The following is a 56,498-nucleotide window of genomic DNA, read 5'->3' as shown; positions in this document are numbered from 1 at the left end:
CAACCAGATGTGGGCTGACGCTCTCGTCGCCCACGAGGCCGGTCGGGTCAGGGTCACCGAGGTACGCGGCTCCGACTACCTCGGCGTCAACGGCATGTCGCTGGCGATGATGGTGCTGCCCCGGGTGCTCGCCGGGCAGCGGGTCGTCCTGCCTGTCGACTGGGACGCCCCGCACACCTGGACGTACATTCCGGACGTCGCCCGTACCCTCGTCGCAGCCGCCACCGACCCGGCGGCCTGGGGTCGCGCCTGGCACGTGCCCAGCACACCCGCTGTGCCGATGCGTGAACTGGCCACCCGGGCGGCGGCGCTGGCCGGCGCACCAGCGCCGAAACTGACCCGGATGCCGTACCCGATGCTGTGGCTGGGTGGCCTGATCAACCCGCTGGCCCGGGAACTGCGCGAGACCGCCTACCAGTTCGACCGGCCGTTTCTGATGGACTCGACCGCCGCCTCCGCAGCCCTTGGCATCGAAGCGACTCCGCTGGACGCCGCCCTCACCGAGACCGTCGCGGGACTGCGCCACTGAACCGCCACGCCGTCGACCCGTCAGGGCCGAGTCGATATCGGACGCGGGCCATTCCGTTGTCGCAACGAGACGCGTCCCCTCGACCCTGAGGGGATGAGCGGCCCCGAGACACCGCACGACGGCGCGCCGAGGACCCTGGCCTGGCTCTGCCACCCCACCACCCTGCTCGCCCTTGTCGTACTGGTCGTCAACGACCATGTGCTGAAGCCGGCCCTGCCCGGCCTGGTGACCGGCAAGCTGAGTGACGTCGCCGGCCTGGTTCTCGCACCACCGCTGGTCGCGGTGCTGCTGACCCTCGTGGTGCCACGGATGTCGGCCCGGTCCGCCGCGCTGGTCGGCCTGGTCTCGGTGGGCGCCGGGTTCGCGGTCGTCAAATCCAGCGGGTACGCCGCCGAGCTGGCCTCGTCGGTCTGGACCGTGCTTGCCGGAGCCTCGCTTGTCCGAGCCGACCCGACCGACCTGCTCGCAGTGCCGGCGCTCGGGCTGGCCTGGTGGAGCTGGACGCGGTCCCGTCGCCGGCCGGTGCGCCAACGGACCGCCCGGCTGGTCCGGCTGCTGGTGGTGCTGCCGCCGGCGGTGCTGGCGGTGGCGGCGACGAGCGCTGTCCACTACCCGTACGCGATCAGCACGGCATTTGTCGACGGCCACCCGGCGGTCTCGGTCGGCTCCGGCACGGATCTGACCCCGTGGCCGACGAGCGCGACGGACGGCCGTTGGTCGGTCAGCGACGACCTCGGGGCCACCTGGCGAGAAGTCGACCTCGACGAACAACGGCGACTGTCCAGCCAGAGCGCCGGCCAGCGGCAGGCGTGCGTGCCGGCCGACCCCCGACGGTGCTACCGGGCGGTCGCCGGGCACCTTCGGGTGGAGCAGAGCGACGACGGCGGCACGACCTGGCACGTGGCCTGGGAGGTGTCGGACGCCCAACGGGAGGACCTGGCCCGGCGGTCCTGGAGCCCGGGCGACGTGGACAGGCACTTCGCCTCCCGCGACCTGATCGTCTACCCCGCGGGCAGCGGCGGTCATGAGGTGCTCGTCGCCAACGGTCGGGACGGCTTCGTACACCGCTGGTCGGACGGCGGGTGGCGGCGTGTCGGCTTCCTCGGCGACGCGTACCTCGGTGCGCGGGGCGCTCCCCCCGAGTTGGGGAGCGGCGGACCCGCTCGACGTCAGTTGGACCTGCTGCTCGCCGTCGCGCTCGCGCTGACCCTCGGCTCCATGGTCACCGTGCTCGCCGGCCACCTGGCGATCCGCCGCGGTCGAGGTCCCGGGTGGTGGGGGTTCACCGGCGGCCTGTCGGTGCTGCTCTCGGGGACCCTGCTGGCGGTGGTCTGGGGCCGCGACGATGACACCGACACGTTCATGGCGCTGCTGTTCATCATCGTGCCCATGGGCTTCCTGGCCGCGACAGCCCTGCTCGTGCGACCCCGCTACCAGGGCGCAACGCCCCGATGGACCAGGCGGACGCTGAGCACTTTCCTGCTCACCGTGCTGCTCGCAGGGCTGCCGCTGATCGGCTGGCTGTACGGCACGCCGGCGCGGACCCGGTCCGCTGTGACGCTTGCCCTGCTGGCCGCGATACCGGGCCTGTGGCTTGCCGTCCGGAACGCCCGTCTTGTCGACGCGCCCCGCGCGTACGAGCGCCGGCACCCGGTGCGCCCGCCGACGGTGCCTGACCCGTCCTACCCGGCGGGGCTGCCACCGCGCTGAGCGTTCGGCACGCGGGCCGGGTCAGCGGCGGGCCGGGTCAGCGGCGGGCCGGCGGCGCGAGCGGGGCGGCGGCGCGAGCGCGGCGACAAGCACGGCCACCATTGTCAGCGCCGCCCCCAACACGGTGGTCACGCCGGGGTGCGACGCCGGGGTGGGCAGCACCAGGTCCAGCAGGACCGCGCTGACGACCTGGCCGGCGATGGTGGCCAGGCCGAGCAGCAGCACACCCGTGAACCGCACGACAGTGGCGGCGATCGCGATGAACACGACGCCGATCGGGCCGCCCAGGTAGAGCCACGGCTCGCTCGGCAGGTGGCCGGCGGGCCAGCCGCGCCCCGCCAGGTCGATCGAGAACGCGACGAGCAGGGCGACAGTGCCGACTGTGAAATTGACGAGCGTGGCGGTCAACGCGCTGCCGGATGCCGCCCGGACCCGGCCGTTGGCAGCCTGCTGCCAGGCGACGCCCACCCCGGCCAGCAGAGGCAGCAGCGCCAATGCCAGCGAGCCCGGGTCGCTCAGACGGTCGCCGACCGCCAGCACGACCGCGAGCACGGTGAGCACCGCCCCTGCCAGCCGCTGCCGGGTGACCGGTTGCCGGCCCATCGGCCCGATCCCCGCCCGGTCCACGGCGAGGCTGCTGCCGGACTGGCCGGCGACAACCGCCACGGTGAAGACCGCCACACCCAACCTGTCGATGGTCAGCCCCTGGGTGGCCACCAGGAAAGCCCCGCACGTGCCGCCGAGGCACTGCCACGGCCGCAGCACACCGGTCCTGAGGGCGGACCGCAGCGCGACAAGGCCCCGCCGCCCGGCCGGGGTGGCGGGGACCAGCACCAGCAGCATCAGCAGACCCAACCCGAACGAGACCACCGCGGCGGCGAACCCGTCGGCCAGGCGTACGCCCAACTCGCCGTTGATCCGGGACTGCACCGCCACCGCGACCCCGGAGACCGACGCCAGCGCGACGCCGGTGATCCGGCGGGTGGCTGACAGGGTCTGCGATGTCGCGGTGCCGGTGGCTGTCACTCCTGTTCGGCGAGGGGGCGACCGTCGAAGTCGACAGCGGAGTAGAGCGCCAACTTCTCCAACCGGTGGTACGAGTCGATCACCCGGATGGTGCCGCTCTTCGACCGCATCACGATCGACTGCGTGTACGCGCCACCGGCCCGGTAACGCACCCCGCGCAGCAGGTCGCCGGAGGTGACACCCGTCGCCACGAAGAAGCAGTTGTCGCCGGTGACCAGGTCGTCGGTGCCCAGCACCCGGTCCAGGTCGTGCCCGGCGGCGAGCGCCTTCTCGCGCTCCTCGTCGTCGCGCGGCCACAGCTTGGCCTGCATCGCGCCTCCCATGCACTTCAGCGCGCAGGCCGAAATGATGCCCTCGGGGGTGCCGCCGATGCCCATCAGCACGTCGACGTCCGACTCGCCACGGGCCGCCGCGATGGAACCCGCGATGTCGCCGTCGGAGATGAACCGGATGCCGGCCCCGGCCCGGCGGATCTGCGTGACCAGGTCGTCGTGGCGGCTACGGTCCAGCACGCAGACCGTCACCTCCGACACGTCGGTGCCCTTGACCTTGGCGATCCGGCGCAGGTTCTCGGCCACCCCGGCGTTGATGTCCACCACATCGGCGTACGCGGGGCCGACGGCGAGCTTCTCCATGTAGAAGACGGCGCTCGGGTCGAACATCGCGCCCCGCTCGGACACGGCGAGCACCGCCACCGCGTTCGGCATGCCCTTGCTCATGAGGGTGGTGCCGTCGACCGGGTCGACAGCTACGTCCACCTCCGGGCCGGTGCCGTCGCCGACCTGTTCACCGTTGAAGAGCATCGGGGCGTTGTCCTTCTCGCCCTCGCCGATCACCACGACGCCACGCATCTGGATGGAGTTGATCAGCTTGCGCATGGCGTCGACGGCGGCTCCGTCGCCGCCCTCCTTGTCGCCCCGGCCGACCCAACGGCCAGCGGCCATCGCCGCGGCCTCCGTGACCCTTACCAGGTCGAGGGCAAGGTTACGGTCGAGATCCTGTGGGATCCGCGTCCTGGTGTTCGTCATGACGGCTGCTCCTCCTCGCGACGGTGCGGGGACAGCCGACGGAAGAGCGGCCCCGCCGTCGGCTTTGTCGCTGATCCTCACACGATGGCCGACCCGGCGTCGGCGCGGGGCGGTGATGGGCCGGATACCGCCGGTCGGGCGGCTGCGAAGATGACGGGGTGGAACCCGCACAGCCAGCTGATCGCGTACCCGCCGACCGCACGCCGCCCGACGGCCAGCCGCCGGTCGACCACCCTGCCGGTGCCGTGCCCGGCGCGACCGGCCCGACGGCCCCTGCCGGCGGCGAGCCTGCCCTGGTCGCCGCGGAGCCGACGGCGCAACCTCCGGCGGATTCGCCTGCCCCGCGCGGCCCCTCGGGAGCCGACGACGTGACGGGCGGGCGGCCCACGCCGCCGCCGAGGGCGACCGCAGCGAAGTCCGAGCGGTCGCCGAAGGACATGGCGATCTCACTGCTGGTGCTGCTGATCCCGATCGCGCTGCTGCTGGCGTTCTACAGGGGCTTCCTCGGCGGTGACCAGGCCACCGAGATCGACCCCGCCCCGGCGATCGAGCAGGCCCAGGCGGCGAACGCCTTCCCGGTGAGCCAGCCGCAGGGGCTCGGCTCCGACTGGCGGACGGTGAGCGCCCGCTACCAGACCGTCGAGGGTGGGGCGAACCTGCGACTCGGCTACCTCACGCCGGAGGGGCGTGGTGTGCAGCTGTTGCAGAGCAGCCTGCCGGCGGAACGGCTGCTTCCCGCCGAACTGACCGCCGAGAGTCAGCCACAGGGCCAGACGGAGCTGGCCGGGCGCACCTGGCAGCGCTACACCGCCAGGGGCAACCAACAGGCGCTGGTGCTGCTGGAGCCGACCCGAACGGTGCTCATCGTCGGCGACGCCCGGGACAACGAGCTGCGCGAACTGGCCGGCGCGCTGCGCTGATTCGGGCCGACATCGATACACCCCGTAGAAGGGTGATTGTCCGACCCGTCGGCAGGGAACAAAGAGGGAGTGACCCGGGCGCGCTGCTCGGCCCGGGTCGCGCGGCGCGGCCGACGGTGCTGCCGCGTCGCCCGGTTTCCGGCGCCGACCAGGTCGTCGGGTGACCCCCTTGGGAGACACACATGACTGTTCGACGACTCAGTGCCGGCCTGGTAGCCGCCGCTCTGTTCACGCCCGCCCTGGCTGCCTGCGCCGGCGGAACGACAGGCAACGCCGGATCGACCGCCACCCCGACGGTGAGCGCGTCCGGCACGCCAAGCGCGTCCGGCACCCCCGTGGCCGGCGACGCCAAACAGGCCCTGCTCGACTCCACCAAGGAGATCAGCAACGGCAACTTCCGGTTCACCCTCTCCGGTGCCGGCTCCACGGCCGAGGGACAGGTGCACCAGCCGAGCCAGAGCGCGGCGTTGAAGGTCGCCATCGGCGGCCCCTCGTCCGACCTGGCCATGAAGCTCGACGTGATCCACGCCAAGCCGGACAGCTGGGTCAAGCTGGAGCTGACCGGCCCCGCCGCCGACAGCCTGCCCGCCATCAAGCAGCTCAACCTCGGCAAGTACCAGCACCTGGACCAGGCCCGCATCAAGGGCAACAAGAACCTCGGCTTCGACTTCGACAAGGTCGACCCGGCCGGCAGCGCGGTGCTGACCCAGGGCATCACCGAGGTACGCAGCACCGGCACCGGCACGTACGCCGGCACCATCGACATCACCAAGGCTGCCGAGGCCGGCTCGCTCAACGCCGCCACGATCGCCGCGCTGGGCACCCAGGCGAAGACAGTCCCGTTCACCGCGAAGGTGGACCCGCAGGGCCGGCTCAGCGAGTTGGTGCTGCAACTCCCGGCCGCCGGTCAGACCGCCGCCCAGGAGATCAAGATGACGTACTCGGACTACGGTGCCGCCACCGCCGCGCAGAAGCCGCCGGCGGACCAGGTCGTCGAGGCGCCGGCCGAGCTCTACAGCCTGTTCAACTGACGTAGTACGCGGGTGGGGCGGCTCCGGTCGCCCCACCGGCGCATCCTGGCGCGCTCAGGAGGCGGGTTCCTGGCGGGCGGCCTCGATCCGCGCCCGGGCGCCGTCCAGCCAGCGCTGGCAGATCACCGCCAGCGCCTCGCCGCGCTCCCAGAGCGCCAGCGACTCCTCCAGGGACGTGCCGCCGGCCTCCAGCCGCTCGACCACCGAGGCCAGCTCGGCCCGCGCCTGCTCGTAGCTGAGCCTCTCGTCCGGCCCGGCCTTCGTGTCGTCAGTCATCGCGTCCATCTCAGCACACCTCTCCCGCAGTCACCGTGTCGCCCGCTGCCGCCGGTGTTTCGCCTCGCGCAGTCGCCGGTCAGCCGTCCACTGTCGCGGCCAGCTCGCCGTCGGCAAGGCGTACCCGCAGGGGGTCGCCCTTGCCGACCTCGGTCGCCGCGCGGACCACGTGGCCGTCGGCGCGCTGCACTATCGCGTACCCCCGGTCGAGGGTGGCGGCGGGGGAGAGCGCGCGGAGGCGGGCCAACGTGTGCCGCAGTTCGGCGTCGGCGCTGGTGAGCCGGTGGTCGAGGCAGCGGCCGGCCCGCTGGCGCAGCGCGGCCAGCTCGGTCGCGCGGTGTTCCACCATCACCTGCGGCCGGGCCAGCACCGGCCGGGAGCGCAGGCTGTCCAGGCGGTGGGTCTCGCGGTCGACCAGGTTGCGGACCGCCCGCTGGAGGCGGTGCCGTGCCTGGCCGATGAGGTGTACCTCCTCGGTGAGGTCCGGGACCACCCGCTTGGCCGCGTCGGTGGGGGTGGAGGCCCGCAGGTCGGCGACGTAGTCGATGAGCGGCGCGTCCGTCTCGTGGCCGATCGCGCTGACCACCGGGGTACGGCAGCCGAACACCGCGCGGCAGAGCGCCTCGTCGGAGAACGGCAGCAGGTCCTCGATGCCGCCACCACCCCGGGCGATGATGATGACGTCGATGCTCGGGTCGGCGTCCAACACCTTGAGCGCGTCGATGATCTGCGGAACCGCGGACGGGCCCTGCACTGCGACGTTCACCGTGCGGAACTCCACAGCCGGCCAGCGTCGTCGAGCGTTCGTCAGCACGTCCCGTTCGGCGGCCGAGGCGCGGCCGGTGATCAACCCGATGCGGCCGGGCAGGAACGGCAGCCGGCGCTTGCGGGCCCGGTCGAACAGCCCTTCGGCGGCGAGCAGTTTCTTGAGCTTCTCCAACCGCGCGAGCAGCTCGCCGAGGCCCACCTGCCGGATCTCGTCGGCGCGCAGGCTCAACGTGCCCCGGGCGGCGTAGAACTCCGGTTTGGCATGCAGCACCACGCGGGCGCCCTCGCGCAGCTCGGGTGCCCCGGCGTCCAGTACGTCCCGGTTGGTGGTGACGGTGAGGCTCAGGTCGGCCGACGGGTCGCGCAAGGTGAGGAAGACTGTGGTGGCGCCCGGCCGGCGGCTGATCTGCGCCACCTGCCCGTCCACCCAGACCCAGCCGAGTTTGGCGATCCACGCCCCGACCTTCTGGCTGACCACCCGAACCGGCCACGGCTCCTCGGCGGTGCTGGCCCCCACCCGCGCGGAATCACTCACAGGCCCACCCTAAGGCCCACCCCCGTCGGCCCCCGGCGCGCGCCCGTTCGGCCTGTCGCAGCGCAACGTCATGATCAACGCGCGTCAGGTGAGGCGGGAGTGGTGGTGGGTAGGATGAGTGGGTGACTCAGGCTGAAGCGACTTCCCGGACCGGCAAGCGCGTGCTCCTGGCCAAGCCCCGCGGCTACTGCGCGGGCGTCGACCGCGCGGTGCAGACCGTCGAGGAGGCGCTGAAGCTCTACGGCGCCCCGATCTACGTCCGCAAGCAGATCGTGCACAACAAGCATGTCGTTCAGACCCTGGAGGCCCAGGGTGCGATCTTCGTGGAGGAGAACGAGGAGGTGCCCGAGGGCGCCACAGTCATCTTCTCCGCGCACGGTGTGGCCCCCGAGGTCTACGAGCAGGCCAGGGCGCGCTCGCTGAAGGCGATCGACGCGACCTGCCCGCTTGTCACCAAGGTGCACCACGAGGCGAAGCGGTTCGCCGCCGAGGACTACGACATCCTGCTGATCGGCCACGAGGGCCACGAGGAGGTCATCGGCACCGCCGGTGAGGCTCCCGCCCACATCCAACTTGTGGACGGCCCCGACGACGCCGACAAGATCACTGTCCGGGACCCGGCGAAGGTGGTCTGGCTCTCCCAGACCACGCTCTCGGTGGACGAGACGCTGGAGACCGTCGCCCGGCTCAAGCAGCGGCTGCCGCTGTTGCAGTCCCCGCCCAGCGACGACATCTGCTACGCCACCTCCAACCGGCAGCACGTCGTCAAGGAGATCGCCCCCGAGTGCGACGTGGTGATCGTCGTCGGCTCGACGAACTCCTCGAACTCGGTCCGGCTGGTTGAGGTTGCCCTGGACGCCGGCGCCCGCGCCGGTCACCTCGTGGACTTCGCCCACGAGATCGACGACGCCTGGCTCGTCGACGCCCGCACCGTGGGCGTGACCTCGGGCGCGAGCGTTCCGGACGATCTGGTCCAGGACGTGCTCGCGTACCTTGCCGAGCGTGGGTTCGGCGACGTCGAGGAGATCACCACCGCCAACGAGCGGCTCACCTTCTCGCTGCCGCAGGAGCTGAAGCGGGACATGAAGGCCGCCGCAGCCGCACGCGGCTGAGCGCCGTTTCGGCGATCACTGTGGGAACGCCGGGACGTCCCGGTGCGTCGAAGTCGGCATGAGGATCCTTCGGCTCGTCGTCCCCGCCCTGGTCGTCTGCGCGGCGCTGAGTGCCTGCGGTACGCCGACCGATGACCCCGCCGGTCCCGGTACGCCCACGCCGGTGACCGAACAACCCACCGCGCTGCCCCCCACGGCACCTGCCCCGTCGACCGCGACGGAGACGCTCAAGCCTCCCGGCGGCCCCAGCCTCCCGCCGCCGGTCGGCGCCACCGAACTCACCGGCACCGTCACCGCCGGGGTGGAGCCGAACTGCCTGCTGCTCGACGGGTACCTGCTGATCGGCGGCCCCCGGGACGTGCTGGTCGCCGGGTCGCGGGTCACTGTCACCGGCCGGGTGGAGGCGGGCATGATGACCACCTGCCAGCAGGGCACCCCGTTCGTCGTGGAGGGCGCCCGCAAGGGTTGACCGGCAGCGGCGCCCTGATCAGCGGTCGCGCTCGGCGCCGTCGAGCAGCTCGGGCGCCTGCGGCTGGCGGGGCGTCAGCTCGACCTGCGCCGGGACCGCCAGTTCCTCGTCCGATACGCCGAGCTCGGCGAGCTTGCGGGCGCTGACAAGCACCCGGGCCTCCAACGAGCCGACCGCCCGGTTGTACGCCGTCACCGCCCCGGCCAGCGACGACCCGAGCTTGCCCACGTGGTCGCCGAGGGTGGAGAGCCTGCCGTACAACTCCCGGGCGAGGGTGTGCACCGCCAGCGCGTTGCGGGCCAGCGCCTCCTGCCGCCACGAGTAGGCCACGGTGCGGAGCAGCGCGACCAGTGTGGCCGGGGTGGCGAGCACGACGTTGCGGGCGAAGGCGTGCTCCAGCAGCGTGGGGTCACGTTGGAGCGCGACGTCGAGGAACGGGTCGGCGGGCACGAACAGCACCACGAACTCGGGGGAGCTGTCGAACGCCGACCAGTACGACTTGGCCGCCAGCGCGTCGACGTGCCCCCGTAGGTACCGTGCGTGCGCGTCGAGGTGGGTGTTCCGGCCGCGCTCGTCACGGGCTTCCATCGCCGTGAGGTACGCGTCGAACGGCGCCTTGGCGTCCACCACCACCGACCGGCCGCCGTGCAGCCGTACCACCAGATCCGGGCGTACGACGTGGTCGTCGGTGGCGGCGGTGACCTGCTCGGAGAAGTCGCAGTGCTCAAGCATGCCGGCGGCCTCGACGATCCGGCGCAACTGGTGCTCGCCCCAGCGGCCCCGCACCTGCGGCGCGCGCAACGCGGCCACCAACTGTTTGGTCTCGGTGCGCAGCTCGCCGGAGACGGCGCTCATCGAGCGGACCTGCTCGCGCAGCTCGGCGTACGCGTCGACCCGGTCGTGTTCCAGCTCGGCGACCCGCTGCTCGTAGCGGCGCAGCGTCTCGTGCAGCGGCGCGACGGCACGGGCCACCGCCTCCTGCGACTGTGCGGTGGCCTCGTAGCTCAACGCCCGCATGGACTGCTCAAGCCGGCCCTCGCCGTCGCGGGTCGCGGTGAGGGTGGCATCCAGCCGGGCGATGTCGGCAGCCGAGCGGGACCGGGCCGCGAGCCAGCCGACCGCGCCGCCGGTGCCGAGGCACACGATCACCACGAGCAGCGTCGAGACGTCCATCACCGGAGCTTGCCAGACGTCTACGACGAGACACTCGGGGGTACGTTCGATGACATGGAACTCGTGCTGTGCCTCGCCATCGTGCTGCTGGGTGCCGTGGGTGCCGTGGCGCTCTTCCGCTCCCAGTCCACCGCCCGCCGACGCACCGAGCTGGGCGATGCCCGTGCGGAGGCGCAACGCTGGTACGAGCGCCTCGGCGGCCAGCTGTTGACCCTCCAGGGCGACGAGCCCGCCGTCCGCCAGGCGCTCTCCGACGCCGGTGAGCGGTACAACGCGGCGGGTTCGCAGCTGGAGCAGGCGCGTACGCCGCACCAGTTCGCGCTGGCCCGGGAGACGGCGCTGGAGGGGCTTGCCTACATCCGGGCGGCGCGGACCGCGCTGGGGATCGACCCGGGCCCGGAGCTGCCGGCGCTGGCCGCAGCGCGCGGCGTCGGGCAGCTCACCAAGGAGCGTGAGGTGCAGGTGCAGGGGCAGACGTTCCGGGCCGGCCCGCAGCCCGGCCGGGGCACGCCCTACTACTACCCCGGTGGTCGTTACCAGGGCCGGCCGGTGCCGGCTGGCTGGTACTCGACACCGTGGTGGAAGACCGCGCTGGGCGCCGGCGCGGGTGTGCTCGGCGGCATCCTGATCGCCGACGCGCTGTTCTCGCCGGCCTTCGCCGACCCGGGGTACGGTGCCGACGCGGCCGGCGCCGATCAGGGCATGGACGGCGGTGACCAGGGCGGCGACTTCGGTGGCGGTGACCAGGGCGGCGACTTCGGCGGCGGAGACTACGCAGGCGGTGACTTCGGCGGCGGCGGCTTCGGCGATTTCGGCGGCGGCGATTTCGGCGGCGGAGACTGGTGAGCCCGGACGGCAGCGTCGATCATGGAGTTGTGGTGGCCGATCAGCACCCGTGAGGGGCTTTTGTCAGGCACCACAACTCCATGATCGACTGCGCTGGGGGGTGGGTCAGCCTGTGTTGCGCATTCCGGCTGCGATGCCGTTTACCGTTGTGAGCAGTGCCCGCTCCAGGGCTGTGCCGTCGTTTGGCGCGCGTCGGCCTCCCGGTGCGGTGGCTACCGCCCGTCCGGCCGCACCTGAATCCCGGTACTGCCGCAGCAGCGCCACCTGAAGGTGGTGCAGCGGCTCCAGGTAGGTGTCCCGAACGGCAAGCGTGCGCTGCAACACCGGCGAGTTGTCAAGCAGGGCCGGTGTGGCGGTCACCGCGAGGACCTCACGCTTTGTCAACTCGTACTCCTGCTCGATCTGTTCGAAGATCGGGTGCAGCTTCTTCGGCACAAGTGTCTCGACGTACCGGCGGGCGATGCTCAGGTCGGTCTTGGTCAGCATCATCTCGACGTTCGAGAGGAACGTCCGGAAGAAGTGCCAGTTGCGGTGCATCTCGGCCAGTACGTCCGCCAGCCCGGCCTCGCGCGCGGCGGCCAGCCCCGAGCCGACGCCGAACCAGCCCGGCACGATCTGCCGGGTCTGCGTCCAGCCGAACACCCACGGGATGGCCCGCAACCCGGACAGCCCGGCACCGGTGTTGGGGCGCTTGGCCGGCCGGGAGCCGATGTTCAGCGCGCCGAGCAGTTCGGTGGGGGTGGACGCCCAGAAGTACGCCGGCAGGTCCGGGTCCTCGACGAGCGACCGGTACGACCGGTACGCCGACTCGGAGACCACGTCCATCGTGGCGTCCCAGCGCTCAAGCATCTCGGCCGGCTGGCGGGGAGCGGTGTGCAGCAGTGTCGCCTGGAGCACCGCGGCGAGGGTGAGTTCCAGGTTCTCCCGGGCCAGAGATGGCAGGCTGTACTTGTCGGAGATGACTTCGCCCTGCTCGGTCACCTTGATCGCGCCGTCGAGCGTGCCGTACGGCTGGGCGAGGATCGCCTCGTGCGTGGGCCCGCCGCCACGTCCCACAGTGCCGCCGCGGCCGTGGAACAGTCGCAGGTGCACCCCGTGCCGGGCGGCCACGTCGCGCAGCGCGCGCTGCGCCCGGTGGATCGACCACTGGCTGGTGGTGATCCCGGCTTCCTTGTTGGAATCGGAATAGCCGAGCATGACCTCCTGCACGTCGTCCCGGGCCGCGACAAGAGCCCGGTACGCAGGCAGGGACAGCAGTTGGTCGAGCAGTTCACCGCCGGCGTTCAGCTCGGCCGGGGTCTCCAGCAGCGGCACGAACCCGATCCGTGCCCGACCGCTGTGCACGTCCACCAGCCCGGCCTCGCGGGCCAGCACCACAGCCGCCAGGACGTCGTCCACGCCCATCGTCATCGAGATGATGTACGACTCGATCACCTCGCCGCCGAAGCGGTCCTGGGCTTCCCGGATGGTGCTGAACACGTCGAACGTCTTGCGGGCCTGCTCCGAGAGCGGGGTGTCGACAGTGGACAGGGGTCGGCGGCCGGTCAGCTCGTCGGCGAGCAGCTTGGTGCGTTCCAGCCGGCTCAGGGCCGGATAGTCGGTGACCTCGCCGATGGCCTCGTACAGCTGGGCGAGCACCGCGTGGTGTGCCTCGGCGTGCTCGCGGACATCCATCGTTGCGAGGTGCAGGCCGAACGCGGAAACCGTACGGATGGTGGAGGCGAGCCGGCCGACGGCCGTGAGCTGCCCGGAGTTGCGGGCCAGTGAGGCGCGCAGCAGGTCGAGGTCGGCGATCAGCTCGGCGGAGCCCCGGTAGTCCCGGCCCGGCACGTGCGCGGTGCCCTGACGCAGCCGCTGTCGGGTGTTGGCGAGCTTCGCCTTCACGCAGCGCGCCTTGAGCCGGTACGGCTCCTCGGCGTTGACCCGCCGGAAGCGGGGTGCCACCTCGGGCAGCGCGTCCAGGTCGGCGGCGAGGCTCGCTGAGAGGTCCAGTGAGACCCCGCGCAGCCGGCGGGAGACGGAGACCTCGTTGATGAGGTGGTCCATCGCCTTCTCGGTGGCAGCGATGCCGTGCTCGTGCTGGATGGTCAGCACCTCGCGGGTGACCGCCGGGGTCACGAACGGGTTGCCGTCCCGGTCGCCGCCGATCCACGTGCCGAAGCTCAGCGGGCGGGCCGTCGGCGACGTCTCCACACCGAGCGTGCGCAGCGTGTCGGCCAGGTCGTCGAGCACCTGCGGGGCGGCCTCGGCGTACAGGTCGCGCAGGTAGTAGATGGCGTTGCGGGCCTCGTCGGTCGGGTCGGGCCGGTCGAGCCGCAGCTCGTCGGTCTGCCACATCAGGTCCAGCAGTTCGGCGAGGCGGCGGTTGGCGGGGCCCTCGTCGCTGGCGCCGTACAGGATGGCGTTCGCGGTCTCGGTGTCCAGCTCGTCGGCGATGGCGCGCAGCTTGGACAGGATCGAGCGGCGGGCCGCCTCGGTCGGGTGGGCGGTGAAGACCGGCCGGACCGCCAGCCGGCGAGCCGCGGCGGCGATCTCCTCGGCCGGCACCCCCCGCTCGGCGATCATCTTGGCCGCCTGGTCCAGCCAGCCGCCCTGCACGGCGCGACGGCGGCGCAGGTCCCGGCCACGGTGCACCTGCTCGGTGATGTTGGCCAGGTGGAAGTAGGTGGAGAAGGCCCGGGCCAGCTTGGTGCCGGTGGTCACGTCCAGACCGCCGAGCCGCTGGGCGGCCGCTGGCACGTCGGTGCGTACCTGGGCGCGGATCTCCTCGACGAGGTCGAGCAGCGGACGGCCCTCCTGGCGTGCCAGGGTCTGCCCGAGCAGTGTGCCGAGCCGGCGGATGTCGGCGCGCAGCGCGGCGTCCGGGCCGTCGTGGTCATGCTGGTCGGTCACGATGCGCTCCTTACGTGAGTACGAAGGACAGCGCTGTCCGACTCCCTGGATCGTATCCGCGTCCCCGGCCGGTAAGGAGGGGGCCCTTGCCGACTCCTGCGGTGAAGGCAGCGGACCTTCCTGTCATCTCGGCTGGCGACACGCGCTTTCGTGCTGGTGGGAGGCTCATGCCAGGCGGTGGGCCGAGCGATCGACGTGGCGCTGAGCACATTCGGCACGCCGGGTGGCGTCCAGATGGTGAGCGCGGTGACGGCCAGGCCGGCCCGTCCGCACGAGATGGCGGGCGCCAGGCGGCCGCACGGAACGTGACGGACTGTCATGCGTCTCCCGGTCCACGCCGTCAGCCTAGGCCGGCCCCGTACCCCGCGCCGGGCGTTTCCCGCGCCCGGCGCGCTGTCCCGACGATCAGGTGATCGGGCAGCGGCCCGCGCTGTAGTGGATGATCGCCCCCATGATCTCCGCCTCCGGCCGGTCCGCGAAGTTGAGCGTGGCGGCCAGGCCCGAGCCGTAGAGGACGCTCAGTGGCGCGCTGTCCAGCCGCGTGAACACCCCGAGGTGCTGGAGCATCCGGGCGTCACGGGGCGTGACCACCACCATCTTCTCCAGGCTCCACCGCCGGCGGGAGATGTGACCGACGGCCTCCCAGGGCATCCAGATCGCCTGGCCCCGGGTCGGGCGGGTACGGATCCAGAGCCCGGCCGGACTGAGCGCCAGCACCGGTCCGCCGGAGCCGATCAGCCAGAGCTGGATCCCCAGCGGCAGGGCGATCGCGGTCAGCAGGCACACGAACAGGCCGAGGACGCCGAGGGCGGCCCCGGAGCGTATCTCCGGTTCCGCCGTGCTCACGATGCCGAGGCCGGCGAGGAAGGCGACCGGTAGGACCACGATGAGCACGATTCCCGCGGACAGCATGCCCCGCTTCGCGATGTTGGGGCGTACGACGAAGGGTTCGTTCTCCGGGATGCGCTTGGCCACCGGCGTGGACGGCGCGGGATATCCGCCGTGGGGGTGGTGGAACGGCGGGCCGGGGTAGAAGGGTTGTGAGGGATGTCCGGTCGGGGTGGTCACGGGCGCTCCGCTTCTCGATCCACTTCGGCGGCGCTCAGCCTATAAGGCGTACTCCAGCGCACAAGTCGAGCCGGTTTGCAGGCCACCCTCGGCCGTGCTCTCAGTCGCCGAAACCCGTTCGACCACCCGGCTAGCTTCTGACCATGGTGTTGCCGAACTATCCCCCGAAACCCCGACCGGGAGACCGGGTCGCCGTCGTCTCACCCTCCGCCGGTCTGCCGGCCCTCTTCCCGCACGTGTACGAGTTGGGCCTGCGCCGGCTGCGCGAGGAACTCCACCTGGAGCCGGTGGAGTATCCGACAACCCGCGCGGTCGGGGCCGACCCGCGCGGCCGGGCCCGCGACCTGACCGCCGCCTTCGCCGACCCGACAATCACCGCTGTGCTGGCCACCGTTGGCGGGGACGACCTGATCACGGTCACACCGCATCTCGACGACGACGTGCTGCGGGCCAACCCGAAGCCCTACTTCGGGTACTCCGACAACACGAACGTGCTCAACCACCTGTATCGGTTGGGCATCGTCGCGTACCACGGCGGGTCTGTCCTCGTGCACCTCGGTCGGCCCGGTTCGCCGCACCCACTGACCTTCGACTCGCTGCGGGCCGCCCTGTTCACCTCCGGCTGGTACGAGTTGTCGCCCGCGCCCGAATGGGGTGACCGGCCCAACCCGTGGACCGACCCCGGGTCGCTGGCGTACGAGCCGGAGATGCTTGCCGGCGACGGCTGGCGCTGGCAGGGCCCGGAGCGGGAGGTGCGCGGGCGTACCTGGGGCGGCTGTCTGGAAATCCTGCACTGGCTGATGGCCGCCGACCGGGTGCCGACAGCCGAAGAGCTGGCCGGGTCCGTGCTGGTCGTCGAGACCTCCAACGAACTGCCCACCGCGCAGGAGGTGTTCCGGATGGTGCGGAACATGGGGGAGCGTGGGCTGCTCGCCAGCTTCCCGGCGGTCGTCGTCGGTCGACCCAAGGCGTGGGATTTCGACAAGCCGCTGTCGGTGCCGGAACGATCGGCGTGGGGCGAGGCCCAGCGGGAGGCGATCACCCGGGCGCTCGCGCCGTACAACCCGGACGCGGTGGTGGTCTTCGACGTCGACCTCGGTCACACCGACCCGCAGTTGATCATCCCGTACGGCGGAGAGATCCGTGTCGACTCACGGGCCCGTCGTATCGCGGTGCGCTACTGATCCGCCTCCCTCAGCGCTCACCGGGTCGTGGGGAGGGCCGTCCGAGACGAGCAAATTTCTTCAAGACGCTGGGAGTGCCTGCGCCGAGGATTGTTCACGTGGGTCCGGGAGTTGCCAACCAGTGCAGCACCGGAGCGGGGCATGCGGACCTTTTCGGGGAGGCCCGACGTCCCACCCGGGCCCCGTGGCGCCCCTGGCGCTCGAGGAGGTGCCGCACGCTCCCCGTGCGGCACCTCCGTCGCCGTCGGGGGAGTCAGGCCGCGTCGGACGCGGTGAGCAGCCGGCGCAGCCGGGCGGGTGGGTGGCCCACCTGCTCCCGGACCACCCGGGTCAGGTGCGCCTGGTCGGCGAAGCCGTACTCGGCGGCGAGCGCGCCGAGCGGACGGCCGTCGGGTTCGGCGAGGGTGTCCAGCAACTCCCGCACCCGCAGCCGGTTGCGGTAGGCCGTGAGGCTGCTGCCGGTCATCCGCTGGAACACCCGGCTGAGATGGTGCGGAGAGCTACCGACCTCCCGGGCGACCTCGTCCAGACCGAGCGCGAAACCGGAGTTCGCAAGCACCTCCCGGGCGCGGTCGGCCAGCCGCCGGTGCGCGGCGAGCGTCGCCGGTCTCCGGCGTACGGCCCGATCGACATCGCCGCCCACGTCGCCGGTGCCGAGCGGGCTGTAACTCAGCAGGCGAGCCAGGAACCGGTGCAACCGCTCGGCCATCTCGAAGCCGTCCAGCCCACGCCGGAACTCGGCCACCAACAGCCGGTGCGCCAGGTCCAGCGGGGCGTCCGACGTCCCGGCCCAGCCGCTGCGGTCCATCCAGTGCTCCGCGTCCGGCCGGTCCGCGAGCGCCGCCGGATCGATCTCCAAGCAGGTGTACGAGTCGCCGCAGCCGAACGGGTGCGCCACCGCCATCTCGTCGCCCGGTCGGGTGAGGATCACGGAGGTGGCATCGGAGAGCCCGACCCGGCCGTTGAGCCGGCGACGGTACGCCCCGGAGCGGCCCAGGACGATCTTGTGGCGGTCCTCCACGGCGGGCTCCGTCCACCCGTGGTTCTCCACGATGCACCGCACCTGGTAGATCAACATCCCGTCCGGGTGCCCCAGCACGCGCCATCGTGCTGGCGTGGTGCGCCGACGCGGATCACTGCCGACTCCCTCGGCGGGCATCGTTCCCCCTTGTTCGCGACGTGCTCGTCACAGGCCATCCGCACCGATGGTCGTCGACTCATCGACCCCCGTCCACCCCGGTACGCGCCGGGCGTCGGTTGGCCCTGCGTCGACGCGCGTTCGAGCTGGCCGGCGACGGCTCCTGGACTCGACGCTCAGGGGCCGACCAGCGAGATCGGCGGTTGCGGGCGACGTCAGGCGTCGACGACGGCGAAGGCGCGGACCGGAAAGGTGCCCATGCCGCGCACCATCGGTGGGGCCGCTGTGAACCGGAACCCGCTCGGCGGCAGCGCGTCCAGACCGGTCAGGTGCTCCACGATCGGGATGCCGGCGGCGAGAAGTGTGCTGTGCGCGGGACGTACGCCTCCGGCCTGCGGACCCATGTCGTCGATGTTTATCGAATCGATGCCGACCAGGGCGGCGCCCGCGTCGGCGAGGGCCTGCGCGGCGTCCCCGGTCAGATACGGCGCCTCCGGCGCGCTGTACCGCTCGGTGCCGAAGTGCTCAGCCCACCCGGTGTGCAGCAGCACCGCGCGTCCGGTCACCTCGTACGGCGCCAGCATCAACCGGTCCACCGCACGGGTCCCCGCCGGCACCCGGACGACCACGCCGGGTAGGTCGGCGAGCCGGTCCAGCGACACCTCGGTCAGGTCGTCACCGCGGGACCAACGGTGGGCGGGGGTGTCCAGGTACGTACCGGTGTTGGCGATCATGTCGATCCGGGACACGTGGAACTCGGTGCCCGGCGCGTAGTTCGCCCGGGACGCCTCGAAGGTCAGCCAGTCCTCGATCCGCGGTGCCGGCCAGCCGGGCAGGGTGATCATCCCATCGGTGATCACATGGCTCAGCTCGACGAGCCGACGCCCGGTGCGGGGCTCACCGGCGACGCCCCGCCCGCCCTTGTGCGGCTCTTCGATGATCGTCTTCGCGCTGATCCGCACCTCGGCGACCATCAACAGCCCGAGGTGCCGTACGAAGAGCGCGGCCAGGTCCTCGTCGGTGATCTCCCGACCCGGGATGTCGAGCCGGAACCTCTCGGTCCGCAGCCCGCCACCGTTGGCGAAGCTCACCTCCGCGTCGAACTGCGCCCGCCACTGCTCACCCATCCCCAAACCCGACCACGCCCAAAGATGAACAGTCAAGATCCTCATAGCTGGCGGTACGCGCGATAGCTGGCGGTACGCGCGCTTCCGCGCGGCCCTGCGGGGGGCCCGGCGCAGTCGGCGACACCCGCAGACTGGAGCCCGGAGACGACGGCGGCCCGCAAGATCCGGGCAACTTCACTGAAACTGTTGCCTCCACGCGACCTGAGCCCACACCTTCCCTGTAGTTGTGCGGATCTTGCGGCGCGCGGTGCTCAGCGCGCGGGGCGGGCGCGGCGTGCGGGGCGGCGCGGCGCGGGGTGCGGGTGCGGGGCGGGGGCGCGGCGCGTGCGGCGTGGACATGGGCGGAATGGGATGGCTGTCGGTGGACGGGGATAGGCTGGTCGTCGTGCACCCCCCGTCCGACCGGACGAGGGGCAGCCGTCGTGTGTGCGTCGACTCCCCTGGAAGGACTCCCTTGCTCACCGGTCTGTTTTCCGCCGCCCTGGCCGACCCCGGGCTGGCCCGGGCGCGTGACCTGGCGCGCTCCGGTGCCGCCCAGGTCGACGGCCTCGACATCACCGCTCCTGCCGCGTTGCGTCCGTTCGCTGTCGCGGCGGTAGCCGCTGACAACGAGGGCGCCGGCCGGCCCGTGCTGGCGGTTACCGCCACCACCCGCGAGGCCGACGACCTGGCCGCCGCGCTGGGCGGGTTGCTGCCGGCCGACCAGGTGGTGGTCTTCCCCTCCTGGGAGACGCTGCCGCACGAGCGGCTCTCCCCACGTTCGGACACGGTGGGCCGACGCCTGGCTGTGCTGCGCCGGCTGGCGCACCCCGCGTCGGCCGACGCGCACGGCAGGACCGGCCCGCTGCGGGTGGTAGTCGCCCCGGTCCGCTCGCTGCTGCAACCGCAGCTCAAGGGGCTCGGTGACCTGGAGCCGGTGCAGCTCGCGGCCGGCGAGGAGGCCGACCTGGAGGAGGTGGCCCGCCGGCTTACCGACATGGCGTACGCCCGGGTCGACCTGGTCACCAAGCGCGGTGAGTACGCGGTGCGCGGCGGCATTCTGGACGTCTTCCCGCCCACCGACGAGCACCCGTCGCGTGTCGAGTTCTGGGGCGACGAGGTGGAGGAGATCCGCACCTTCGCCGTCGCCGACCAGCGGACCATCGAGCGGGTCCCACTGCTCTGGGCGCCGCCCTGCCGGGAGTTGCTGCTCACCCCGGCGGTGCGCGACAGGGCTGCCGCGTTGGCGCAGGAGCACCCCGAGCTGGCCGAGATCCTCGACAAGCTGGCCGAGGGCATCCCGGTGGAGGGGATGGAGTCGCTGGCCCCGGTGCTTGTCGGCCCCGACTCGCTGGAGTTGCTGCTGGACGCGATGCCGGCCGGCACCCACGTCCTGTTGTGCGACCCGGAGCGGATCCGCACCCGGGCGCACGACCTGGTGCGTACCTCGGAGGAGTTTTTGCAGGCCAGCTGGGCCGCGGCCGCGGTCGGCGGCCAGGCCCCGGTCGACGTCGGCGCCGCCGCGTTCCGCACCTTGGCCGAGGTCCGCGCGACAGCCGGCAGGCTCGGCCAGCCGTGGTGGACGCTGTCCCCGTTCGGCCTGGTGGAAGCCGAGACGGCCGAGACGCGCCAGCCCTGGGAGGACGCGCCCGAGCAGGCAAGCGTCACGCCGGACGACGCCATAGCGGTGACCCTCGCCGCCCAGCCGGCTCCGCTCTACCACGGCGAGACCGCGCGGGTGGTCGACGACATCAAGCGCTGGGCCGGCGAGGGCTGGTCCGTCGCGCTTGTCTTCGAGGGGCACGGCCCTGCCCAGCGGGCGGTGGAGGTGCTGCGCGACGCGGGGCTGGGCGCCCGCTTGACCGAGGAGGTGCCGACCGCGCCCGCGCCCGGCGAGCTGATCGTCACCTGCGGCGCGCTGGGCAGCGGGTTCGTCGACGAGGCGTCCCGTTTCGTGCTGCTCACCGGCAACGACGTCACAGGCGGTCGGGGCACCTCGACGCGGGACATGCGCAAGATGCCGAGCCGGCGGCGCAACACCATCGACCCGCTGGAGCTCAAGGCCGGCGACTTCGTGGTGCACGAGCAGCACGGCATCGGCCGGTACGTCGAGCTGGTGCAGCGCACCGTCAACGGCGCCAGCCGGGAATACCTTGTCATCGAGTACGCGGCCAGCAAGCGTGGCCAGCCCGGCGACCGGCTGTTCGTGCCGACCGACCAGCTCGACCAGTTGTCCCGTTACGTGGGCGGCGAGCAGCCGACCCTGCACAAGATGGGCGGCTCGGACTGGCAGAAGTCCAAGGCGCGGGCCCGCAAGGCGGTCCGGGAGATCGCCGCGCAGCTCATCCAGCTGTACGCGGCCCGCAAGGCGTCCAAGGGCCATGCGTTCGGCCCGGACACCCCCTGGCAGCGGGAGTTGGAGGACGCGTTCCCCTGGCAGGAGACGCCCGACCAGCTCGCCGCTATCGACGAGGTCAAGCGGGACATGGAGCAGACCGTTCCGATGGACCGGCTGATCTGCGGCGACGTCGGCTACGGCAAGACCGAGATCGCGGTACGGGCGGCGTTCAAGGCGGTGCAGGACGGCAAGCAGGTGGCGGTGCTCGTGCCGACGACGTTGCTGGTGCAGCAGCACTACAACACGTTCGCCGAGCGGATGAACCAGTTCCCGGTGCAGATCCGGCAGCTGTCCCGGTTCCAGACCGCGAAGGAGACCGAACGCACGCTGGAGATGGTCGCCGACGGCACCGTCGACATCGTCATCGGCACCCACCGGCTGTTGCAGACCGCCACCCGGTTCAAGCAGCTCGGGCTGGTGATCGTCGACGAGGAGCAGCGGTTCGGTGTCGAGCACAAGGAGCACCTGAAGACCCTGCGTGCCTCGGTGGACGTGCTGAGCATGTCGGCCACCCCGATCCCGCGGACCCTGGAGATGGCGATCACCGGCATCCGGGAGATGTCCACAATCGCCACCCCGCCGGAGGAACGGCACCCGGTGCTCACCTTCGTCGGCGCGCAGGACGACCGGCAGGTCGCCGCGTCCATCCACCGCGAGCTGCTGCGCGACGGGCAGGTCTTCTACCTGCACAACCGGGTCGAGTCGATCGACCGGGCGGCACGCCGGCTGCGGGAGCTGGTGCCCGAGGCGCGGGTCGCTGTGGCGCACGGCCAGATGGGCGAGGACGCCCTGGAGAAGGTGATGGTCGGCTTCTGGGAGAAGGAGTTCGACGTCCTGGTCTGCACGACGATCGTCGAGTCCGGCATCGACATTCCGAACGCCAACACCCTCATCGTGGAGCGGGCCGACCTGCTCGGCCTGGCCCAGCTGCACCAGATCCGTGGCCGGGTGGGCCGGGGCCGTGAGCGGGCGTACGCGTACTTCCTCTACCCGCCGGAGAAGCCGCTCACCGAGCACGCCCACGAGCGGCTGGCCACCATCGCCCAGCACACCGAGCTGGGTGCCGGCATGTACGTGGCGATGAAGGACCTGGAGATCCGGGGCGCCGGCAACCTGCTCGGCGGTGAGCAGTCCGGCCACATCGAGGGCGTGGGTTTCGACCTGTACGTGCGGATGGTCGGCGAGGCGGTCTCCGCGTTCAAGGGTGAGCGCCCGGAGGAGGAGGTCGACGTCAAGATCGATCTGCCGGTCGACGCGCACCTGCCGCACGACTACGTGAGCGTGGAGCGGCTGCGCCTGGAGATGTACCGCAAGCTCGCCGAGGCCCGCGACGAGGAGCGTCTGCGCGAGGTCGTGGCCGAGATGACCGACCGGTACGGCGAGCCGCCCGCCCCGGTGCAGAACCTGGTGGCGGTGGCCCGGTTCCGGCTGCTGGCCCGCCGGTACGGCCTGACCGACGTGTCCGTGCAGGGCAAGCACGTCCGGTTCGGTCCGCTGCCGCTGCCTGACTCGAAGCAGTTGCGGCTCAAGCGCTACCACCCGGACGCGGTCTACAAGCAGGCCACCGACCAGGTGAGCGTGCCCCGGCCGAGCACCCGCCGGATCGGTGGCGAGCCGCTGCGCGACCAGGCGCTGCTCGAATGGTGTGCCCAGTTGCTCTCCGACGTGTTGGGCGCCCCGGCAGTGGCCGCGACCGCCTGACGGGGCCGCGACCACCGGCCCGCGACCGCCTGACCCGGTGGTCTCCTGTCGGCCAGGGCTGGTGTCGCTTCGATGCCGGCCCTGGCCGGCGGGTGGACGGAGGTGGGGGGTGTCACAACACCCGGTGACGGCGTGAGAGAGTGGCAGCCATGCGTGCTCGCCGTCTTGTCGCCGTCGCCAGTGTCTCGCTGGGCCTCGTCGCCCTCTCCGGTTGCCGTGCTGAGCCTGGTACCGCCGCCTACATCGGTGACCAGCGCATCACCGACAGCGAGGTCACCGCCGCGATGAACGACCTGCGGACGAAGAACCCGACGCCGACCGCGGCGCCGCAGACGGACGCCAGTGGCCAGCCGGCACCGGGGCCGCAGTTGCCCGAGCTGGCGGACGTGGTCCGGGTGATGGTGCTGACGAACGTGTGCGAGCGGGCCTCCGCCGAGAAGGGCTACCAGCCGCGCAGCCAGGTCTCGGTCGACCAGGCCGCCCAGCAGCTCGGCCTCAACCCCGAGACCGGGTACGTGCGGGAGATGGCAAAGCTCTTCACCTGCCTGTCCGGGTTGCCGGCCGAGCCCGTGGAGCCGACCGAGCAGGAAATGGCCGACGTGATCGCCGCCGGTCGCGGGGGTGGCAACATCCCGGCCGAGGTGTCCGACGAGGACGCCGCCCGTCAGCTCGACGGCGAGCAGTTGCGCGGTGCGCTGGCGACCAAGCGGGTCCTGGCCGAGGCGGTCGAGCGGTACGACGTGACGATCAGCCCTCGGTACCGTCCGCTGGAGTTCCCGCTGCTCAGCTTCTCCGGCGACGTGGCCGCGGTGAGCGTTCCCCTGGGCGAGCCGGATTCCGGCGCGGTCACGGATGTCTCCACCCCGACGACGGCTCCGTCCAGCGCGGACCCGGACGCGGACTCGCACTCGCATGATGAGGGCACGGCCAGCTGAGCATGTCGGCACGGATCGTCCTGCTTGTCACCTCGCCACGGCTGCCGGCCGGTCTGCTCACCGCCGCCGCCTGGGACGTCGTACGCCGGCACCCGGTGTTGACCGGCGCGGAGAGCGAGTTGGTCACGGCAGTGCGTCAGGCGGGCGCCGACGTGACGGTGGTGGACGGTTCGGCGACGCAGCCGCTGCTTGACGCGGCGGCGCACGGCACTGTGGTCTGGTTGGCCGGTCCGGCGGGCGATGAGGCGCTGGCCCGCGAGTTGGGTCTGCGGCTGGCCCGGGAGCCGGGGCTTGCCGAGATGGAGCTGATGTACGGCTCGTGGGATCCGCCGGGCGCGCGGCTGCTCGACGCGGTGGCCGTGCTTGACCGGCTGGCATCGCCGGGCGGTGACCCGTGGAAGCGGGCGCAGACGCACCGCAGCCTCGCGGGTTATCTGCTGGAGGAGAGCTACGAGGCGTACGACGCGATAATCGCCGACGACACCGACGCGCTGCGCGAGGAGTTGGGCGACGTGCTGCTCCAGGTGGTGCTGCACGCCCGGCTCGCGGAGGAGTTGCCCGAGGGCGAGCGGTGGACCATCGACGACGTGGCCGGTGGCCTGGTCGACAAGATGATCCGGCGCAATCCGCACGTCTTCGCAGGCTTGGAGGCCGGCTCGCTTGAGGAGATCACCGAGAACTGGGAGCGGATCAAGAAGGTCGAGAAGGCGCGCGACTCGGTGCTGGACGGCATCGCGCTGAGCCAGCCCGCCCTCGCCCTGGCCACCCAGATCCTGGATCGCGCCGCCCGCGCCGGCCTGACCGTCGTGCTCCCGTCACCGGAGGTGCAGCCGGACGAGGAAACCCGCCTGGGTGCCAGCCTCCTGGCCGCCGTCGCCGCTGCCCGTGAGGCGAACCTGGACCCTGAGAAGGCCCTACGGCACACAACCCTGACCACTGCCGATGCCATCCGCGCATCCGAACCCAAACCCTGATCCCACAGCGCGTTGGTCCTGAATTGCCGCCCGCCTCGGCGTTGATCAACGTGGCGTGGGGGCGGGGGTCGGTAGGGTGGGTCGGTGGAAGAGTTTGGGGTTTTGGCGGAGCGGGTCGTTGAGGCTCTGCTGGAGACGCGGCCGGGTGTCGCCACCGCTGCTGGGGATCACCGGTTCGACGACCGGCTACCCGATCTGGCCGCCGACGCGTTGGCCGCCGACCGGGCGATGCTCTCCGACGCGGCAAACGCGCTGTCCGAGTTGGACCCCGACGCGCTCGACATCGACGAGCAGGTGGATCACGCGCTGCTCACCTCATTCGTGGACCGGGAACTCTTCGAGCTGACCGAGATCCGGTCGCACGAGTGGGATCCGCTGCGCCACAACCCCGGCCCGCTGCTGCACGCGCTGCTGGCCCGCCCGTACGCGCCTGCCGAGGTGCGGTTGACGCAGATGGCCGGCCGGCTCGCCGCCGTACCCGATGCGCTCGCGACCGCCCGCGCGGCGCTGCGGGACATGCCGCGGGTCCATGCCGAGACGGCGGTCGGGCAGTTCGCCGGCGCGGCCGCGCTGATCCGCGACGAGCTGCCTCCGCTGCTCGCCCAGGCGCCGGGCGCCCTCGACCGGGTCGAGCCGGCGGCCAGGGCGGCGATCGCGGCCCTGGAGGAGTTCGTGGCGTGGCTGCGCGCCGGCCTGGCCGCCGACGCCGGCCCCGGGCGCGATCCCCGGCTGGGCCGCCGCCGCTGGGAGGCGCGGCTCTGGCACACCCTCGACACCGAGTTGGGCGCCGCCGAGATCCAGCGCCGCGCCTGGGCCAATCTGGACCGGGTCACCGAGGAGATCCGCGAGGCGGCCGTCGAGCTGGTCGGTGGTCCGGCCGACGACGCGGCGGTACGCCGGGCGCTCGACGTGCTCGCCGCCGAGCACCCCGACGACGCGACGATCGTCGAGCTGGCCGGGGTGACCCTGGACGAGGCGTCCGACTTCGTCCGCCTGCACGACCTGGTCACGCTTGTCGACGACAGGTGCGTGATCCAGGAGATGCCGGAGTTCGCGCGGGGCGTCGCGGTGGCGTACTGCGACTCGCCCGGCCAGTTGGAGACGGCGGACGTGCCCACGTTCTACTGCATCGCGCCCACCCCGTCGGCGTGGCCGGCGCAGCGGGTCGAGTCGTTCTACCGCGAGTACAACGACCACATGATCCGCAACCTGACGGTGCACGAGGCGATGCCGGGGCACTTCCTCCAGCTCGCCCACGCCCGCCGTTACGTCGGTGCCACCCGGGTTCGGGCGTTGGTCCGGTCCGGCCCGTTCATCGAGGGCTGGGCGGTGTACGCCGAAGAGCTGATGACGGGCCTCGGCTACGGCGGCGTGCCGGTGCGGTTGCAGCAGCTCAAGATGCAGCTGCGGATGACCATCAACGCGCTGCTCGACCAGTTGGTGCACGCCGAGGACATGCCCGAGGCCGAGGCGTTGGCGTTGATGACCGGGCGCGGCTTCCAGGAGGAGGGCGAGGCGGCCGGCAAGTGGCGTCGGTCGCTGCTCACCTCGACTCAGCTGTCCACCTACTTCGTGGGCTACAGCGAGGTGGCCGAGATCGCCGCCGCCCGCCCCGACGGGGTCTCAGCGCGCGAATGGCACGACGCGATGCTCGCCCACGGCTGCCCGCCGCCGCGCCACCTGCGTACCCTGCTCGGCGTCTGACCTCGCCGCCGCTCGCCGGCGGCGGTCACCGCAGCCCGGCGGTCACCGTCGCGTCGATCAGCCAGCGCGAGATGGAGTACGCCGGAGGCAGCTCCGCCGGCAGCGCATCCAGGCCGAACCAGCGGGCCTCGGTCAGCTCCCGACCGTCGACCACCGGCTCGGCGTGCCTGTCGGCGGCACGGGCTGTGAAACCGGCGAGCAGCACACCTGGGCCGGAGATCGCCCACGGCTGGCTGCCGTGGTAGGCCAACCCGTCGACGGTCAGCCCGACCTCCTCGCCGATCTCCCGGCGCACCGCCGCCTCCAGTGTCTCGCCGGCCTCGACGAAGCCGGCGACAAGGGCCCACAGGTTGGTCGGCCCGGTGGCGTGCCGCACCAGCAGCAGCTCGTCGGGGCGGCCCGCCCGGCCGGGGCGGGTGATGGCGGTCAGCACCGCGACGGAGAGCTGCATCGGCACGTACATGCCGCAGTCGGGGCAGCGCCGGGAGATCTCGCCGGGCTGGTCGGTCAGCTCGGCCCGGCAGGCGCCGCACCAGCGGTGGGTACGCCGCCAGGTGGTCACGGCCAGCGCCCGGCCGGCAAGCGTGGCGAGAGGTTCGGGCACCTCGGCGGCGAGTGACGTCCAGCGTCGCGCCCGACCGGGGAAGGCGTCGGCGGTGGTGAGATCGGTGGCCCACGCCGGGACCCCGTCGAGGGTGCCAACGGGCGTCCACAAGGTGTCGGCGGGCAGGTCGCCGACCCGGGCCACCGCCCCGTCGGCGGTGGTCAGCAGCTTCGCCCCGAGCACCGGCAAGGCGATGTCGGTGGGCGCCGGCAGGCGGTCGGGGTCGACCCCCGGCAGGAAGCCGGCGCGTTGTTCGGCGGGCGAGGGCTGGACGGACGGGTCGGTCACGAGCCGCCCTGCCGGCGGTCCACCACGCCAGCGCCGGGCGGCGGGTCGAACGCGCCCTTCTGCACGGTCTCGCTGTAGCGGCTCAGCGCCAACTCTGTGGGCTTGCCGTCGACAGGGCCGTTGAAGCTTCCCAGCACGCCCTCGGTGGTCACGCAGGCGGTGAAGTTGCCGTCGGCGCGTTGCACCTCGACGCAGGCGGCGTGACGGCCGGCGACTGTGGTGTCGCTCTGCTTGATCACGGACTCCGGGTCGAGCGCGGCGGCGGTCAGCATGCCGATCACCACGGGAGGGGTGACCAGGCCCTGCTGGTTGGCCTCGGCGAAGAGCGCCACAGTTGGCTTGGTGCCGGGGGTGGGAGGTGTGACGACAGTGCACGCCATGCGGCCGCCGGTCTCCGTGCAGCGGGTGACCGCATCCGGTGTGACGGTGAGCCGCCCACCCGGATAGAAGTACGCGGAGCGCGCCGGGTCCTGCGCCTGCACGATCCCGGCGGCCTGGCCGCCGGGAAGCTGATAGTCGGCCGAGTAGGTCAACTCCAGCGCCCGGTCGAGTCGGGCGGCGAGGTCGTTGACGAGATCGGAGCGGCCCATGGCGCGTCCGGCGTCCTCGAATGTCTGACAGCCGGTGACCGTGAGCGACGCGATGACCGACACGGCGAGCATGCGGAGGGTGGTCGAGGCGGCGGGCATGGCGACCAGCCTGGTCGATCGGGTCGGCGCAGCGCAAACTCGTTGCCGGTTGAGGCCCGGAAATACGGGAATGTCCGTCAGTACGGGCCGACTCGGGTGCGCGGGCGACGCCGTGCCCGTTCCCGCCGCCCGATACGCTGCGTGCAACACCTGCCTCAGCCGCACCGTCGCGGCCCACCCACGGACCGGATATCAACAACGAGGAGCGACTCAGTGGCAACCATCGAGGGAATCGTCGCCCGGGAGATTCTCGACTCGCGGGGCAACCCCACGGTCGAGGTCGAGGTCGGCCTGGACGACGGCACTGTGGCCCGCGCCGCCGTGCCCTCCGGCGCCTCCACCGGCGCCTTCGAGGCGATCGAGCTGCGCGACGGTGACGCCGGCCGCTACCAGGGCAAGGGCGTGGAGAAGGCGGTCTCCAACGTCGAGGACAAGATCGTCGACCAGATCATCGGGTACGAGGCCAGCGAGCAGCGGCTGATCGACCAGAAGATGCTCGACATCGACGGCACCGACAGCAAGTCGGAGCTGGGCGCGAACGCCATCCTCGGCGTCTCCCTCGCGGTCGCGAAGGCCGCCGCCGGCAGCGCCGAGCTGAGCCTCTTCCGCTACCTGGGTGGCCCGAACGCGCACCTGCTGCCGGTGCCGATGATGAACATCCTCAACGGTGGCGCGCACGCCGACTCCAACGTCGACATCCAGGAGTTCATGATCGCGCCGATCGGCGCGCCCACCTTCCGTGAGGCGCTGCGCTCCGGCGCGGAGGTCTACCACGCGCTGAAGTCGGTGCTGAAGAAGAAGGGCCTGTCGACCGGGCTCGGCGACGAGGGCGGCTTCGCGCCGAACCTGCCGACCAACGCGGCGGCCCTGGATCTGATCGCCGAGGCTGTCGAGAAGGCCGGCTACCGGCTCGGCACGGACATCGTGTTCGCCCTCGACGTGGCGGCGACCGAGTTCTTCGACAACGGCACCTACACCTTCGAAGGTGCCGGCAAGTCCGCCGAGGACATGAGCACCTACTACACCAAGCTGGCCGACGAGTACCCGATCGTGTCGATCGAGGACCCGCTGGCCGAGGACGACTGGACCGGCTGGCAGACGCTCACCGCGTCGATCGGTGACCGGGTGCAGATCGTCGGCGACGACCTGTTCGTGACAAACCCGCTGCGCATCGCCCGCGGTATCGCGGAGAAGGCGGCGAACGCCGTGCTGGTGAAGGTCAACCAGATCGGCTCGCTGACCGAGACCCTGGACGCTGTGGACCTGGCGCACCGCGCCGGCTTCAAGTGCATGATGAGCCACCGTTCCGGCGAGACCGAGGACACCACAATCGCCGACCTGGCGGTGGCCACCGGCTGCGGCCAGATCAAGACGGGCGCGCCGGCCCGCTCCGACCGGGTCGCCAAGTACAACCAGCTGCTCCGGATCGAGGAGGAGCTGGGCGACGCGGCGCGCTACGCCGGTGCCGGTGCCTTCCCGCGCTACCGTTCGGCCTGAGACGCGTAGAAGCCTCGGGGGAGGGGTGTGACGATGCAGCAGCGCCGCACACCGGGTGGTCAGCGTCCCGCCCGCCGGCCGGGTCAGTCCGGCCGGCCGGGCGGTGGCCGGGCCATCCGTGGGTCGGTCCGGGACGCGGGCGTACGCGCCGAGCCGCGCGGCGCTGCCGGCCGGGCACCGAGCGCCGCCCGGGGTGCTGAGGGCGGGCGCTCCGCGAACCGTCCGGCCGCTGCCCGGCGTACCGCCTCCGGTGGTTCCGTGAAGCGGCTCTCCGCACCCCACCCCCGTCGCTTCACCGGCCGGGCCACAGTGCTGTTCGCGGTGCTCATCGCGCTCGCCCTCGCGTACACCTATCCGGTTCAGGTCTACCTGGACCAGCAGGCCGACATCGAACGGATGGAGGCCGCGCAGGCGGCGCAGGAGGAGGAGATCGCGAAGCTCGCCGCCGAGGCGGCGAAGTGGAAGGACGACGAGTACATCAAGACGCAGGCCCGGGAACGGTTCTTCATGGGCGAACCGGGCGAGAAGATGATGGTGGTGCTGCACGACCCGGAGGGTGCCGCCCGCGACGCCGGGAAGCCCGACGGCCCGGCCACGCCGGCCGGCCCGACGACCTGGTACGACACGCTCTGGTCGAGCGTGCGGGCGGCGGACAGCCAGCAACCGGGCAAGTGATCCACCGATCAGCACACCAGGAGAGATGGGCACCGTGACTGTCGTACCACCATCGGAGCCGGCGGCGGATTCCGTACCCCTGCCGCAGCGGGAGCCGGCCACCGAGGCCGACCTGGCCGCGGTGGCGGCGCAGCTCGGCCGTACGCCCCGGGGCAGCCGTGCGGTGGCGCACCGCTGCCCGTGTGGCCTGCCGGACGTGGTGGAGACGACGCCCCGCCTGGCCGACGGCACCCCGTTCCCGACGCTGTTCTACCTGACCTGCCCCCGTGCGACGGCGGCGTGCAGCCGGCTGGAGTCGGCCGGGCTGATGAAGGAGATGGCCGACCGGCTGGCAGCCGATCCGGAGTTGGCCGCCCACTACCGTGCGGCGCACGAGGACTACCTGGCCCGGCGGGAGGCGATCGCCGAGGTGCCGGAGATCGCCGGGATCTCCGCCGGCGGGATGCCCGGGCGGGTGAAGTGCCTGCATGTGCACGTCGGGCACGCGCTGGGCGCCGGCCCGGGTGTGAACCCGTTCGGCGACGAGACGTTGGCGCTGGTCGAGCCCTGGTGGACGACCGGCCCGTGCGTGGACGTGCCGGCGGCCGAATGAGCGCGCAGGCCGGGTCCTCGGCGCCCGAGAGTCAGATCCTGGTACGGCGGGCACGCACCGGGGACGTGCGGGGCATCCGGCGGCTGGTCGACACGTACACCGATGACCGGCGGCTGCTGAGCAAGGCCACGGTCACCCTCTACGAGCAGGTGCAGGAGTTCCGGGTGGCGGTCCGCCACTCCGACGACGCGGTGGTGGGCTGCGGGGCGCTGCACGTCATGTGGGAGGACCTTGCCGAGATCCGCACTGTGGCGGTGGACCCGTCGTGCCGGGGCCGGCGGATCGGGCACCGGCTGGTGGGCGAGCTGATCGACGCTGCCCGGGAGTTGGGCGTGGCACGGATCTTCGTGCTCACCTTCGAGACACAGTTCTTCGGCGCGTTCGGTTTCCGTGAGATCGACGGCGCGCCGGTGCCGCAGCCGGTGTACGAGCAGTTGCTGCGCTCGTACGACGAGGGTGTCGCGGAGTTCCTGGACCTGGAGCGGGTCAAGCCGAACACCCTGGGCAACACCCGGATGCTGCTGCGGCTCTGAGTGCGCGGGAGCCCTTCCGGCGGCTGTCGTAGGGTTGCGGGGTGACGACGCGTGTGGCGGCCATCGACTGCGGGACCAACTCGATCCGACTGTTGATCGCCGACCTGCCGGACGAGTCCGCAGGTGCCGAGGCGCCACTTGTCGACGTGACCCGTCGGATGGAGATCGTCCGGCTGGGGCAGGGTGTGGACCGCACCGGGCGACTCGCACCGGAGGCGATCGAGCGGACCCGGGTGGCGTTGGCGTCGTACGCCGCCGACATCGAGACGTTGGGTGCGCAGCGGGTGCGGATGTGTGCCACGTCGGCCTCCCGCGATGCCGCAAACGCCGCCGACTTCACCGAGATGGTGCAGCGCACCCTAGGTGTGGCGCCCGAGGTGGTCACCGGCGACGAGGAGGCCCGGCTGTCGTTCACCGGCGCGGTGCGGGGGCTGCCTGCCGACGCGAAGGAGCCGTTCCTTGTCGTGGACATCGGCGGCGGTTCCACCGAGTTCGTGGTCGGTGACCGGGACGGTGGGGTGCGGGCGGCGATCTCGGTGGACATCGGCTGCGTCCGGATGACCGAGCGGCACCTGCCCGGTGACCCGCCGACGCCCGAGCAGGTGGCGGCAGCGCAGGCCGACATCGCGACAGTGGTGGACAGGGCGCTCGCCGCGGTGCCGGGCCGCGAGGCGGCCACCCTTGTCGGTCTCGCCGGGTCGGTCACCACTGTTGTGGCGCTCGCGCAGGGCCTACGGGAGTACGACCCGGAGCGCATCCACCACGCCCGGGTGTCGTACGAGGCGGTCGCCCAGGTGACCTCGGACCTGCTGGGGCAGACCCGTGAGCAGCGGTTGGCGAACCCGGTTATGCATCCGGGTCGGGCCGACGTGATCGGCGCGGGCGCGCTGGTGCTCCGCGTGATCATGGAGCGGGCGGGGATGCCGTCGGTGGTCGCCTCGGAGCACGACATCCTCGACGGCATCGCCTGGAGTCTCCAGCCAGCCGTGCGCTAGCCGGCGACTGATCGACTCGCCTCCAGAGGGTCGGGGCGGGACATTCCAGAAACCCGTGTGGCACGCCGTGTCAGTTGCGTTGACGCTACTGCGCATTGCGCACTAGTGTGCAATGCGTGGACACCACACAGTTGTTGAAGGGCGTGCTCGATCTGGCCGTCCTCGCCGTGCTCCGCGAGGAGGACGGCTACGGCTACGACATCCTGCGCCGGCTCCGCGAGGCCGGCCTGGACGAGGTCGGCGACGCCTCCGTCTACGGCACGCTGCGCCGGCTCTTCGCCGCGGGCCTGCTCACCACCTACGTCGTGCCGAGCGAATCCGGCCCGCACCGCAAGTACTACGCACTCAACGCCGCCGGGCGTGACCAGTTGACCCGCTCCGGCAAGCTCTGGCGCTCGTTCGCCACCACAATGGACAGTCTGCTCGACGATCGGGGGCTGGCGGCATGACCGTCACGGAGCAGGAGATCACCGACTATGTGACGCGGGTCCGGGCCGCTCTGGCCGACCTGCCGCCGGCTCAACGCGACGAGCTGACCGAGGACCTTGCCGACCACCTGACCGAGGTCGCCGCCGAATCCGAGGGCACCCTCGTCGAGCGGCTGGGCGAGCCGGAGACGTACGCCGCCGAGCTGCGTGCCGCGGCCGGCGTCGGTGCGGTTCGCGGGCGCAACCTCGACCAGCGGGTCGCCACCATGCTGGCCGGGCTCCAGGGCCGGCTCCGGGTGCTCGACACCGGGCTCGGCCCCGCCCTGGGGTACGAGACGGCAAGCGACTTCCTCCGGTTGCTGCGGCCCGCCTGGTGGGTGCTGCGCGGTTACCTGGCGGCCATGCTGCTCACCGTGATCACCACCGGGGGCGCCTTCGGTGTGCTGCCCCGGTTCGGCGGCGAACTGCTCGCCGGTCTGATCATGCTTGTCGCCTTCGTGCTCGCCTCGATCTGGCTCGGCCGTCGCTCCGCCCAGTTGAGCCGCTGGCCGCGCTCGGCGCTTCAGGTCGGCAGCGCAGTGCTCGTGGTCTTCGCGCTCTCCGCCCTGGTCCAGGCCGAGGACCGGATGCGCTACGGCGACTACGGCGTCGACCCTGCGTCGATCAACGGCCCCTACGACAATGTCCGGGACGTCTTCGTCTACGACAGCGAGGGTCGGTTGGTGGAGAACGCCCGGCTCTTCGACCAGAACGGCGACCCGATTCGCCTGGGCTACCCGGACTGCGAGGGCCGCATCGACGAGTACGGCAACCCGCTACTGCGGCCCTACCCGTACTGCCTGGAGCAGGCACCCTTCGGCCATCGCGCGCCGGGCGTGCCGGTGCGACCCGAGACGCCGAACGTGACACCCACACCCACGCCGGAGGCGCCAACACCGCCGGGCCCCACCGCGACGCCGACCACGACGCACAGTAGCGATCCGACGCCGAGTCCGACGAGGTGAGATGGCTGGTGACAAAGACCATGCACAGGAAGCTGGGAAATAGCTGAACGGACGAGGCGAGCGGGGCAGCGCCGGAAATCAATGATCGTTACGGTGTCGTCTGCTCATCCAGCCCTCGGAAGGAATCCCCTTGTCAGAGCAGGTCGCACCGCCCCCCGCGTCCGACGCCGCAACACCCCAGCCGGCCGTCGCGACGCCGCCTCCGGCCCCGTCTGAGGCGAAGAAATCCGGTGCAAAGAAAGCCCTCGGCATCATCGGCACGATCCTCGTGATCGTCGTCATCGCCGGCCTGAAGTTCGGTATCGGCAGCTTCCTGAACAAGGACGAGACCGCCGACGCCAAGGCGGGCGACTGCATCGCCGAGCTGCCCGAGATCACCGGCACCGAGCAGGAGAAGGTCAGCGGCGCCAAGGTCGTCGAGTGCACCTCCACCGACGCTGCGTACAACGTGGTCGGTCGGGTGGAGGACCAGACCGAGGCCCAGGCCAAGGCCGACACCGCCTGTAACCAGTTCTTCAAGGAAGACGACGAGGGTTACATCTTCTCCAGCATCGCACCGGGCAAGACCGGCTACGTGCTCTGCCTGACCAAGAAGGCCTGACCGGAGCCTCACGCAGGCCAGGCACCAACGCCGATGGCGGCGAGGACACGTCCTCGCCGCCATCGGTGTAAGCGGGGTCACGGGCCCGGGGAAACAGGAGGTGAATGCCACTGTTCCCGCGTCTTCCCCGGCGCGGTCACGGCATGGCAGGCTACCGGCACGTGGGACCACTGGGCGACCAGCCAACGATGACTGACCGCTAGGAGGACGGGCCGATGGGCGAAATGGTGAGCTACCCCAGCAACGGTGGCACGAGCGAGGGGTATCTCGCGATACCCGCCAGCGGAATGACCAGCCCGGCTGTCATCGTCATCCAGGAGTGGTGGGGGCTGGTCCCGCACATCCGGTCGGTGGCCGACCGGTTCGCCGAGGCCGGCTTCGTCGCCCTCGCACCGGACTTCTACCACGGCGAGACGACAAGCGAGCCCGACGAGGCGCAGCGCCTGCTGCTGGCGCTGCGGATGGACGAGGCGGCAAAGGACATCGCCGGCGCCGCCGACTATCTCGCCGGTCGCCCGGAGGTCACCGGTAAGGTCGGCGCCGTGGGATTCTGCGCCGGCGCCAGCCTGGCGCTGTGGTCGGCCACGCTCTCCGAGCGGATCGTCGCCACAGTCGGCTTCTACCCCGTGCTGCCCTGGGAATCGATGCGCCCCGACTGGACCGACTACGCCGGCAAGGCTGCGCTCATCCACTGCTCCGAGGAGGACGGCACCTCGTCCGGCGAGGGCGTACAGACCGCCCGCCGGGCCATCGAGGAGGCCGGCGGCAGCTGCCAGCTGTACGACTACCCGGGCACCGCGCACGCCTTCTTCAACGACGACCGGCCGGAGGCGTTCGACCAGCGCTCCGCCGCCAGCGCCTGGGCACGCACCCTGGAACACTTCCGGGGCAAGCTTGGCTGAGCCGCGTACCCCCGATCAGGTCGTCGCCCGCGCTGCGCGGGCGGAGGACCTGGCCGACCTGGACGCTGCCGTCAGCGACTGTTTCGCCTGCCCCCGGCTCGTCCGGTGGCGGGAGGAGGTGGCCCGCACCCGCCGGGCCGCCTTCCGCGACCAGGAATACTGGGGCCGCCCGGTTCCGGGGTTCGGCCCCGCCGACGCGCGGATCGGCATCCTCGGCCTGGCGCCGGCCGCGCACGGCGGCAACCGCACCGGCCGGATCTTCACCGGCGACCGGTCGGGCGACGTGCTCTTCGCCGCCCTGCACCGCGCCGGCCTGGCCAACCAACCGACGAGCGTCGCCGCCGACGACGGGCTGGCCCTGCGGACCACCCGGATCTTCGCGGCAGTCCGTTGCGCGCCGCCGGACAACAAGCCCACCCCGGTCGAGCGGGACACCTGCGCGCCCTGGGTGCACCGTGAGGTCACCCTCATCCGGCCCACCCTGCGCGTCGTGGTCGCGCTCGGCGCGTTCGCCTGGGCCGCGTGGTGGCCGGTGCTACGCCAGGTGTACGGCCAGCGCCCGCCCAGCCCGCGACCGGCGTTCGGGCATGGGGCACACTGGTCCGGCGTGGCCGTACCAGAATTGCTCGGCTGTTACCACGTGAGCCAGCAGAACACCTTCACCGGGCGGCTGACGCCGGGGATGCTGGACGACGTCTTCGGCCGGGCCAAACAGTTGGCCGAAGTGGACTGAGATACGCGTGGGGTGGTGGCGATGACTGACGGAACGCGACCGCCCACGCCGTCCCCGACCGTCGAGCCGGGGGTGCTGCGCCCGGTGGTCGGCCTGTTCCGGCGGTGGTGGCCGGTGGGTGCGGTCGCCGCCCTGCTCGCCGCGGCTGCCCTGGCCTCCGGGAACTCGTCGATCGGGGCCAACCGGATCCCGCCGGCTGCCGAGAACATTCCCTGGGTGCCCGAGTACCCGTCGGAGCAGCCGGCCCCGTCGTACCCGGTGGAGCCGAGGGACGCCGGTGAGGCCACCCAGGCGCACATCCCGCAGTGGATCGCGACAGCGGCGCTCGCCCTGCTCGGCCTGGCCATCCTCGTCGTGCTGGGCTATCTCACCTGGATCCTGATCCGCGGGGTGGTGCGCCGCACCACCCGGGCGCTGCCGGCGCAACGACCCCGGCGTACGGCCGAGGGCACCGCCCGCGAGGTGGTCGCCGCCCTCGACGCGGGCCTTGTCGAGTTGGACGACCAGGACACCGACCCGCGCGTCGCGGTCATCGCCTGTTGGGTACGCCTGGAGGACGCCGCCGCAGCAGCCGGTGTTCCCCGCCAGCCCGGCGACACCCCTACCGACCTGGTGACCCGGCTGTTGCGGGGCGACCCGTCGGCAGGGGTTCCGGCAATCGTCAGCGCCGACGTGCTGGCCGAGTTCGCACACGTCTACCGCGAGGCCCGGTACGCCACCCGGGACGTCGACGAGGGCACCCGTGACCAGGCCCGCGCCGCGCTGCGTCGGCTGCGCGGCGAGCTGGCGATAGTGACGATGGGTGCTCCCGAGGTGTCACCGTGAGCGCGAGGAGTGAGCCGGGTTTGCGAGCCCCGCAGTCGCGAACGAAGGTGTCACCGTGAGCGCGAGGAGTGAGCCGGGTTTGCGAGCCCCGCAGTCGCGAACGAAGGTGTCACCGTGAGTGGCAGCGCCAGCATCGACGACCTGCTCACCTTCGAGGAGGAGCGGGCGCGCAGCGACGACCGGGGCCGGGGCGGTCGGGCCGGGCGTGTCCTGCGCGCACTGGCCGCCAACGCGGCGGTGGTCGTCGTGCTGATCGTCGGTCTGCGTGCGGTAGGCCTGAAGGTTTCGCTTGTCATCCTGGTCGCCGGGGTTTTCGCGGTTTTCGCGGTGCGTCGGGTCGCCGCCGCTCTCGCGCCGCCAGCCGGGGGGAAGTCCCGGACGCCTGCCGTCCGCTATGACGACGGCACCTGGAACTGGGGTGCCCGGGATGCGCTGCGGGCCGCCATCAACGGCTGGGAACTGCCGCTGGACTGGTCCACGACACGACCCGAACGTTTCAGCGGGGTGATCCTGCCCCGACTCGGGGAGTTGGCCGACGAGCGGCTGCGCCTGAAGCACGCCGTGACCCGCGAGTCGGATCCGGTCCGCGCCCGTGCCCTACTGGGTGACCGGCTGTGGACGTTCCTGGAAACCCCGCCCCGCCGCCCCCCGTCGCCGCGCGACCTCGCGGTGATCGTCGCCGAACTGGAGAAGATCTGATGAACGACGTGGACCGCAGCATGCCCGCCGCCGAGGTCGGTCGCCTGGCCCGGGCGGTCCTGGACGCGGTCGGCACCGTCGTGGTCGGCAAGCGGGACTCGTTGGAGTTGGTCCTCGCCGGCATCCTGGCCGGTGGGCACGTGCTCCTGGAGGATCTGCCGGGCTTGGGTAAGACGCTCACCGCGCGGTCGTTCGCCCAGGCGCTCGGGTTGGACTTCCGCCGGCTCCAGTTCACCCCGGACCTGCTTCCCGCCGACGTCACCGGCTCCTTCCTCTACGACCAGCGCACCGGTGACTTCAGCTTCCGGGCGGGGCCGGTCTTCACCAACCTCCTCCTCGCCGACGAGATCAACCGGACGCCACCGAAGACCCAGTCCGCCCTGCTGGAGGCCATGCAGGAGAAGCAGGTCTCGGTGGAGGGCGTCACGTACAAGCTGGACGAGCCGTTCCACGTGCTGGCCACCGCCAACCCCATCGAGTACGAGGGCACGTATCCGCTGCCCGAGGCGCAACTGGACCGGTTCCTGCTGCGGGTCTCGTTCGGCTATCCGGAGCACGAGGAGGAGTGGGAGGTGCTGCGTCGCCGGATGGGCCGTCGCCGTGAGGAGGCGGATATCAAGCCGGTTGTCGACGCGGGCACCCTGCGGGCGATGCAGGCCGCCCTGGAGGACGTGGTGGTGGAGGATTCGATCGGCCGCTACATCGTGTCCCTGACGGCGGCCACCCGGGAGCACCCGTCGGTGCTTGTCGGCGCCTCGCCGCGTGGCTCGCTGGCGCTGTTGCTGCTGGCCCGGGTGCGCGCGGTGTTCGGTGGCCGCGACTATGTGGTGCCGGAGGACGTCAAGGAGGTGGCGGCGCCCGCGCTCGCACACCGGATCACCCTGCGGCCGGAGATGTGGTTGCGTCGTGTCGATCCGGCCTTTGTGGTCGGTGAGGTGTTGGAGGCGACGCCCGCCCCGGCCAGTGGCGCCCTGCCCAGCTACGCCGCCGGTGGGCTCCGGCACTGATGACCGGACCGACCGCGCCGCGATCCACCGAGCCGGACTCGACGGCCGGCTGGGCACCCACCCCTGCGCTCGCCCGCGCGGTGCTGCTCGCCGGGCTGCTGCTGGTGGCGGGCGTGCTGCTGGGGCGGATCGACCTGATCGTGCTGGCCGCGCCGTTCGCGCTGGGCACCGCGTACGCGCTGCGTCGCCGGCCCACAGCGCTGCCGCAGGTCTGGATCACCACCGGCGACGACGGACCGCTGGTCGAGGGTGGCGAGGTGGCGGCGACGGTGAGCGTCGGCAACCCGGACACTGTCGACTACGACCTGATGGTGGTGCGGTCCCGGGTCTCGCCGTGGCTGCGGATCACCCGGGCGGGCTTCGCCGGGCCCGTACCCGCCGATGCTGCGCCGTCGGCCGGTGAGCCGACCGGTGGTGAGCCGGCCGGCGGTGCGGGTCGTTCCGCCGTCGACCGCCCGTTCGTGACATCGGTGCCGGTCGCCGCCGTGGTCGATCTGGAGCTGGCCGGTCGGGCCCTGCGCTGGGGTCGGCACCCGGTCGGTCCGGCGGGTGCCCGGGTCGCCGCGGCCGGTGGGCTGCTGGTCTCCCGGGCGGTGATCACCGAGCCGGTCGAGGTGCGTGTCTATCCGCGTACCGAGCCGTTCGACGCGGTGGAGGCGATGCCCCGGGCCGCCGGTCTGGTCGGCGCGCACCACTCCCGCCGGCCCGGTGAGGGCGGTGAGTTGGCCGGCGTGCGGATCTTCGCCCCGGGTGACCGGCTGCGCCGCATCGACTGGCGGGTCTCGCTGCGCGCCCGGCAGTTGCATGTGGCGGCCACCCTTTCCGACCGGGACGCCGAGGTGGTGGTGCTGCTCGACGTGCTCGCCGAGGCCGGCCGTTCCGGCGGGGTGGGCGGTGCCGCCTCGGTGCTGGACACCACTGTGCGGGCCACTGCGGCGATCGCCGAGCACTACCTGCACCGGGGTGACCGGGTCTCGCTGTTGGAGTACGGGCCCGCAGCCCGCAGGCTGCGTCCGGCCGCTGGTCGCCGGCAGTACCTGACAGTCCTTGAGTGGCTGCTCGACGTCCGCGCCGAAGCCTCCCAGCATGAGCCGTACGACCTGGTTTTCGGTCCGCAGATGCTCTCCTCGGACGCGCTGGTGGTGGTCCTCACCCCGCTGCTGGAGGAGCGGTCGGCGCAGATGCTGGCGCGGTTGGCCCGCTCCGGGCGCTTCGTGGTGGCAGTCGACACGCTGCCGACGGATCTGACACCGCCGAAGGACCGGGGGTGGGCCGAGGTGGCGTACCGGTTGTGGCGGCTGGATCGGGAGACCATGATCGGGCAGCTTCGGGAGCACGGCGTGCCCGTCGTGCGCTGGGCCGGCGCCGGCAGCCTGGACCAGGTGCTGCGGGACGTGGCGCGGCTCGCGACGGCCCCTCGGGTCGGTTCCCGGTGAGCGTGAGGAGTGAGCCGGGTTTGCGAGCCCCGCAGTCGCGAGCGAAAAGCGGTCCGGTGAGCGTGAGGAGTGAGCCGGGTTTGCGAGCCCCGCAGTCGCGAGCGAAAAGCGGTCCGGTGAGCGTGAGCAGTGCGGTTGGGGGTGGGTGCGGATGATCGAGGCGGTCACCGGGCGGGTTCGGGCGGTGCAGCAGGCCGCAGGCCGGGTCAGCGCCGTTCCGCTCCTGGTCCGGGCGGGGATCTTCGCCACCGTGCTGGCCGGGTTGGCGTTGGCGTTTCCCGCCGAGGTGTTGAGCGGTCGGCCGTTGCTGTTCCTGGCGGTGGCCGCGTTGCTGCCGGCGGTGGGTCCGCGTCGACCGTGGCCGACCTTCGCGGCCCTCGTCATGGTCGGTGGCTGGTTGCTCGCCACCGACGGGTACGGCCGCCCGGTCCAGCTGTGGCGGCTGCTCGCCGTCGCCGCGTTGCTTTACCTGTCGCATTCGCTGTGTGCGTTGGCGGCGCTGCTGCCGTACGACGGGGTGGTGGATCCTGACCTGATCAGTCGATGGTTGCTGCGGGCCGGGGCGGTGCTGCTGGGTACTGCCGTGCTGGCGGTGCTGCTGTTGCGGGTGGCAGGGCTGGGTGGCGAGACCGGCCATCAGTGGGTGACGGTGTTGGGGCTGCTGGTGGCGGTGGGTCTGGTCGGGCTGCTGGGTTGGCTGCTGCGGCGTAAATAGATGGGTTAGGCAGGTCACATGGCTTGTGCTCCGTCACAGAAGGGGGGCGCGAGCGGGATTACCTGAGCTGGCCGGGGAAAGATAGATGACGTGAATCCGAAGCGGATCCTTGTGGTGGGCGCTGGGCACGTCGGTCTCTACGCGGCCCTGCGACTGTCGAAGAAGCTCAGCTCCCGTGAGGCTGAGGTCATTGTGGTGGACCCTCAGCCCCACATGACCTACCAGCCGTTCCTGCCGGAGGCGGCGGCGGGCAACATCTCCCCGCGGCATGCCGTGGTGCCTTTGCGACGCGAGTTGCGCCGGTGCACCGTGGTGGCCGGCACCGTCACCCGTGTCGAGCACGACCGCAAGGTGGCGATCGTCCAGCCGATCGTGGGCCCGGCCCGGGAGATCGCGTACGACCACGTGATCGTGGCGCCGGGTTCGGTGTCGCGGACGCTGCCGATTCCCGGCCTGCACGAGCACGGCATCGGGTTCAAGACCATCGGTGAGGCGATCTACCTCCGCAACCACGTGCTGGACCGGCTGGACGTGGCGGCTGTCACCCCGGACCCGGAGGTTCGCCAGTCGGCCCTGACCTTCACGTTCGTCGGCGGTGGGTACGCCGGCATCGAGGCGCTCGCCGAGATGGAGGACATGGCCCGGGACGCGCTGCGCTACTACCCGGAGCTGAAGCCGGAGGACATGCGCTGGGTGCTCGTCGAGGCCACCCAGCGAGTGCTGCCCGAGGTCGACCGTGACATGGGCGCGTACACGGTGCAGCAGCTGCTCAAGCGGAACATGGACATCCGGCTGGACACCCGACTGGAGTCCTGCGTCGACGGGGTGGTGAAGCTCTCCGACGGTGACAGCTTCCGCTCCGACACGATCGTCTGGACCGCCGGTGTGAAGCCGTCGCCGATGCTTGACGCGACCGACTTCCCGCGCGACGAGCGGCGGCGGGTGACCTGCCTGCCCACGCTCCAGGTCGTCGACGGCGACCGGGTGGTCGAGGGTGCGTGGAGCGCCGGCGACTGCGCCGCCGTTCCGGACCTGACGAAGGAGCCCGGCAACTTCTGCTCGCCGAGCGCCCAGCACGCGGTGCGTCAGGCGGCCCGGATGGCCGACAACATCGTCGCGGTGGTGCGGGGTCGCGAGCCGGTCGACTACAAGCACAAGCACGCGGGCAGCGTGGCCAGCCTCGGCCTGCACAAGGGCGTCGCCCAGGTGTACGGCATCAAGATGACCGGCTGGCCGGCGTGGTTCATGCACCGGACGTACCACATGAGCCGTATCCCGTCGTTCAACCGCAAGGTCCGGGTCGTGGTGGACTGGTCGCTGGCGTTCTTCCTCAAGCGTGAGGTTGTCGCCCTGGGCCAGCTGCACGATCCGCGCGAGGAGTTCGTAGAGGCGTCCGCGCCGGTAGGCGCACCCCGCGTCTGACCCAGCCGAAAGGAAGGGCCCCTTCTTATCGTTTTCGATATAGGAGGGGCCCCTTCTTGACGCCCGCCTGACATCGGCTGAGCGCGGCGGCGTCAGACCCGCCAGGTCCACGCGTCGGCTATCCGGTTGGCGGGGCCGTAGAGCTGCTCCAGGGTTGCGCGCAGGCTGTCGGCGTGGGGAGCGTCGTCGGCCAGCGCCACGCAGGAGGCACCCCAGAAGTCCGCGTCCCGGGCTGCCTGCCGGCGCTGTTCGTCGCCGATGGCCGGCAGGTCACCGCGCCGGGCGACGTCGGCAAGCAGGGCCGAGGTGGGCTGCTTGAAGGTGCCCATGGCCGCGGTGCCGCCCCTCCCGTACGGGCCGATGAAGAAGCCCTCGGGCATGCCGAACCCGGCGTTCGCGGCGACCGCCCAGCGCATCGGCCAGGGTTCCTTGGGTGTGGGCAGCGGCACCGGAACGAGCACGCCGCCGGGGCGTACGCACTGCTTCCAGTGCCCGCCGGTGATGAACTCGGGCACCTCGGGCCGTGCCGCTGTCGGCAGCGGGGTCGGAAAGATCGGCAGCAGTGCGGCGGCGACCGCCAGTGGCACGAGTCGTCGTGCGCGGCCGGTGCTGCGCAGGGCCCTGTCGACAGCCAGCACCAGCAGCGTCGCCACGATCGGGAGCAGCGCCAGGCCGAATCGCATCGGCAGCGCGCCGTCCACCACCGGCAGCCCGGCCAGCAGGGCGTACGGGCCGGGCACGGCGGTGCGGATGCCGCCGAGCACCACCTCCGGGCCGAGCGAGAGCGCGCCCATCACCAGCCCGGCCACGACACAGGTGAAGACCAGCCGGCGCCGGCCGGTCCAGATCGCGCAGGCCGCGGTGACGAGCAGCAGGGGCCAACCGAGGAAGGTGTTGTACTCGGCGGGGCCGGTGGTCAGCCGGGACGCCTGGTCGCTGCCGGCGATCGACAGCGGGGAGATCGCCCACCAGCTGCTCAGGTCGGCCGAGAAGTAGGAGGGGCTGAACATGCCGTCGGCGACCCCCTGCGGCCCGGCGAACTGGAACCACAGCGGGTATCCGAGCACCATCAGCGCCAGGCCGGCGGCGATCGCCAGACCTCCGGCGAAGCCGGGCAGCGCACGACGGGCAAGGTCGCGGTCCGCCACGGCGTAGCTGATCGCCATCACCAGCAGGGTGACGGCGGCCAGGAAGAGCACCTCCTCACCGATGAAGACCTGCGCGGTGACCGCAGCGGCCAGCCCGACGGCTGAGCTGATCATCCGTCGCCGGTCCGGCCCGCTGGGCAGAGCACGCGTGGACCCGGCCGGGGTACGACCCGGGTCGGAGGCCCGCAGCAGGCGGACCACCAGCCAGACGATCACCGGCACCAGCCACTGCGCGGTCATGTGCAGGTGGCTGTTCGTCTGCGACACCATTCCCGGCCCGAAGCCGCAGAGCCCTCCGCCGAGCGCGGCGGCCAGCCGACGGGTACGCATCGTCCGGTGGAACAGCAGGTACCAGGCGAGTGCCGTGCCGGCCAGGTTGGCGGCGGCGAGCAGCGCGAAGGTGACCGGCGCGCCGAGCAGGAGGGTGATCGGCGCGCAGACGATGCCGAGCGCGATGACAGTGGTGTTGGCCATCAGGTTGACGCCGTCGGGTGCGTTGAGCCTGTCGGTGAGCAGGCTGAAGTCGCCGAGCAGCGCTCTCGCGTCGACGGCCAGGAACCACTCGTAGAGGGCCTGGTCCTCCGGGTTGAGCGCCAGCGTCCGGCCGCCCGGGTCGGGCCACAGCCCGTGGGTCAACCAGCCGGCCAGCACGACCCAGAGCAGTGCGACGAGCAGATCTGCCCGGTGGCGGCGGACGGCAGCCAGCAGCCGGACGGCCCGGGTTCGGCGGTTGACCTGATCGGCGAGGCGGACGGCCTGGTCAGGGGCGGCGTCGGGGGCCGTGGGGGCTGCGCTGCTCACGGAATCGACCCTAATGTGGCACGCCCGTCGGGGTACGCCGGGTTGTTGACGACCGGCTACGGTGACATTGCACTCGCGCGTGTCGACGCGCCGGTGCCACCCGCCCGGGTGGTGGAAAGGCAGACACGGCCGCCTTAAAAGCGGCTGCCGCAAGGCGTGCGGGTTCGACCCCCGCCCCGGGCACCAACCGCGACCGGCCCGCATTCCCATCCGTGATCACCAGGAGTGGGTCGGGCAGTTTACTCTTGGAGGGCACGTTCACGTGCAAACGACCCCCTGAGGGAGGCCAGACAGTGAAGACCTCGAACCCGGTGCTCGCCCGGCTCGGCCAAGCGGCCGAGCGGGAGCGCGCCGCCGGGTACGCCCCGGCCGGGCCGTACGGACAGCCCGGCATTCCCCAGCAGTACCCGTCCCAGGCCGGTTACCCGGTCGCACCGCCCACCGTGGCCCCCATGACCGTCGACGACGTCGTCGTCAAGACGGTCGCCCTGCTCGGCATCCTCGGCATCACCGCCGCGGCCGCCTGGGTTCTCGTGCCCGACTCGCTGGTCGGGGTCGCCTGGATCGGCGCGGCAGTTGTCGGCCTGGCCCTCGGTCTGATCATCTCGTTCTCCCGGATGGCCAACCCGGCGCTCGTCATCGCGTACGCGGTCGTCGAGGGCGTCTTCGTCGGCATGGTCAGCAAGGCGTTCGAGACGCGCTACGACGGCATCGTGCTCCAGGCGGCGGTGGCCAGCTTCGGCATCTTCTTCCTGATGGCGATGCTCTACCGGGCGAAGGTCATCAGGGCCACCCCGGCCTTCGTCAAGGGCATGATCGCGGTCATGGTCGGCCTCTTCGCCGTCATGATGATCAACCTGGTGCTGGCGCTGTTCGGCGTCAACACCGGCCTGCGGGACGGCAGCCCGCTTGCCATCGGCTTCAGCCTGGTCTGCATCGTGGTCGCCTCGCTGAGCTTCGTGCTCAGCTTCAAGGAGGTCGAGGACGGCGTCCGGATGGGCCTGCCCCAGCGCTACTCCTGGGTGGCCGCGTTCGGCATCCTGGTCAGCCTGGTCTGGCTCTACATCGAGATCCTGCGCCTGCTGAGCTACTTCCAGGGCGACGACTGACCTCGTCCGCTCTGCCGATCGGCGCCCGCCTCCGCTTCCGTGGGGGCGGGCGCCGTCGTCCGCGCCGTTTCGCCGTCGCCGCCGGGCCGCCCGGGGCAGAGTGACTGCGGGGGGTACGCGGGTGAGGGAGGCGACGGTGCGCAGCAACAATCCGGTGCTCAACCGGCTGGACGAGACCGGCCGGTTGGAGAGCCGGGTGCTCGGCTCCCAGGATGTCGAGCCGATGACCGTCGACGACGTCGTGGTCCGTACCGTCGGGTTGCTCCTGCTCACCGGCGTGGCCGCGGCCGTGTCCTGGGTGGTGGTGCCGGAGGCGGCCTGGCTGGGCGCGGCGCTGGCGGGCAGCGCGCTGGCCTCGATCGCCCTGGTCCTGGTCATCTCGTTGCGGGCGATCACCAACCCGGTGCCGATCGCCGGCTACGCGCTGCTGCAGGGGCTGCTGCTGGGGGTGGCCAGCCGGACGTTCGAGCAGGTCTATCCGGGCATCGTGGTGCAGGCGGTGGCCGGCACGTTCGGCGTCTTCTTCGGTATGGCGGCGTTGTACCGGGCCCGGGTGATCCGGGCGACGCCCCGACTGGCCCGCCTGGTGATCGGCACGCTGCTCGGCATCGCGGTGCTCAGCGTGGTCAACCTGGTGTCGTACCTGATCTCTGGACGGCAGGGGTTGGCTGTCTACAGCGTCAGCGGCGAGGTCGGCTGGCTGCCGTACGCCTTCTCGGTGGTGGCGATCATCGCGGGCGCGTTCAGCTTCATCCTCGACTTCGACCTCGTCGAGCGTTCGGTGCGCGACGGTCGACCCCGCCGGTACGCGTGGCTGAGTGCGTTCGGTCTGCTCACCGGCCTGGTCTTCCTCTACTGGCAGTTGCTGCGGTTGCTCAGCTACCTGCGCCGTTGACCGGGCCGGGGTGGCGGGGCCGACGCCGGCCGTAGACTCGGCGGCGATGAGCGCAGTGGAGTTGGAGCAGGCCGTACGACTGCTTGTCGGTCAGATCGGGCACTGGCAGCAGCCTCGTTGGGCGGCGGCCGCAACGACCGGCAACATGTCCCGCGCCGACCTGGTCCACCGCCTGGTGCAGGAGATCGCCAACCTTGCCGCCGACGCCGAGGGCGGACCCCGCCGCACCGTCCCTCGGCTGGACAACGACCTGGCGCTGCCCGACCAGGTGCGGGTGGTGACAGCGGACCTGCTGGCCGCCGGAGCCGATGCCGGAACGCTGGCGCGGGCCGCCGCCGAAGTGACGGCGACCCGCAGCGCGCTCTGAGGTCAGTTCAGCCGTTCGAGGACCATTGCCATGCCCTGGCCGCCGCCGACGCACATCGTCTCCAGGCCGATGGTCTTGTCGTGCCACTCCAGCGCGTTGAGCAGGGTGCCGGTGATCCGGGCGCCGGTCATGCCGAACGGGTGGCCCACGGCGATCGCGCCGCCCATCACGTTCAGCTTCTCCTCCGGGATGCCGAGCTGCCGGTAGGAGGGGATGACCTGGGCGGCGAACGCCTCGTTGATCTCCACGAGGTCGACGTCGTCGATCGTCATGCCGGCTCGCTTGAGCGCCTGCCGGGACGCCTCGACCGGGCCGAGACCCATGATCTCCGGCGACAGGGCGGTGACGCCTGTCGAGACGATCCGGGCCAGTGGCGTCAGCCCGAGTTCCTCGGCCCGCTGGGCGCTCATCACCACAACTGCTGCCGCGCCGTCGTTCAGTGGGCAGCAGTTGCCGGCGGTGATCCGGCCGTCGGGACGGAACACCGGCTTCAGCCCGGACACCGCGTCCAAGGTGACGCCCGCCCGAGGGCCGTCGTCGGTGCTCACCACGGTGCCGTCCGGAGTGGTGACCGGGGTGATCTCCCGGGCCCAGAAGCCGTCGGCGATGGCCTTCTCGGCGAGGTTCTGGCTGCGTACGCCGAACTCGTCCATGTCGGCGCGGCTCACGTCGTACACCTGGGCCAGGTTTTCGGCGGTCTGCCCCATGGTCAGGTAGATGTCCGGCAGGTCGCCGGACTCGCGCGGGTCGGTCCACACCTCGGCGCCACCCTGCGCGCGGCGCTTCGAGCGCGCGGCGGCCTCGGCGAAACGCGGGTTCTCCCAGCCACCGCCGACCAGCGCCTGAGCCTCCGGCGGCAGACCGTCGGAGCTGCCCCGGGCGTACCGGGAGACCATCTCGACGCCTGCGGAGACGAACACGTCGCCCTCGCCGGCGCGGATAGCGTGCAGGGCCATCCGGGTGGTCTGGAGCGAGGACGCGCAGTAGCGGGTCAGCGTGGCACCGGGAACGGTGTCGAGCCCGAGCAGCGTGGCCACCACACGGGCCATGTTGAAGCCCTGCTCACCACCGGGCAGGCCGCACCCGAGGTAGATGTCGTCGATGGTGGTCGGGTCGAGCTGGGGAACCTTGTCCAGGGCGGCCTGGACGATTGTCGCGGCGAGGTCGTCGGAGCGGACATCGCGCAGGGACCCCTTGTGCGCCCGGCCAATGGGGGAGCGGGCGGTAGCGACGATGACGGCGTCGCGGGACGACTCAATCGGCATGGACCAACGTTAACCCGCCGGTAACATCACGCGGAAGAAGCAGACACGGCGGGAAATGTCACCCTGGGCGGGGCTGATCTAGCGTCGGGAGGCGACCGCCGCCGCAGCCGTGATCGCCGGCAACAGGGCGTGCGCCCACACCCGGTAACCGTCGGCGGACGGGTGGAAGCCGTCGTGGCAGAGCGTGCCCGCGTCCGCCCGGAACACCGGACCGGTCTCGGTGGCCAGGTCGACAACAGTGCCACCGGCCTCCAGCACGGCCGTGGTCTGCGCGCGGGCCATCCGCCGGCCGGCCCAGCCCACCAACTGCCGCAGCGGGGGCGCGATGGCGCGTACGGCACCCAGGTCGGGACAGGTGCCCACCACCACCTCGACCCGCGCCTCCCGCAGCCGGTGCACCGCCGCGCCCAGATACGCCGACGCGTCAGCGGGCCGACGCATGCCTGTGGCGTCGTTGGCGCCGATCAGGATCAGCGCCACGTCGGGACGCTCGCCCAGCAGGGCCCGGGCCACCTGCGTCGCCAGATCGGTCGAACGGGACCCGGAGACACCGACGCTCGACAGGTGCACCCGACGGCCGGTCGGGCCCTCGGCGAGCAGGTTTGCCAACTGCCCGCCGATGGTGTCGTCGAGCCTGTCGACGCCCACGCCCAGCGCCGACGAGTCGCCGAGCAGCACCAGCCGCAGCGGCGTCCCGCCGGCCCGGCCGATCGTGGCGCGCAGCGCCAGCCCCAGCTCCGGCTCGGCGTACCGCCGGTGTCGCGCGACGAACGCCTCACCGGCGAGGACTGCCGCACCGCCCACGGTGCCGGCGAGCAGCGACAGCGCCGCCGCCCGACCCAGTCGGCCAGTGAGGCCGTCGGTCACGTGCCGCTCGCTGCGCTGGTTCATGCCAGTCCCTCCACCGTCGAAGTGTCCGACGTTGCACCGCCCTGCGGCACCGCGTTGACACCGAAGAACGCCCGCCGGCGCAGCTGCGCCCACCGACCGGCCGGCCCCCGGTCGTGGCCGTGGACCTGGGTGCCACTGACCTCGGTGCCGGCGTGCCGGGCCGCCTCCTGCGCAGCCTTTGGCAGCGACCGTACGCCCTCACCCCGCGCCGCAGTGGCCCGTCGTTCCTGCCCGGCGCCGAGCGCGGAGAGCATCGTCGGCAGCAGGGCGGCCGCAGCGACCGCGTACCCCTCAGCGGACGGGTGGAACCGGTCCCAGGCGAACATCCGGTGCGGTTCGGCATTGAACCGTGGACCCAACAGGTCGCCCAGGGACACCGTCCAGCCGCCCGCCTCGACAACGGCGACCGTCTGGGCGGCGGCGAGCTGGCGGCTCCACCGGTGGGCCAGCCAGCGCAGCGGCGGTTGGATCGGCCGGATCGCGCCCAGGTCGGGGCAGGTGCCCACGACCACCTCGCAACCCGCGTCGCGAAGCGTCCGGACCGCCTCGACCAGATAGCGCACTGCCAGCCCGCGCGGCGTGCGGTTGGTGATGTCGTTGCCGCCGATCAGGATGACCGCGATGTCGGGCTCGCACTCCAGGGCAGCCTCCACCTGGTGCCGCAGCGCCGAGGAGATGGCACCGACCACAGCGAAGCGGCGCAGCAGGACCGGCCGGTGCAGGCGGCGGGACAGGCCGGTGGCCAGCAACGCGCCGGGCGTCTCGCGGCGGCGGTGCACCCCGTAACCGGCAGCCGACGAGTCACCGAGCACGACCATCGTGAGCGTCGGGCCGGGGAACTTCGCGCCGTACACCCCGTCGCAGCGTGGCGGTGGGGCCTCGGCCATCGGGATGGTGCGTCGGGCCTGCCGGGCCTGGCCGAGCAGCACCCCGCCGGTCGCCACCACGGCCGCCGCGGTCGCGCCAGTCCCGATGGCTGCCAGGCGGGCGATCCGCAAGGCGTGTCGCCAGCGCGGAACAACGGGTACGACAGAACCAGCCACCCCCATACAGCGACATTATCGCGCCGGACCGGCACGCCGCTGTCGTCGTCACGCCTCGTGGATGCCTGGAACCCGACGCGACGGGGTATCTGTCCGGGTGCAGGCCGGCCACACTTGCGTCGACCCGCCACGCTGATCCGGCGGAGAGGAGCGCAACGATGGGTAAGACACTGAAGCGCAGCGCGGCGTTCGCGGCCCTGGCCCGGGCACTGACGGCGGGGGCGCGCGGCGGGCCGTCGCTGGGGACCAGGCTGGCGGCGCTGCCCCGGATGATCCGGGCCACCACCCGTGGTGAATACGACGGCGGCCTCCGGCTGGCCCTGATGACCGCGGCGACGGCGTACATCGTCTCGCCCTTCGACCTGTTGCCGGAGATCCCGCTGGCGATCTTCGGGCTGGCCGACGACGCGGTAATGGTCACCTGGCTGGCCGGCAGCGTGCTCGCCGAGACCGAGCGTTTCCTGGAGTGGGAGGCCCGACGCAGCTCCGTCATCCCCGGCGGGTTGGTGCCCTGACAGCACGTACCCTGGGCGTCGAGGATCCGTCTGCCGAGCAGCCGTCGCCGGCGCCGCAACGAAGGGCACACCGTGCAGTACTACGACAATGTCGTCGACATGATCGGCAACACCCCGCTGGTACGCCTGCGTAACGTCACCGAGGGCATCCAGGCCACAGTGCTCGCCAAGGTCGAGTACGTCAACCCGGGTGGCTCGGTGAAGGACCGGATCGCCCTGCGGATGGTGGAGGACGCCGAAGCGGCGGGCCTGCTCAAGCCCGGCGGCACCATCGTCGAGCCCACCAGCGGCAACACCGGCGTCGGGCTGGCCCTGGTAGCCCAGCTCAAGGGCTACAAGTGCGTCTTCGTCTGCCCCGACAAGGTCAGCCAGGACAAGCAGGACGTGCTGCGGGCGTACGGGGCCGAGGTGGTGGTCTGCCCGACGGCTGTCGCCCCGGAGGACCCGCGTTCCTACTACAACGTCTCCGACCGGCTGACCCGGGAGATCCCCGGCGCCTGGAAGCCCGACCAGTACAGCAACCCGGCGAACCCGCGCTCGCACTACGAGACCACCGGCCCGGAGCTGTGGAAGCAGACCGAGGGTGGGCTCACCCACTTCGTGACCGGGGTGGGCACCGGCGGCACGATCTCCGGCATCGGCAGGTACCTCAAGGAGGCGTCCGACGGCCGGGTGAAGGTCATCGGGGCCGACCCGGAGGGTTCGGTCTACTCCGGCGGCACCGGCCGGCCGTACCTCGTGGAGGGCGTCGGCGAGGACTTCTGGCCGGAGACGTACGACCGGGGTGTGGCTGACGAGATCGTCGAGGTCTCCGACAAGGCGTCCTTCGAGATGACCCGGCGGCTGGCCCGCGAGGAAGGGCTGCTGGTCGGCGGTTCCTGCGGGATGGCGGTGGTCGCCGCGCTGGAGGTGGCCCGCAAGGCCGGCCCGGACGACGTGGTGGTTGTGCTGCTGCCCGACGGCGGCCGCGGCTACCTCTCGAAGATCTTCAACGACTCGTGGATGGCCCGGTACGGCTTCCTCGACAACTCCGGTGCTGAGCCCACGGTGGCCGACGCGCTGGCCAGCAAGCCGGGCGGGCTGCCCGAGCTGGTGCACGTCCACCCGACCGAGACGGTCCGCGACGCGATCGACTACATGCGCGAGTACGGCGTCTCGCAGTTGCCGGTGCTCAAGGCCGAGCCGCCGGTGGTGACCGGTGAGGTGGCCGGCTCGATCGCCGAGCGTGACCTGCTCGACGCGCTGTTCACCGGCCAGGCCCACCTGCACGACACCATCGAGCGGCACATGGGCGACCCGCTGCCGATGATCGGTGGCGGTCAGCCGGTGAGCGAGGCAGTCGGCTTGCTGGAGAAGTCCGACGCCGCGCTGGTCCTCGTCGACGGCAAGCCCAAGGGCGTCCTCACCCGCCAGGATCTCCTGGCCCACCTGGGCGCCCACTAGGTCGCAAGGAAGGGCACCTTATTAACGCCTCGTGTAGAGCACGGGCCCCCTATTAACAAACGCGCTCCCGGCCGCAGTCCTTCGGCGGCCGGGAGTCGGCAGCAGCACCAAGCATCTGGCGGCGACGCACTGTTAGCAAGGGCCCCCTGTACAACCGGAGGCGTTAATAAGGTGCCCTTCCTTGCACGTCACAGGCGGCGGGCGTAGCGGAGCTGCGGCGTGGGGGCGATGCCGATGTACTCCTCGCGCTGCGCGCCCGTCGGCACCCACCCGCCGCGCTCGTAGAACGCGCGGGCGTGCGCGTTGTCGCGCAGCACCCAGAGCACCGCCCGCTGCCAGCCCCGCGCCCGCATGGCGTCCAAGGCGTCCACCATCAGCGCCCGGCCCACGCCCCGGCCCTGCTCGGCCGGGTCCAGGTGGATGGCGTTGAGCAGCCCCGTCGCCGGGTCGTCCTCGTCGTCCGGGCCCAGGTAGCTGAACCCCACAAGCGCCCCGGCACGCTCCGCGACGGTCAGTCGGTGGGTGTCCCGCTCCCATCTCCGCCGCTCGGTCCAGTACGCGCCCATCGCCTCACCCGTCGGTTCGGCAAGCGCCTCGGCCGGGACGAACGAGGAGTACGCGGCGACCCGGGAGCGCTGGTGCAGGACGCCCACCCCCATCAGGTCATCACCGGTCGCGGGACGGAGCGTGACGGTCACTCCGCCGAGGCTACCCGGCGCGGTGGCACCTGCACGGTGGTCAGATCCTCGGCGATGATCAGATCGCCGTCGAAGTGCGCCCGCGCCTCGTCGTGGAACCGGCGCGGGTCGGAGTAGCGCTGGGAGAAGTGCGTGAGCACCAGCCTGCGTACCCCGGACTCGGTGGCCACCTTCGCGGCCTGCGCCGCGGTCAGGTGGCCGACCTCGGCGGCGAGCGCGGCCTCCGACTCCAGGAATGTCGACTCGATGACCAGCAGGTCGGCGTGCTCGGCGAGGGCGTAGACCCCGTCGCAGAGGCCGGTGTCCATCACAAAAGCGAACCGCTGTCCCGGCCGGGGCACGCTCACCTCGTCGCGGGTGACGCGGCGTCCGTCGACGTCCAGGTGCCCGACGCGGATCAGCTCACCGACGGCCGGACCGGCGATGTCGTACGCGGCCAGCTTCTCCGGCAGCATCCGGTGCCCGTCGGGCTCGACCAGCCGATAGCCGTACGTCTCGATGGAGTGCCGCAGCCGGCGGGCCTCCAGCGTGCCGCAGCGCAGGGCGATCCGCTGACCGTCGGTCTCGATGGGCGTGACGGCCAGCTCGGCGGTCTCGCGGAAGGAGGTGGCGTGTCGTAGCCGGGCGAAGTATTCGGCGCCGCCCGCCGGGAAGTGCACGGCGACCGGCTGCGCCACCCGGTCCAGGGAGAGCCGCTGGATGGTGCCGGGCAGGCCCAGGCAGTGGTCGCCGTGGAAGTGCGTGACGCAGATCCGGGTCAGGTCGGTGGCGGTGACGGTGGTGTGCAGCAGTTGACGCTGACTGCCCTCGCCCGGGTCGAAGAGGATCACCTCGTCGTCCCAGCGCAGCACGTACCCGTTGTGGTTGCGCTGGCGGGTCGGGGTCTGGCTGGCCGTGCCGAGGACCACCAGCTCGCGCATCGACATCGCCGGGGCCCTTTCGGATATGAAGCGACCCCCGGGGTGCTCCGTGCTCGCGCACGGGCCGGCTGGACTATGCCGGCACCCCGGGGGTCGGGTGGCTGTCGTGGATTCGCCGCACCGCTGCCACACGGTCTCGACGATGGTGCTGATGCCCGCCTGTCGGCGAACCGATCACTGTCGAGGACAGCGGCTAGCGGACAGCCACCTCACGAGTCCGATTGCTATACAAGTCTGGACCACCTCCCTTCACGTGTACCTGCACGCTATCTAGCCCCGCCGGGCTCGGCAACGGATTTCGATCACACGGCCAGACGGGAATGCCCGGCCACCTTGTCGGCAGCCGGGCATCGCGCTCGTGCGGGTGGTGGCGGGTCAGCCGGCGGTACGGGCCACGCCGACCGGGCAGCTCAGGCCGTTCGGGCCGTGGTTGCAGTAGCCGCTCGGGTTCTTCGATCCTGGCGAGCGGTGTAGTGCTTTGGTGCGAGCCGCGTCCACCGCCGAGCGGATCGTGGGGCATCTAGTCGCCGAGGAACAGCAGGTATCGGTGGGGTCGGAGCGGAACCTGGCGGGCCAACTTGAGCAGAGCGGCCGCCGTGGCCCGTACCGCCTCGGACCCGGCACTCTCAAGCGACTCAAGCTCCGGGATCAGCAACTGCATCTGGACGACGTTGAACCGCGTGTCACCGTACTCGTCGACATAGCCGAGCATGGGACAAGATCGCTCGCGTGCTGCCTCGACCAGCTCATTGATGTCGTGCCCGGTCACCGCATCGACGGTAGCGCCGTGATAGTCCGTCAGTCTCGCACTGATACCCATGACCAAAGTGTTGTCGAGTCGCTCCTCGGCTCGGTCGGAGGGGCGTCACGCCCCACTGGGCTCGCGGTGTGACGGAGCTGGCGCGGATCCGGGGACCCGCGCCAGCGCTACGGCGGTCAGGCCGTCTTCGCCACGCCCACCGGGCAGGTCATGCCGTTCGGGCCGTGGTTGCAGTAGCCGTTCGGATTCTTCGTCGGTGCGAGGTACTGCTGGTGGTAATCCTCGGCGAAGAAGTAGCTGCCGAGCGGGGCGATCTCGGTGGTGATCTCACCCTTGCCGGCGCGGGTCACGATCGGCTGGAAGGCGTCACGGGACGACTCCGCGATGGCGCGCTGCTCATCGGTGGTGGTGTAGATCGCCGACCGGTACTGGCTGCCCACGTCGTTGCCCTGGCGCATGCCCTGGGTCGGGTCGTGGTTCTCCCAGAAGACCTTCAGCAGATCCTCGTACGTGATCTTGCTGGGGTCGTACACCACCTGGACGACCTCGGCGTGCCCGGTCCGGCCGGAACACGTCTCCTCGTACGTCGGGTTCTTTGTGTAGCCGCCCGCGTAGCCGGCGGAGGTGGTGAACACGCCGGGCAGCGTCCAGAACAGCCGCTCGGCGCCCCAGAAACAGCCCATGCCGAAGACGGCGACCTGGAGGCCCTCGGGGAACGGGCCCTTGAGCGGCGTACCCAGCACCTCGTGCCGGTCGGCGACCGGCATGGCGATCGGGCGGCCCGGCAGGGCCTGCTCGGGCGAAATCATCTCGGCGTTCATACGGCGCAGGAACACGGTGGGACTCCTCTCGTACCTCTCCCAGCGTGTAACACCGGTGGGTCTTCCTTCCTTACCCGCGCCACTGTGACTCAGGCCCCCACCCGGCCGGTCGGCGGGTCGGGCTCCTCAGAGGGCTGCGGCGATCCGGTCGGCGTAGGTCTGGGCCTCGGTGTCGTCCTGGTAGCGGGTGCGCGGCCAGAAGAAGCCTCGCAGCCCGTCGCCCTTGGTCCGGGGCACGACGTGTGTGTGCAGGTGCGGGACGGACTGGGACACCTTGTTGTTCATCGCCACGAACGTCCCACCTGCCCCCAGGCCCGTCTCCACCGCCACCGCCAGCCGCCGTACCAGCGCGAAGTAGCCGGGCAGCAGGTCCGCCGGCAACTCGCCCAGGGTCACGAGGTGGACCCGGGGCACCACGAGCACATGCCCGGCGAAGACGGGACGGGTGTCCAGGAACGCCACCCCGTCCGGCTCGTCGGCGACCCGGAACGCCGCAACCTCGCCCGCCACGATCCCGCAGAACACGCACCCGCTCATGGGTCCAGGCTATGCCGGCGGCACCGCCGGACCCGACAACCCCGTGCAGGCATCGACTGTGCTATTCATTCACTCGGCTCAATTCACACGGGGAAGGACAACACCTTGCACATCAGAAAAGGTACGACCCTGGCGGCGCTGGCCGCGTTGACCGCCGGGCTGCTCACCGCGGCGCTCCCGACTCCCGCCCAGGCGGCACCCGCGCAGACCGCCACCCCGCTGCCGCTGACCACGGTGGCGGACGTGGTGTCGGCCGGCGACCGGGTCTTCGTCAGCGGTGGCCGGTCGTCGACCGACATCGTGGTGGCCAGCGCCACGGGCGCGGTGGTCGGCACCCTGTCCGGCCTGCCCGGCCCCTCCGACCTGCTGCTCAGCGCCGACCGGCAGACCCTCTACGTGGCGCTGCCCACCGCCAACGCCATCGCCGCCTTCGACACCGGCTCGCTCGCCGAGTCGGCACGGTACGACACCGGGGCGGGCGAGTGCCCGTCGTCGCTGGCGCTGACCGGGCGGTACCTGTGGTTCGGCTACGGCTGCGACCAGTGGGGCGGCAACATCGGCCGGATCGACCTGGGCCGCCAACCCGCCCGCGTCACCACGGGGATGGCCACCAGCCAGGACTTCTACGACGCCCCGCTGCTCACCGCGGCCAGCCAGAACCGGGCGGTGCTGCTTGCCGGGCAGCCGTCGTTGAGCCCCGCCTCGGTGTACGCGTACGACATCGGCACCGGAGGCGTCCTGAGCGCGCCCAGGACCAACGAGTGGACGGTGGTCGGCAGCAACCTGCGCGACGTCGCGCTCGACCCGACCGGTACCACGCTCTACACCGCCGCCGGCTCCCCGTACTCGGTGCAGGCGTTCCCGTTCGCCGACATCACCATCCCGTCCGCGACCTATCCGACCGGCCCGTACCCGATTGCGGTCGAGCTCTCCCGCGACGGCACCAAGGTCGCCGCCGGCGCGAACGCCTCCTACGACCCCGACGTGTTCGTCTTCCGGCCCGACGGCACCGAGCTGGTCCGCTTCGAGTTGGGCAACGAGCTGAGCCCCGGCGCGCTGGCCTGGTCACCGAACGGAGCCCGGGTCTACGCGGCCTCCTACGACTGGACCGGCAGAA

General features: G+C 71.6%; 54 protein-coding genes, 1 tRNA gene and 1 pseudogene (2 of these 56 only partly in view). 35 read left to right on the top strand and 21 right to left on the bottom strand.

Annotated features, from left to right (window positions below):
- Positions 1-529, top strand: the 3' portion of a protein-coding gene (locus tag F4558_RS22440; protein WP_167945933.1) for an NAD-dependent epimerase/dehydratase family protein. Its footprint begins 389 nt before the window's first position; only the last 529 of its 918 coding nucleotides appear in the window; its start codon lies off the left edge, out of view; it ends in the stop codon at positions 527-529.
- Between the two features lie 93 nt (positions 530-622).
- Positions 623-2,239, top strand: a complete 1,617-nt coding sequence (locus F4558_RS22435; RefSeq protein ID WP_167945931.1) for a hypothetical protein — start codon at positions 623-625, stop codon at positions 2,237-2,239.
- Positions 2,240-2,260: 21 nt separating this feature from the next.
- Here the strand turns inward: F4558_RS22435 and F4558_RS22430 are convergent, their stop codons facing one another.
- Complete coding sequence (locus F4558_RS22430; protein ID WP_167945930.1) at positions 2,261-3,265, bottom strand: DMT family transporter; 1,005 nt, start codon at positions 3,263-3,265, stop codon at positions 2,261-2,263.
- Positions 3,262-4,293 (bottom strand): class II fructose-bisphosphatase, encoded by a 1,032-nt coding sequence (gene glpX / locus F4558_RS22425; protein ID WP_053655380.1) that lies wholly within the window; start codon positions 4,291-4,293, stop codon positions 3,262-3,264. The genes F4558_RS22430 and glpX overlap by 4 nt, the downstream gene beginning before the upstream one ends.
- A gap of 158 nt (positions 4,294-4,451) precedes the next feature.
- On the opposite strand from glpX, the gene F4558_RS22420 reads away from it, so the two are divergent.
- Both F4558_RS22420 and F4558_RS22415 read left to right on the top strand, forming a co-directional pair.
- The gene (locus tag F4558_RS22420; RefSeq protein ID WP_167945929.1) at positions 4,452-5,213 is read left to right on the top strand and encodes a DUF4245 domain-containing protein; all 762 of its coding nucleotides are present in this window, start codon (positions 4,452-4,454) and stop codon (positions 5,211-5,213) included.
- Between the two features lie 182 nt (positions 5,214-5,395).
- Entirely contained in the window at positions 5,396-6,244 is an 849-nt protein-coding gene (locus F4558_RS22415; protein WP_053655376.1) for a hypothetical protein, read from the top strand.
- 54 nt (positions 6,245-6,298) lie between these two features.
- Here F4558_RS22415 and F4558_RS22410 read toward each other — a convergent pair whose 3' ends face one another.
- Together F4558_RS22410 and xseA are read right to left on the bottom strand one after the other, a co-directional pair.
- Positions 6,299-6,520: an exodeoxyribonuclease VII small subunit gene (locus F4558_RS22410; RefSeq protein WP_053655421.1), complete on the bottom strand. Its 222-nt coding sequence runs from the start codon at positions 6,518-6,520 to the stop codon at positions 6,299-6,301.
- Between the two features lie 79 nt (positions 6,521-6,599).
- Positions 6,600-7,823 carry an exodeoxyribonuclease VII large subunit gene (gene xseA / locus F4558_RS22405; protein WP_167945928.1) on the bottom strand — a complete coding sequence of 408 codons (1,224 nt, stop codon included), beginning with the start codon at positions 7,821-7,823 and terminating at the stop codon, positions 6,600-6,602.
- Between the two features lie 122 nt (positions 7,824-7,945).
- On the opposite strand from xseA, the gene F4558_RS22400 reads away from it, so the two are divergent.
- Both F4558_RS22400 and F4558_RS22395 read left to right on the top strand, forming a co-directional pair.
- Positions 7,946-8,935: a 4-hydroxy-3-methylbut-2-enyl diphosphate reductase gene (locus tag F4558_RS22400; protein ID WP_053655374.1), complete on the top strand. Its 990-nt coding sequence runs from the start codon at positions 7,946-7,948 to the stop codon at positions 8,933-8,935.
- 58 nt (positions 8,936-8,993) lie between these two features.
- Positions 8,994-9,404, top strand: a complete 411-nt coding sequence (locus tag F4558_RS22395) for a hypothetical protein (RefSeq protein WP_053655373.1) — start codon at positions 8,994-8,996, stop codon at positions 9,402-9,404.
- 18 nt (positions 9,405-9,422) lie between these two features.
- Here F4558_RS22395 and F4558_RS22390 read toward each other — a convergent pair whose 3' ends face one another.
- Positions 9,423-10,577: a DNA recombination protein RmuC gene (locus F4558_RS22390; protein WP_167945926.1), complete on the bottom strand. Its 1,155-nt coding sequence runs from the start codon at positions 10,575-10,577 to the stop codon at positions 9,423-9,425.
- A gap of 54 nt (positions 10,578-10,631) precedes the next feature.
- Between F4558_RS22390 and F4558_RS22385 the strand changes: the two genes are divergently transcribed.
- Positions 10,632-11,423, top strand: a complete 792-nt coding sequence (locus F4558_RS22385; RefSeq protein WP_167945924.1) for a hypothetical protein — start codon at positions 10,632-10,634, stop codon at positions 11,421-11,423.
- A gap of 105 nt (positions 11,424-11,528) precedes the next feature.
- Here F4558_RS22385 and ppc read toward each other — a convergent pair whose 3' ends face one another.
- Together ppc and F4558_RS22375 are read right to left on the bottom strand one after the other, a co-directional pair.
- Positions 11,529-14,315, bottom strand: coding sequence for a phosphoenolpyruvate carboxylase (gene ppc, locus F4558_RS22380; RefSeq protein WP_053655366.1), 2,787 nt, complete (start codon positions 14,313-14,315; stop codon positions 11,529-11,531).
- 405 nt (positions 14,316-14,720) lie between these two features.
- Positions 14,721-15,383: a hypothetical protein gene (locus F4558_RS22375; protein WP_167945922.1), complete on the bottom strand. Its 663-nt coding sequence runs from the start codon at positions 15,381-15,383 to the stop codon at positions 14,721-14,723.
- Between the two features lie 143 nt (positions 15,384-15,526).
- Between F4558_RS22375 and F4558_RS22370 the strand changes: the two genes are divergently transcribed.
- Positions 15,527-16,567 carry a S66 family peptidase gene (locus F4558_RS22370; RefSeq protein ID WP_167945920.1) on the top strand — a complete coding sequence of 347 codons (1,041 nt, stop codon included), beginning with the start codon at positions 15,527-15,529 and terminating at the stop codon, positions 16,565-16,567.
- A gap of 253 nt (positions 16,568-16,820) precedes the next feature.
- On the opposite strand, the gene F4558_RS22365 is transcribed toward F4558_RS22370, so the two are convergent.
- The gene (locus tag F4558_RS22365) at positions 16,821-17,726 is read right to left on the bottom strand and encodes a helix-turn-helix domain-containing protein (RefSeq protein ID WP_157552450.1); all 906 of its coding nucleotides are present in this window, start codon (positions 17,724-17,726) and stop codon (positions 16,821-16,823) included.
- A 194-nt stretch (positions 17,727-17,920) separates the two neighbouring features.
- Positions 17,921-18,832, bottom strand: a complete 912-nt coding sequence (locus tag F4558_RS22360; RefSeq protein WP_167945918.1) for a cyclase family protein — start codon at positions 18,830-18,832, stop codon at positions 17,921-17,923.
- 454 nt (positions 18,833-19,286) lie between these two features.
- Between F4558_RS22360 and mfd the strand changes: the two genes are divergently transcribed.
- The 4 genes from mfd (at position 19,287) to F4558_RS22340 (ending at position 26,523) form a co-directional block, all read left to right on the top strand.
- Positions 19,287-22,910: a transcription-repair coupling factor gene (mfd, locus tag F4558_RS22355; RefSeq protein WP_167945916.1), complete on the top strand. Its 3,624-nt coding sequence runs from the start codon at positions 19,287-19,289 to the stop codon at positions 22,908-22,910.
- 149 nt (positions 22,911-23,059) lie between these two features.
- Positions 23,060-23,845: a hypothetical protein gene (locus F4558_RS22350; RefSeq protein ID WP_167945914.1), complete on the top strand. Its 786-nt coding sequence runs from the start codon at positions 23,060-23,062 to the stop codon at positions 23,843-23,845.
- A 2-nt stretch (positions 23,846-23,847) separates the two neighbouring features.
- Complete coding sequence (locus F4558_RS22345) at positions 23,848-24,819, top strand: nucleoside triphosphate pyrophosphohydrolase (protein WP_167945913.1); 972 nt, start codon at positions 23,848-23,850, stop codon at positions 24,817-24,819.
- 84 nt (positions 24,820-24,903) lie between these two features.
- Positions 24,904-26,523, top strand: coding sequence for a DUF885 domain-containing protein (locus F4558_RS22340; protein ID WP_167945911.1), 1,620 nt, complete (start codon positions 24,904-24,906; stop codon positions 26,521-26,523).
- Positions 26,524-26,548: 25 nt separating this feature from the next.
- Here the strand turns inward: F4558_RS22340 and F4558_RS22335 are convergent, their stop codons facing one another.
- Together F4558_RS22335 and F4558_RS22330 are read right to left on the bottom strand one after the other, a co-directional pair.
- Positions 26,549-27,415 carry an NAD(+) diphosphatase gene (locus tag F4558_RS22335; protein ID WP_167945909.1) on the bottom strand — a complete coding sequence of 289 codons (867 nt, stop codon included), beginning with the start codon at positions 27,413-27,415 and terminating at the stop codon, positions 26,549-26,551.
- The gene (locus F4558_RS22330; RefSeq protein WP_053655347.1) at positions 27,412-28,104 is read right to left on the bottom strand and encodes a hypothetical protein; all 693 of its coding nucleotides are present in this window, start codon (positions 28,102-28,104) and stop codon (positions 27,412-27,414) included. The genes F4558_RS22335 and F4558_RS22330 overlap by 4 nt, the downstream gene beginning before the upstream one ends.
- 213 nt (positions 28,105-28,317) lie before the next feature.
- On the opposite strand from F4558_RS22330, the gene eno reads away from it, so the two are divergent.
- The 16 genes from eno to F4558_RS22250 all read left to right on the top strand — a co-directional run bounded on the left by eno (position 28,318) and on the right by F4558_RS22250 (position 42,168).
- Entirely contained in the window at positions 28,318-29,601 is a 1,284-nt protein-coding gene (gene eno, locus F4558_RS22325) for a phosphopyruvate hydratase (protein ID WP_053655345.1), read from the top strand.
- A gap of 33 nt (positions 29,602-29,634) precedes the next feature.
- The gene (locus F4558_RS22320; RefSeq protein WP_053655344.1) at positions 29,635-30,276 is read left to right on the top strand and encodes an FtsB family cell division protein; all 642 of its coding nucleotides are present in this window, start codon (positions 29,635-29,637) and stop codon (positions 30,274-30,276) included.
- A 34-nt stretch (positions 30,277-30,310) separates the two neighbouring features.
- Positions 30,311-30,868, top strand: coding sequence for a DUF501 domain-containing protein (locus F4558_RS22315; protein ID WP_053655418.1), 558 nt, complete (start codon positions 30,311-30,313; stop codon positions 30,866-30,868).
- On the top strand, positions 30,865-31,401 hold the full coding sequence (locus F4558_RS22310; protein ID WP_053655341.1) for an amino-acid N-acetyltransferase: 537 nt from the start codon (positions 30,865-30,867) through the stop codon (positions 31,399-31,401). Before F4558_RS22315 ends, F4558_RS22310 begins: the two co-directional genes overlap by 4 nt.
- Positions 31,402-31,454: 53 nt before the next feature.
- Complete coding sequence (locus F4558_RS22305) at positions 31,455-32,396, top strand: Ppx/GppA phosphatase family protein (protein WP_167947601.1); 942 nt, start codon at positions 31,455-31,457, stop codon at positions 32,394-32,396.
- Between the two features lie 116 nt (positions 32,397-32,512).
- The gene (locus F4558_RS22300) at positions 32,513-32,845 is read left to right on the top strand and encodes a PadR family transcriptional regulator (protein ID WP_053655336.1); all 333 of its coding nucleotides are present in this window, start codon (positions 32,513-32,515) and stop codon (positions 32,843-32,845) included.
- Entirely contained in the window at positions 32,842-33,828 is a 987-nt protein-coding gene (locus F4558_RS22295; RefSeq protein ID WP_167945907.1) for an HAAS signaling domain-containing protein, read from the top strand. Before F4558_RS22300 ends, F4558_RS22295 begins: the two co-directional genes overlap by 4 nt.
- 130 nt (positions 33,829-33,958) lie before the next feature.
- Positions 33,959-34,429, top strand: a complete 471-nt coding sequence (locus F4558_RS22290) for an LppU/SCO3897 family protein (protein ID WP_082377437.1) — start codon at positions 33,959-33,961, stop codon at positions 34,427-34,429.
- Between the two features lie 215 nt (positions 34,430-34,644).
- Positions 34,645-35,331: a dienelactone hydrolase family protein gene (locus F4558_RS22285; protein WP_053655332.1), complete on the top strand. Its 687-nt coding sequence runs from the start codon at positions 34,645-34,647 to the stop codon at positions 35,329-35,331.
- The gene (locus tag F4558_RS22280) at positions 35,324-36,064 is read left to right on the top strand and encodes a uracil-DNA glycosylase (protein ID WP_167945905.1); all 741 of its coding nucleotides are present in this window, start codon (positions 35,324-35,326) and stop codon (positions 36,062-36,064) included. Before F4558_RS22285 ends, F4558_RS22280 begins: the two co-directional genes overlap by 8 nt.
- 21 nt (positions 36,065-36,085) lie before the next feature.
- Positions 36,086-36,889, top strand: a complete 804-nt coding sequence (locus F4558_RS22275; protein ID WP_167945903.1) for a DUF4129 domain-containing protein — start codon at positions 36,086-36,088, stop codon at positions 36,887-36,889.
- 114 nt (positions 36,890-37,003) lie between these two features.
- Entirely contained in the window at positions 37,004-37,588 is a 585-nt protein-coding gene (locus F4558_RS22270) for a hypothetical protein (protein ID WP_167945901.1), read from the top strand.
- Positions 37,588-38,595: an AAA family ATPase gene (locus F4558_RS22265; RefSeq protein WP_053655325.1), complete on the top strand. Its 1,008-nt coding sequence runs from the start codon at positions 37,588-37,590 to the stop codon at positions 38,593-38,595. The genes F4558_RS22270 and F4558_RS22265 overlap by 1 nt, the downstream gene beginning before the upstream one ends.
- Positions 38,595-40,031: a DUF58 domain-containing protein gene (locus tag F4558_RS22260; protein ID WP_167945899.1), complete on the top strand. Its 1,437-nt coding sequence runs from the start codon at positions 38,595-38,597 to the stop codon at positions 40,029-40,031. The genes F4558_RS22265 and F4558_RS22260 overlap by 1 nt, the downstream gene beginning before the upstream one ends.
- A gap of 154 nt (positions 40,032-40,185) precedes the next feature.
- Positions 40,186-40,746, top strand: coding sequence for an LPXTG cell wall anchor domain-containing protein (locus F4558_RS22255; RefSeq protein WP_369814792.1), 561 nt, complete (start codon positions 40,186-40,188; stop codon positions 40,744-40,746).
- 90 nt (positions 40,747-40,836) lie between these two features.
- Positions 40,837-42,168: an NAD(P)/FAD-dependent oxidoreductase gene (locus F4558_RS22250; RefSeq protein WP_053655319.1), complete on the top strand. Its 1,332-nt coding sequence runs from the start codon at positions 40,837-40,839 to the stop codon at positions 42,166-42,168.
- A 92-nt stretch (positions 42,169-42,260) separates the two neighbouring features.
- Here the strand turns inward: F4558_RS22250 and F4558_RS22245 are convergent, their stop codons facing one another.
- Positions 42,261-44,117 (bottom strand): hypothetical protein, encoded by a 1,857-nt coding sequence (locus F4558_RS22245; RefSeq protein ID WP_197281516.1) that lies wholly within the window; start codon positions 44,115-44,117, stop codon positions 42,261-42,263.
- Positions 44,118-44,219: 102 nt separating this feature from the next.
- On the opposite strand from F4558_RS22245, the gene F4558_RS22240 reads away from it, so the two are divergent.
- The 4 genes from F4558_RS22240 to F4558_RS22225 all read left to right on the top strand — a co-directional run bounded on the left by F4558_RS22240 (position 44,220) and on the right by F4558_RS22225 (position 46,488).
- Positions 44,220-44,303 (top strand) — tRNA-Leu (locus tag F4558_RS22240).
- A gap of 107 nt (positions 44,304-44,410) precedes the next feature.
- Positions 44,411-45,226 carry a Bax inhibitor-1/YccA family protein gene (locus tag F4558_RS22235; protein ID WP_053655317.1) on the top strand — a complete coding sequence of 272 codons (816 nt, stop codon included), beginning with the start codon at positions 44,411-44,413 and terminating at the stop codon, positions 45,224-45,226.
- Positions 45,227-45,362: 136 nt separating this feature from the next.
- On the top strand, positions 45,363-46,121 hold the full coding sequence (locus F4558_RS22230) for a Bax inhibitor-1/YccA family protein (RefSeq protein WP_053655315.1): 759 nt from the start codon (positions 45,363-45,365) through the stop codon (positions 46,119-46,121).
- Positions 46,122-46,167: 46 nt separating this feature from the next.
- The gene (locus tag F4558_RS22225) at positions 46,168-46,488 is read left to right on the top strand and encodes a hypothetical protein (RefSeq protein WP_053655313.1); all 321 of its coding nucleotides are present in this window, start codon (positions 46,168-46,170) and stop codon (positions 46,486-46,488) included.
- A 2-nt stretch (positions 46,489-46,490) separates the two neighbouring features.
- Here the strand turns inward: F4558_RS22225 and F4558_RS22220 are convergent, their stop codons facing one another.
- The 3 genes from F4558_RS22220 to F4558_RS22210 all read right to left on the bottom strand — a co-directional run bounded on the left by F4558_RS22220 (position 46,491) and on the right by F4558_RS22210 (position 49,693).
- Positions 46,491-47,753 carry an acetyl-CoA C-acetyltransferase gene (locus tag F4558_RS22220; protein WP_167945897.1) on the bottom strand — a complete coding sequence of 421 codons (1,263 nt, stop codon included), beginning with the start codon at positions 47,751-47,753 and terminating at the stop codon, positions 46,491-46,493.
- 78 nt (positions 47,754-47,831) lie between these two features.
- Complete coding sequence (locus tag F4558_RS22215) at positions 47,832-48,644, bottom strand: SGNH/GDSL hydrolase family protein (RefSeq protein ID WP_053655309.1); 813 nt, start codon at positions 48,642-48,644, stop codon at positions 47,832-47,834.
- Positions 48,641-49,693 carry an SGNH/GDSL hydrolase family protein gene (locus F4558_RS22210; protein ID WP_053655307.1) on the bottom strand — a complete coding sequence of 351 codons (1,053 nt, stop codon included), beginning with the start codon at positions 49,691-49,693 and terminating at the stop codon, positions 48,641-48,643. The genes F4558_RS22215 and F4558_RS22210 overlap by 4 nt, the downstream gene beginning before the upstream one ends.
- Positions 49,694-49,845: 152 nt before the next feature.
- Here F4558_RS22210 and F4558_RS22205 point away from each other — a divergent pair, with 152 nt between their 5' ends.
- The gene (locus tag F4558_RS22205) at positions 49,846-50,202 is read left to right on the top strand and encodes a YkvA family protein (RefSeq protein ID WP_053655305.1); all 357 of its coding nucleotides are present in this window, start codon (positions 49,846-49,848) and stop codon (positions 50,200-50,202) included.
- Between the two features lie 72 nt (positions 50,203-50,274).
- The gene (locus F4558_RS22200) at positions 50,275-51,645 is read left to right on the top strand and encodes a cystathionine beta-synthase (RefSeq protein ID WP_053655303.1); all 1,371 of its coding nucleotides are present in this window, start codon (positions 50,275-50,277) and stop codon (positions 51,643-51,645) included.
- A 188-nt stretch (positions 51,646-51,833) separates the two neighbouring features.
- Here F4558_RS22200 and F4558_RS22195 read toward each other — a convergent pair whose 3' ends face one another.
- The 6 genes and pseudogenes from F4558_RS22195 to F4558_RS22170 all read right to left on the bottom strand — a co-directional run bounded on the left by F4558_RS22195 (position 51,834) and on the right by F4558_RS22170 (position 55,381).
- Positions 51,834-52,343, bottom strand: coding sequence for a GNAT family N-acetyltransferase (locus F4558_RS22195; RefSeq protein ID WP_167945895.1), 510 nt, complete (start codon positions 52,341-52,343; stop codon positions 51,834-51,836).
- Positions 52,340-53,269 (bottom strand): ribonuclease Z, encoded by a 930-nt coding sequence (locus F4558_RS22190; RefSeq protein WP_167945893.1) that lies wholly within the window; start codon positions 53,267-53,269, stop codon positions 52,340-52,342. The genes F4558_RS22195 and F4558_RS22190 overlap by 4 nt, the downstream gene beginning before the upstream one ends.
- 369 nt (positions 53,270-53,638) lie before the next feature.
- A pseudogene (locus F4558_RS22185) lies at positions 53,639-53,719 on the bottom strand (peptide-methionine (S)-S-oxide reductase MsrA); the annotation flags it as partial.
- A 64-nt stretch (positions 53,720-53,783) separates the two neighbouring features.
- Entirely contained in the window at positions 53,784-54,032 is a 249-nt protein-coding gene (locus F4558_RS22180; protein WP_167945891.1) for a hypothetical protein, read from the bottom strand.
- Between the two features lie 167 nt (positions 54,033-54,199).
- Positions 54,200-54,859, bottom strand: coding sequence for a peptide-methionine (S)-S-oxide reductase MsrA (gene msrA, locus F4558_RS22175; RefSeq protein WP_167945889.1), 660 nt, complete (start codon positions 54,857-54,859; stop codon positions 54,200-54,202).
- 111 nt (positions 54,860-54,970) lie between these two features.
- Positions 54,971-55,381, bottom strand: a complete 411-nt coding sequence (locus tag F4558_RS22170) for an HIT family protein (RefSeq protein WP_053655296.1) — start codon at positions 55,379-55,381, stop codon at positions 54,971-54,973.
- Positions 55,382-55,486: 105 nt separating this feature from the next.
- Here F4558_RS22170 and F4558_RS22165 point away from each other — a divergent pair, with 105 nt between their 5' ends.
- Positions 55,487-56,498: the 5' portion of a YncE family protein gene (locus tag F4558_RS22165; protein WP_167945887.1), read on the top strand. The gene runs 41 nt beyond the window's last position; 1,012 of the gene's 1,053 nt are visible here — the first part of the coding sequence; its start codon is at positions 55,487-55,489; its stop codon lies off the right edge, out of view.

The organism is Micromonospora profundi (assembly GCF_011927785.1).
Taxonomy (GTDB): domain Bacteria; phylum Actinomycetota; class Actinomycetes; order Mycobacteriales; family Micromonosporaceae; genus Micromonospora; species Micromonospora profundi.
The sequence above is the reverse complement of the archived record's forward strand: the minus strand, read 5'-3'. Positions and strand labels throughout refer to the sequence as shown.

Coding starts and splice junctions, on each gene's coding strand:
- F4558_RS22410 (WP_053655421.1), bottom strand. CDS start 6,520: ATGACTGACGACACGAAGGCCGGGCCGGACGAGAGGCTCAGCTACGAG.
- F4558_RS22190 (WP_167945893.1), bottom strand. CDS start 53,269: ATGTCGATGCGCGAGCTGGTGGTCCTCGGCACGGCCAGCCAGACCCCG.
- F4558_RS22225 (WP_053655313.1), top strand. CDS start 46,168: ATGAGCGCAGTGGAGTTGGAGCAGGCCGTACGACTGCTTGTCGGTCAG.
- F4558_RS22285 (WP_053655332.1), top strand. CDS start 34,645: ATGGGCGAAATGGTGAGCTACCCCAGCAACGGTGGCACGAGCGAGGGG.
- F4558_RS22210 (WP_053655307.1), bottom strand. CDS start 49,693: ATGGGGGTGGCTGGTTCTGTCGTACCCGTTGTTCCGCGCTGGCGACAC.
- F4558_RS22435 (WP_167945931.1), top strand. CDS start 623: ATGAGCGGCCCCGAGACACCGCACGACGGCGCGCCGAGGACCCTGGCC.
- F4558_RS22205 (WP_053655305.1), top strand. CDS start 49,846: ATGGGTAAGACACTGAAGCGCAGCGCGGCGTTCGCGGCCCTGGCCCGG.
- F4558_RS22220 (WP_167945897.1), bottom strand. CDS start 47,753: ATGCCGATTGAGTCGTCCCGCGACGCCGTCATCGTCGCTACCGCCCGC.
- F4558_RS22390 (WP_167945926.1), bottom strand. CDS start 10,577: ATGGACGTCTCGACGCTGCTCGTGGTGATCGTGTGCCTCGGCACCGGC.
- F4558_RS22415 (WP_053655376.1), top strand. CDS start 5,396: ATGACTGTTCGACGACTCAGTGCCGGCCTGGTAGCCGCCGCTCTGTTC.
- glpX (WP_053655380.1), bottom strand. CDS start 4,293: ATGACGAACACCAGGACGCGGATCCCACAGGATCTCGACCGTAACCTT.
- F4558_RS22215 (WP_053655309.1), bottom strand. CDS start 48,644: ATGAACCAGCGCAGCGAGCGGCACGTGACCGACGGCCTCACTGGCCGA.
- F4558_RS22345 (WP_167945913.1), top strand. CDS start 23,848: ATGTCGGCACGGATCGTCCTGCTTGTCACCTCGCCACGGCTGCCGGCC.
- F4558_RS22365 (WP_157552450.1), bottom strand. CDS start 17,726: ATGCCCGCCGAGGGAGTCGGCAGTGATCCGCGTCGGCGCACCACGCCA.
- F4558_RS22320 (WP_053655344.1), top strand. CDS start 29,635: ATGCAGCAGCGCCGCACACCGGGTGGTCAGCGTCCCGCCCGCCGGCCG.
- F4558_RS22370 (WP_167945920.1), top strand. CDS start 15,527: ATGGTGTTGCCGAACTATCCCCCGAAACCCCGACCGGGAGACCGGGTC.
- F4558_RS22295 (WP_167945907.1), top strand. CDS start 32,842: ATGACCGTCACGGAGCAGGAGATCACCGACTATGTGACGCGGGTCCGG.
- F4558_RS22310 (WP_053655341.1), top strand. CDS start 30,865: ATGAGCGCGCAGGCCGGGTCCTCGGCGCCCGAGAGTCAGATCCTGGTA.
- F4558_RS22385 (WP_167945924.1), top strand. CDS start 10,632: ATGGAACTCGTGCTGTGCCTCGCCATCGTGCTGCTGGGTGCCGTGGGT.
- F4558_RS22350 (WP_167945914.1), top strand. CDS start 23,060: ATGCGTGCTCGCCGTCTTGTCGCCGTCGCCAGTGTCTCGCTGGGCCTC.
- F4558_RS22360 (WP_167945918.1), bottom strand. CDS start 18,832: ATGGGTGAGCAGTGGCGGGCGCAGTTCGACGCGGAGGTGAGCTTCGCC.
- F4558_RS22395 (WP_053655373.1), top strand. CDS start 8,994: ATGAGGATCCTTCGGCTCGTCGTCCCCGCCCTGGTCGTCTGCGCGGCG.
- F4558_RS22170 (WP_053655296.1), bottom strand. CDS start 55,381: ATGAGCGGGTGCGTGTTCTGCGGGATCGTGGCGGGCGAGGTTGCGGCG.
- F4558_RS22260 (WP_167945899.1), top strand. CDS start 38,595: ATGACCGGACCGACCGCGCCGCGATCCACCGAGCCGGACTCGACGGCC.
- F4558_RS22275 (WP_167945903.1), top strand. CDS start 36,086: ATGACTGACGGAACGCGACCGCCCACGCCGTCCCCGACCGTCGAGCCG.
- F4558_RS22330 (WP_053655347.1), bottom strand. CDS start 28,104: ATGCCCGCCGCCTCGACCACCCTCCGCATGCTCGCCGTGTCGGTCATC.
- F4558_RS22265 (WP_053655325.1), top strand. CDS start 37,588: ATGAACGACGTGGACCGCAGCATGCCCGCCGCCGAGGTCGGTCGCCTG.